The organism is Paraburkholderia sediminicola (genome assembly GCF_046027355.1).
Classification (GTDB): domain Bacteria; phylum Pseudomonadota; class Gammaproteobacteria; order Burkholderiales; family Burkholderiaceae; genus Paraburkholderia; species Paraburkholderia sediminicola_B.
In genome coordinates this window covers 1-57,671 of sequence record NZ_JAQQEK010000015.1, presented here as the reverse complement: position 1 = coordinate 57,671, position 57,671 = coordinate 1, and the positions used below count along the sequence as shown (strand labels likewise).

Here is a 57,671-nt window from a genome sequence, read left to right as displayed (position 1 = left end):
ACTGGTTGACAAGTTGTCGTCAAAACTCTTGATGAAAATGCATCATCAAATTCAGCGGCGCGCCGGCCGGGCCGACTCCGTCCAGTCAGCGCGCCTGAACCGCTTTAGCGCACGCCCGCGCTTTGCAACGCTTGGGGCGTGTAGTACGCCTGATTCGGCAGTTCGTCGTACGGGATCATGTGCGTGACCGGATCGCCCTGATCCGCGATCACCGCGTAGTTGCCCTTGGTCAGGTCGTAGACCACCTGGATCGGCTGGCCGACGCGCGGCTTGTCGTAAGGAATGATGTCCAGCGTATAGGAGGTGCGGTAGAGCGCATTGCTCTGGTCGTACGCGTCATACGCCACGATCAGCCACGTGTCTTCGTCGATGTAGTACGTGCGATGGCTGTAGACATCACGCTGACCCGTCTTGAGGGTCGCCTCGACCACCCACACCCGGTGCTTTTCCCAGCGCACGACATCCGGATTGGCGAACTTGTCGCCCACCAGATTCGGCGACTGATACGCGCGATAGTTGTTGTACGGCACGATGATTTCCTTCTCGCCCGCCAACTTGAAATCGAAGCGGTCCATGCGCCCCTGGAAGCCGCCGATTTCGTCGAACAGCAGCGTGCCGCCGATACCGGCCATCGGCGTGTCGTATTTCAGTTCGGGCGCCACGCGGACACGCCGTTGGCCCGGCATGTAGATCCAGGTGGTGTCGTCCTGGTCACCGTTATTGGAGCTGTATTTCGCCAGATACAACTGACCGACCTGCGAAGCCGGTCCGAAGAAGTTCGTGTAGGTCAGGCGGAAGTACAGGTCGTTCAATTTGCTCGCGTTGCGGTCGTAGAACGGATAGATGAACTTGGATTCCTGATCGCCCATCAGCGTCTTGTGGCCCGCTTCGTCGACAAAAATGGTGCGGAAGCGGAAGTCGGTGCGCACGCCCTGGTAGCGCATGTTCTGATTCCACATTACCTCGTAGCCGTCTTTCGGAATCGGGAACGGAATGCAGCCGAACGCGCCTTCCACGCCGTCACCCTTGATCTTGCCGACAAGCTTGGCAGTGGTCGCGCAGCCCACCGTGTTCTTCAGCACCCAGTCCGGATAAGTCATGGTGCGGCGCGTCTTGTACACGTCGACGCGAAAGCCCGGGAAGCGGTCGAGCAACGCCTTGGTGCCGGGCGTCAGTTCGTCGGCGTACTTGGCCTGATTCGCCTTAGTGATCGATTCGACCAGCTTGTCTTCCTTGAACGGATCGGGATAGCGGCCGCTGCCAGGTTTGAAATCGGCGGGGACCGTGAGGTCCTTCACGCCGCCCGCGTAGGCGGGGATCGAACCGTCCGCGTTGCCGGCTTTTTTCGCGCCGAATTCGGTGAGCTTGCCGCCGCCTAACTCCTTGGCTTCGTCGGCGCTGACCGCCGCGAGCACGGGCCCACTGGCGGCAACCGCCGTCGCCATCGTTGCCAGTACCATTGCGAGTTTCATGCTTGTCTCCAGAATGTGTGTCAGAAAAACCAGCTGGTGCGAAACGGCTTTTTATCCGGCGCCCGTGAGGGCGTCCGTGACAGAAAGCGGGCGCGACCGTCGCCCGTCAGAATGAAGAAGAAAACGTGAGCGAAACCCAATTCTTGTCGTTGTAGAAAGTCGGACCGTTGCCCGTTGCGTAATACGAAGGACCGCCGCTCGGCAAACCGTTGGCGAGACCGAAGTTGGTCTGGCCGCCTGCGTGCGAGTGATAGCCGTTGTATTGCAGCGTGACGTTGTATTTGTTCTGAATCAGCGCGTGCAGGCCAAAGGTGTAGATCATCGAGCCTTGATTGGTGCCGCCCAGACTCGGCGTGTTGCCCCACAGGCCGTACTGGAGGAACATCGGGGCGTCGATGTCGACGCCCGGAAATACCTGCAGCCATTGCGGATCGAATTGCACCGCGAGCGCCACCGAATTGTTGGTGGAGCAACCGGCCCACTTGCTGCCGCTCGGACATTCGGCCGAGTTGCCCACGCCGCTATAGAGCGCGCCGTTGCTGGTGGTCTTGACCTTCTGCGTGAAGGCGATTTCGGCCAGCGCGCTGCCGGTGTTCCAGAACGGCGTGCGCGACAAGCCCGCCAGTACGTTGCCAATCACGTTGACGACGTCGCCGCGCGCACCTTGCTGGCCGCTCAGGTCGCTCGCCAGCGGGCCGGTGCCGCTGTTCAGCGCGGTGTTATGCCGGTAGGACACTTCGAAGCCCGTGCTGAAGTCGCCGATCTGGCGGTCGAGGCTCATGCCGTACAACTTCACGTTCGAGCCATAGGCGAGGTGATAGTTGGCCGCGCCGGTTGTCGGATTCACGCCGAGCAGCACCCACGGCTGCGTTTCCGTGAGATTGCGGTAGTAGAAGCCGAACGTGCCGCCGAGCCATTGCGGAGCCCACGTGACTTTGGCGCCGTAGTCGTTGTGAAAACCGTTGTTCGGCATCACGTCGTTCCCGCGCGGCACCGAGCCCTCCAGCAGATTCGGCCCCTGGAAGCCGAAACCGACCGTGCCGAGATACGTGCCGCCTTCCGGTAGACGGGTCGGCATGTATTCGGCGAAATACTGCGCGGCGAGTCCGACCGTCGGCGTGAGTTGAGTTTCGAACAGGATCTGGGCGCGCGGAATCGCGAGCTCCTTCGCCTGCGTGCCGGGCGACGCGGCGCCCTTGATGTTGTCCGAGGCGTTCTGACCGTAGTTGATACCTTCATTGCCGAAGATCAGCGCATTGCCCCAGTACTGAGTCAAGCGCCCGACCTTGATTGCGCTGGGCTGGCCGTTGATCTCGAACTTGTAGAACACGAACGCATCCAGCAGGTCAGCGCCTTGCTGGTAATAGCGCTCGGTATAGCTGCTGTAGTGATTGCCGCTGTACGAATTCAGGCTCGAATAAGGCACGCCAGGATAAGCCATGCCTGGATTGTTGTTCACGCCGCCGCCGTACGCGAAGTCCTTCCAGAGCGAAGCGCTCACGCGGAAACCGAACTTGTCCTGATAGATCGCATCGAGTTCGGTCAGGTCGGACACGCGGTTCGTGACGATGTCGCCGGCGTGCTTGAACTTGTAGTCCGATTCGCTGTAGAGCGGGTTATTGCCGATCGAGTCATTGATGCCCTGCGCACGCATGCCCAGGTTGTAGCTGATCGTGTTGTCCCAGTTGATGTTCAGATCGGGGTTCGAACTGAGTTGCACGGCGCCGGCCGTTGCAGCCCAGCATCCCAGAGCCATCGCAATACCGAGGCTCATCCGGTTTTTCTCGAATCTGGCGCAGCTGCTCATTCCCTTCATCTCCTTGTCTCCGTGGCTCCCTGGCGGGGCTGGGTTTTTGTTTGACGCTGGCGACGGCACGGTGCTGCTGGCCTCGTGGGTTCCACGCTGCCGCCCAGGGAATTAGACACAGTGTTCAACTCTGTGCAGTCTGCTCGTCGGGACTAGTTGGATTCGCCTGGATTCGGAATTGAATTCTATAGATAGAATTTCAGCTCCGACTCTCTCGTTTTCCCTTATTCGAAACAAAAACAATGAACGTGTTCATATACGAGCAGCTGACGTGGGCGAGGATCCGATATGGTGCAGGATCAGGCTGCGGCGGGCTGAGCACGGCCCAGCGCATCGCGCCGGGTGGTTCGACGCGTGGAATAGCCGGCTGGGACTGAAATGAAGGGTGGGATTGCATGCTCGACCGTCGGGAGGTGACACCGGCCAGTCGGACCGTCCGCTGGCTCTTTCTTAAATTGATCACCAGAATCGAACCTGTTCAACTTATCCGCTATCAGGAGTTACCCGGCCTTTTGGGCGCCCTGTACAGGCACTATCCAGAGATACCCTGGAGATGTGACCTAATAAGAGACACATTTGAATTATGTGTTCATAATCATCCGGAAATTGGCGGCGGCGTTCGATAGCGCGCCGCCGCCGGCGACGGACAAAACCCGTGAACTCGTCACAGGAAGGATCGATGGCTTTTCGTGAGCATTACGACTATGTGATTGTCGGAGCAGGCTCGGCGGGCTGTGTGCTGGCCAATCGTTTGTCGGCGGATTCAGGCGTGTCCGTGCTGCTGCTCGAAAGCGGTCCGCCGGATCGCAGTGCGCTGATTCACATGCCGCGCGGCATCGGCAAGATACTGAGCCCGGGCGGGCCGCTCGTTTGGAGCTATCGGGCCACTCAGCGCAGCGGCCGCGGCTCGGAAGACTGGCTGAAAGGGCGCACGCTCGGCGGTTCGAGTTCGGTCAACGGCATGGTGTATCTGCGCGGCCATCCGCAGGATTACGACGACTGGGCAGCGGCGGGCTGTACCGGTTGGGGCTGGGCTGACATGGGTCGATGCTTCAAGGACATGGAAGATCACGAACTCGGCGAGGCGCAGTGGCGCGGTGCGGGCGGTCCGCTGAAAGTGTCGATGCATCCGTCGGGCGATCCGCTTTGCGAGGCGGTGATCGAGGCGGCAGAGCAGAGCGGCGTGCCGCGTGTCGGGGATATCAATGGCGCGGCGGACGCGGCAATCGGCTACCAGCCGCGAACCATCTGGCGCGGTCGCCGTTGGAGCGCGGCCAAGGCGTTTCTTGATCCGGTGCGTGGCCGGGCGAATCTCGACATCCGCACGGGTGTCGAAGTCGAGCGGATCAATTTCATCGGCAAGCGCGCCACCGGCGTGTCGCTGCGCACAGCCGAGGGCGCCATGGTAACGGTCAACGCCCGGCGCGAAGTACTGGTGAGCGCGGGCGCGTTGAACTCGCCAAAGCTGCTTCAGCTCTCCGGTATCGGCGACGGTAAGCGCTTGCGCGAACTCGGCATCGACGTGGTGGCCGACGTGCCCGCGGTAGGCCGCAACCTGCGCGAACACCGCCCGGTGATGCTGAGCGCGCGCGTGACTGGCGGCAGTCTGAACCGGCAGTTTCGCGGCTGGCCGCTCGTCGCCAACATGTTCCGCTACCAACTGCGTGGCGCGGGTCCGATGACACATGCGGCGCACGAGGTCTGCGCGTTCGTCAAAACCAACCCGGAGCTGACGCGTCCGAACGCGGAGATTGGCGTCGGTCTGTATTCGCTGACCGTGAAGGACGGCAAGATCGCGATCGACACGCAACCCGGCATGACCTGGGTGGCCTATCTGACGCATCCTCAGAGCCTGGGCAGCGCAAGCATCACGTCGGCGGACCCCGCCGCGCCGCTCGCTATCGACGCCAATTATCTCGACACCGAACAGGACCGCCGCCACAGCGTGGAGCTGATCCGGCTGATCCGGCGCATGCTGCGCCAGCCGGCGCTCGGTGGTCATTTCACCGAGGAGACCGCGCCGGGTCCCGCCTTCATGTCCGATGAGGAACTGGTCGACGCGTACTTCAAATTCGGTTCAACCGCCTTTCACGTGTCGGGCACTTGCCAGATGGGCAACAGCGACGCCGCTGCTGTCGATACGAAACTGCGGGTGCGTGGCGTGGAACGCTTGCGGGTGGTCGATACGTCGATCATGCCGACGCTGATCGCGGGCAATACCAATGCGCCGGCCATGGCGATCGGCATGCGCGCGGCTGAACTGATACTCGGTGAGGAATGATGGTGGCCTTGTTGCCATCGCTATCGCCATCTGACAGAGACAGGGACGGAGACATCGAATGAACGATTTTGCGGCGCTGCCGAAGCAATTTACCGAACAGACGCGGCTCTTTATCGGCGGCGCGTGGGTCACGCCGCAAAGCGGCGAGCGTGAAGCCGTATTGAATCCGGCCACGGAGGAGGTGATCGGCGAAGCGCCGGTTGGCGGGCTGGTCGAAGCCGAAGCAGCGCTTGCGGCGGCGCGTGAAGCATTCGATCGCGGGCCGTGGCGGGGCATGTCGCCGGCCGAGCGCGCCGGCTTCATGCGGCGCATGCATGCCGCGTTGCTCGCCCGGGCCGATCGCATCAAAGCGTTGCAGATCGTCGAAGCTGGAGCAACACGCGCGCTTGCCGAAACGATGATGTTCGCCTCGCCGATGAAGATCGTCGAAATCGCGATCGAGCGCTCCCTCAATCAAACGCCTCGCCATATGCCGATTACGACCGCGCTCAATCCTTTCGATCCAGCCGGCGCGCAACTGATTGGCAGTGGCGTCGTGGTGCGCGAAGCGATCGGCGTGGTGTCGGCGATCACGCCGTTCAACGCGCCGTTTCTCACCAACCTGGCCAAGCTGTTTCCGGCATTGCTGGCCGGCAATACGGTCGTGCTGAAGCCGTCGCCGCATACGCCGTTTTCGGCGCTGCTGTTCGGCGAGGCGGCTCAAGAGGCGGGTTTGCCGGACGGCGTGCTGAACATCATCACCGGTAATGCCGAAGTCGCACAGATGATGACTGCGGATGCGCGCGTCGACATGGTGACCTTCACCGGTTCGGAGCAGGTGGGCGCAGCGATTCTTGCGCAAGGCGCGCCGACCATCAAGAAGACGCTGCTCGAACTCGGCGGGAAGTCGGCGTTGATCGTTCGGGAAGATGCCGATGTGCAGAAAGCGGCGATGGAGGGCGTGTTCCAGGTATCGACGCATTGCGGCCAGGGCTGTGCGCTGGCGACGCGTCATATTGTGCACAACGCGATTCGTCCCGCGTATGTCGAAACCATGCGTGCGATCGCGCAGCAGTTGAGCGTCGGCGATCCGGCGGCGGCCGGCACCGTGGTCGGGCCGTTGATCCGCGAAGCGGCTCGTAGCCGCGTCGAGCGCTTCGTGCAGCAGGGGCAGGACGAGGGCGCCCGGCTCGTGGCCGGGGGGCGGCGGCCGGCGCATCTGGATAAAGGGTTCTTCTACGACGTGACGATTTTCGATGGCGTGACAAACGATATGTCGATTGCACAGGAGGAGATCTTCGGTCCCGTGGCGAGCGTGATCGGTTTCGACAGCGACGAAGAAGCGGTGCGGATTGCCAATGACAGCCGATATGGCCTGTATGGCGGCATTCATTCGTGCGATCCGGCGAAGGCTTATGACATGGCGCTGCGATTGCGCACCGGCGGGGTGGTGATCAACGGCGGTCTGTATTCGTTGATGGACGCGCCGTTTGGCGGATATAAGCGTTCCGGGCTCGGGCGTGAATTCGGAGAGAAGTGGCTGGATGAATATACGCAGGAGAAGTCGGTGCTGTTTCGGATTGGGGTTTGAGCGCGTTGGCGAGTTGGCCGAGCCTTCAGACAGGCGTTTGGCGCAAGCGCCGCCAGATGTCGGGCAGACCGCCAAAATCGTAACCGACTACGGAGCAGCGGTCTTCGTCGTGCTGACCGCTTTCCGACAAATGACACTGTCATGCTGCGGCGAGAACCAGCATTAAATGCTGGTCTCGGTGTGCCGCCACAGAGTATGGGTAGGCTGTGTTCAGGCAGAGCGGGAATCAACCCTGGCGAGGCTCTGCGGGCCGCTGTTGGAGTCGTTGCCTTCCGCCCTAGGTTTTATAAGTGTTTGCGGGTGATACGCGGACTTCCTCTAATCGTATAAGACCGGTGACCCATTATGCGTGGATCAAAAGGGGCGATACAGGAGGGCGGCCGGCGGCATACGCCGCGATATTTGCCAGCATGAGTTGCGACATTGCCTCGCGCGTCTCGGTCGTTCCACTTCCGATGTGAGGAGTAAGCACGACGTTGTCGAGCGAGAGCAATTCGGGCGGCACGTGCGGCTCATGCTCGAAAACATCGAGGGCGGCGCCGCCAAGTCTTCGCTGTGTCAGCGCATCGACAAGCGCGCTTTCGTCGACGATGGCCACTCACCCGCTCGTACGGACCGATCCGCATTGACGATACGTCGTGCCAGACCGAGGAGAAGGCCAAGCGCGGCGTCTGCAACGCACGCGTTGAGTACCCCGGGTGTGTTGGTCACCGTGACCCCGCGACCGCTCGCTTCTTCGAGGTCGATCGGATCTGTCCCGACGCCAAAGCTGGCAATGAGCCGAAGGTTCGGGAGCTGTTTCATGAGCGCGGCGTCCGCGCCAAACACTCCGCTAGTTGCAAGCACATCGAAACGTGAGCCGTGCTGCGCCAGGAAGGCGCTACGATCGTTCTCCTGCCAAAGCTTGTAGGTTTCGTATCCGGCGTCGAGGCGGGCGAGGAGGTCAGGCGGCAGAGGGCCGGCAATCAGCACGTTGGGCCGGTTTGCAGGCGTTCGCAGATTGGAGGAAGACATGTGAATTCGCGCGTAGATTAAACGATCAATGACGACCGGCATGGACCGGTTGAGTTTCAGGTGCTCGCCGCTTCAGAAGATGACTCACGCTCATCGCAACGAGGGGCATGGCGAGGGCAAAATATGAGCTGCCGACGCCGAAGGGGTTGCCACCGATAAACCACGAAATCGTTGCGATCACGGACAGGACGATGCCCACCAATGCGCCACGTGGCGTGCCAAAGCGCGGCGCGTAGAAACACAGCAGGATCAGGACGGCGAGCGTCGCGCGCAACGATTTGCCGAGAAAGGCAATGAGCAGGATTTTGCTGGCGAAGAGGGCAAGGACCAATGGGATAAGACCGATCACGACGGTTGCAATCCGAATGAATCGAAGCGACGAAATCGCCGCGGGAAACATGCTCGGCGTCGTGATGAATCCTGGCGCGTTGACGCACACGTCGGTGGCGTTGCACGATGCGATCAAGGGCGCCAACGTGCCGCTGATCGAGTTGCACATCTCCAATGTTCACGCGCGCGAATCGTTCCGTCACCACTCGCATATATCGCCCGCGGCGCGTGGCATTGTTGTCGGGTTGGGCGTGAAGGGCTACGGAATCGCGATTGACGCGCTAGTGCAGGTGTCAGAGCCCAAATAGGCGCTTCGATAACTGAAACCATTCCAGAGAGGGGCGGCGGGTGGAGCGCCTGCGATTTTTCGGCCGTCATAGTAGGCGTTTGCGCCCAGTTCGGCGGTACCGAGCGAGGTGTATTGATGCCCTGGCGAGAGTTGGCCGTACGCCGGGTCGGTGATGCCGACGAACGAACCGCGATTGAAGAACGAACTGGAATCCTGCACGGCGCCATTGTTGGCGTAAAAGCCCGATTCGAGCCGGAAGAATGCAGTCCATTGCGCCAAGGTCCTCCTGTCCATAGAGGCCGATCTTGGACGTCCACACGTTGCCGCTCTGCTCGCAAACGATCGATTTTCGGAGCGGCAAATTACATTTCCTTGGGAATATGTTTTTTCGCTATATCGGCCGCGAATGCGGACTTAGGCGTGCGGCGTTTTCTCTGATGGCGTGGCGCCACCAGTTCCGAAAACGCATCGGCTACGGGACAACGACGAGGCGGCATAGGTAGATTGCGTTGTGCACTAACGCAATCGTGTGCCGTGATGGAAATGGACCGGGCGCCGCGGGCCACGCGGCCGGCGGCGCAAAACCGGGCGATTCCCCGACGGGTTGCCGCCTTTAGCGCTGCATTGATGACTACAACGATCGCTCTTCGGTCGTACGTTCGCCGACCTCGTCCGCTGCCTCTACATATATCGCGCACTCGGGGCAATTCTCAGCCGCGAGTTCCGCCAACTCTTCCAACTCCTTCGGCAGTGTCGACTGGATTCGTACGATAGCGTAACCCCCACTGTCGAGTCCAAACAGCTCCGGGGCAAGCCGGCTGCAATTGTTGTGGCCGTGACAGAGGCCCGGGGTAATGCTTATCTTCATGGTTTTCACCTGCAGTGTGCGATATGAGATCGTGAAGACCCGCGGCTGTTTCCAGCGATAGACTGCCGCCGCTTCCGTACCATCACGAGCGGCCGCGAGGGCAATAGCGGACCTGAAGCGAACAGAATGCGTCGAGTCCCCACTGGCCATTCTCTATGCCGATGCCGCTCCATTTCCAGCCACCAAACGGTAAATGCGGCTGCACGACCAGGTGCGTATTGACGTATGCGCTTCCACAATCGAGCCGGGCGGCCACGCGTGCCGCACGCTCCTCGTCCGAGCTCCACACCGATCCGGACAATCCGTACGGCGTTGCATTGGCCCGTGCAATCGCTTCGTCGAGATCGCTGTAGCGCAGAACGGGTAACGCCGGACCGAACTGCTCCTCGTCGACGATGCGCATGCCCTCACGCGCCCCGTGCAGAATCGTCGGCTCGAAGAAGTAGCCCGGCCTGTCCATCGCGTGTCCGCCGGCGGCCGCCAGTGCGCCGTCAGCCAACGCATCGGCGACAAGGCTCGAGACCCGCTCGAACTGCGGCTTGTTGTTGATCGGACCGATCTGCACGCCATCGTCCATGCCGTTGCCGACCCGTGCGCGACGGGCGCGCTCTGCGAGAGCTTCGACCACCGCATCGTGCAGCCGGTCCGGCACGTAGACGCGTTTGATCCCCGCGCAAATCTGCCCGTTGTTCGTGAACGCCCCCCAGAAAATGCCGGCCGCGATGCGTGAGGGATCGGCATCATCCAGCACGATCGCGGCGTCGTTGCCGCCCAGTTCCAGGGTGATGCGCTTCAGATCCGGGGATGCGGCAGCGGCGACTGCTTTACCCGTTGCAACGGATCCTGTAAAGCTGATCTTGCGAACCGTCGGATGACCAGTCATCCACGCACCCAGCGCATCGCCGCCGCTGACCACGTTCAGTACGCCAGGTGGCAGATGCCCGGCGATGATTCGCCCGGCGGCGAGTGTCGACAATGGCGTAAACGGCGAAGGCTTCAACACAATCGTATTGCCGGCGAGCAGTGCGGGTGCGAGCTTCATCCCGAGAAGAAGCAACGGGAAATTCCACGGCGTGATCGCGGCGACGACGCCCAGCGGACGGCGCACGAGCACTGCCTGACCCCGTGCATCGTCCTGGAGCGTCTCTGGCTGCAGCGGCAGCTCCGCGAAATAGCTGAACCAGCGAGCGGTCTCGGTCACTTCGAAGGCGGCCGCCATGAGCGGCTTGCCTTGTTCCTTTGTCACCAGCCCAGCAAGCTCCAGCTGTGCCGCGATCAATGCATTGGCGATGCCTTGCAGCGCCGCGCGGCGCACGCTGTCGTCGCTCGCGCCCCACGACACGAAAGCGCGCGCCGCACTGGCCATCGCGTCGTCGAGCTGATCCTGGGTGCATTGTGGGGCTTGCGCAAAGACCTCGCCGTTGGCGGGATTGACGACGTCGAACCACGAGGCAGCGGTCGTCTCGCCGCCGTCGATCGTCATGTTGTAGAGGCTCATGAAAACTCCGGATTGGAAAAGGGTGGCGTTGCGGTCAGCTAGAACCGCAAGACGGCGCGTGCGCCGCGTCCAGATGCGCAGTAGTCGAGTGCGTCGTTGACGGCGGGAAACTCGAACGTGCGGGTCACCAGTTCGTCGAGCTTCAACAGTTTCTGTTCGTAGAGACCAATCAGGCGTTGCACTTCGCGATGAACGTGCGCGGAACCGTAAAGCGAGCCGCGAATGGTTTTCTCGGTCATGACGATGCCGGTAAACGACGGCACGTTGACCACCACGTCGTCGGGGCCTGCGCCGACCAGCACAGCACGGCCGCCACGCCGCGTCATGCGGATCGCGTCGCGCACTGTGTCCTGATGGCCGACCACCTCGATGGCGGCGTCCACGCCACGTCCCTCTGTCGCCTTGCGAATCTGGCGGATCAGTTCGGCACCCGGCTGTAGCGTCAGCGTGGCGCCGAATTCACGGGCGAACGCGAGCCGTTCCTCACTCGGGTCGATCGCGATGATCTGGCTCGCGCCGCTGATCCGCGCGCCTTGTATCGCGTTCAGACCGACTCCGCCGCAACCGATCACTGCAATCGATTCGCCCACCGCGACGCGGGCCGTGTTGACGGCCGCGCCGAACCCGGTCAGCACGCCGCAACCGATCAATGAAGCCGGGGCGAGATCCATCTCGGGCGGCAGTTTGACAGCGGCGCGGGCGGGCACGACGCAATGCCTCGAGAAGGTTCCGAGCCCGGCCATGTGGTAGACCGGCTCGCCGTTCCATCGGTAGCGAGTCGTGCCGTCAGGCATCGTGCCGCGCGCCATCGCCGCCGTGCCCGAGTCGCACAGCGACGGCTGCTCGTGCTGGCAGTAGAAGCATCGGCCGCATTGGGTGAGCCAGCTCAACACGACGCGATCGCCCGCGGCGAGTTCGGTCACGTCTTCGCCGACTTCGACAACTGTGCCGGCGCCTTCGTGACCGAGAACGACGGGCAATGGATTCGGCAGGCGCCCGGTGAAGACGGACAGATCGGAATGGCAGACACCCGATGCGCCGATTGCGACGAGCACTTCGCCGGCGCGCGGCGGTTCGAGATCCAGATCGATCATCCGGATCGGTTCGCCCGGACGGGTGAGGACGGCGGCTTGCGTTTTCATGGATAAGGATGTTTCCGCGGAGAGTAGAGGGACGACGGGCAGGTATGCCGGCAAATCATCGATCGACAGCGATCAGAACCTGTTCCGGTCCGCGCGTTTGACCGGCGGTCCATTCGACCGCGTCCGGCGCGGTGAGATGAAAATTCGGCATGACCCGCAACCATTCTTCGAGCGCGACGCGCAATTCGAGGCGCGCCACGTTCGAGCCGAGGCAACGATGCTCGCCGGAGGAAAACGTCAGATGCCGGTTGCGTTTGCGATCGAGCTTGACGGTGTCGGGCTCGTCGAACACGGCCGGATCGCGGTTGGCGGCGGCCAGCGGCAAAATCACGCGTTCCTGCGCGGCGATGCAGCGGCCATGCAGTTCGACCGGCTCCGAGGTCAGGCGCGCAATCGAAACCGGCGCATAGGCGCGCAACAGTTCTTCGACCGCTGTCGTGCGCATCATGTCCGGCTGCGCCAACAGTTGCGCGCGATCGTCGGGGTGCGAAGCGAGGTGCCACAGGCTTGCGCCCATCGCGCTCCAGGTCGTGTCCGCGCCGGCCAATACGAGCAGGAACAGGCTGCCCAGCTTGTGCTTGCGGCTGAGCGGTTCGCCGTTCATCGTGGCATGGGCGAGATAGCTGATCAGATCGTCACCCGGCGCGCTCGCGCGTTCTTCGAGAAGCTTCTCCAGATACGCCAGCTTCTCCTGCACGACGGCGCTGCGCACCTTCTGGTCGAGCGGGCCAAGCCGCACCAGTCTGACGACCCAATCGACAAAACGGTTCTGCGCGTCGAGCGGGACTTTGAGAATGTGCGAAATCACCGAGAGCGCAAGAGGGCGCGCGAAATCGCCGACCGCATCGCCTTCACCGCGTTCGGCAATGGCCGCGGCGAGCCGGTGTGCTTCGTCGCGCACGAACGGTTCCAGCTCGGCGATCTTCGCGGGAGTGAAGAAAGGCGCGAGCAGATCGCGATGCGCCTTGTGGTCTTCAGGACTCGACGTAAGCGGCGGCAAGAAGAGTTCATGTCCGACTTCGGGAATCGGCCCGGCCACTTCAACGGCGCGTGAAGAGAAGCGGGCGCCGTCGTGAGCGATGTCGCGCACGTCGTCATAACGCGTGACGACCCATGAGCCGCCCCATTTGTCACTGTGCGCCACGGGGCAGCCGCCTTGCCGCATTGCAGCCCACAGCGCGTCTGGATCGTTGGCGTAGTCGCCCGCGAAGATGTCGTAGCCGTCCTTTACGTTGCTTGCGTTCGTTGCGTCGCTCATGAGTGTCTCCGATGTCGTCGTCTGTCACGTGCAGTTAACACTACATAAAACAATCCAAAATGTCAAAATGTGTAGAACGTATGACGTAGCGTCGAAATTGGCGTAGTGCGAAACGCGAAGCGTCGATGCCGCGTTTACACCTATCGAGGTTGCCGCGAGCGATGAACTAGACTTTGAATACGTTCTACACTAAATTGAACATAGGAGCGTGTTTGGTAGATTAAATTCTGTGTGCGGCGCGGTGTTCCTGCAGCCCGTAACAAACATGGCGCGCCACAGCCCGCATTCACTACAATCGATGGAGCGAAGCGATGGGCGCGGAGGTTGGATTGGCCGGGTCATACTGGACGAAAGACACATCGGTGGAGGTGCTCGACTGCACGCTCGGTGACCTGTTGCGTAAAGCAGCGGCCGAGGTGCCCGAACGCATTGCGCTAGTGGAAGGAATCGAAGACTACGCAGCGCGGCGGCGCTGGAGTTATCGCGCGCTGCTCGAGGCGGTCGAGCAGGTGGCGCATGCGCTGCTTTCGCGTTTCGCGTCCGGCGAGCGGATTGCGGTGTGGGCGCCGAACTGTCCCGAGTGGATCCTGTTGCAACACGGTGCGGGGCTCGCGGGAATCGTTCTGGTGCCGGTCAACCCGGCTTTTCTCGCGGACGAACTTACGCACGTTCTGAAGACGTCGGAAGTGGCTGGCGTCTTTTACGCACCGGTCTACCGTAGTAACGATCTGTCAGCGGTTCTGGCGTCGGTGCGCGCGCGCCTGCCGCATCTGCGCGAAACGGTGTGTCTGAGCGACTGGGAGGACTTCGTCGATTCGGCCAGCGCGAGCACGCCGCTGCCGGCGATCGCCCCCGGCGACATGGTGCAGATCCAGTACACGTCCGGCACGACTGGATTTCCGAAAGGCGCCTGTCTGCATCAACGCGGCATCGTCAACGCATCGCGCTTCGCCGCGTTGCGCGCGGGCTTCGGCGACGGCGGCGTGTGGATCAACGCGATGCCGCTGTTTCATGTGGGTGGCTGCGGGGTGTCCGCGGTCGGTGCGCTGGCGCAACGCGGGACCTTCGTGCTGATGCCAGGCTTCGATGCCCCGAAGATGCTGGAAATGATCGAAAGCGAACGGGGTACGGCCACGCTGGTCGTGCCCACAATGCTGGTTGCGATGCTCGATCATCCGGATCGGCCGCGCCGCGATTTGTCGTCGCTCAAGCTGATTCTGTCTGGCGCGTCGGCTGTCCCCGCCGCGCTCGTCAGGCGGACGACCACGACGTTCGGCTGCAAGTTTTCGATCCTCTTCGGTCAGACGGAACTGAACGGCGTCATTACGCAAACCGGCGGCGACGACTCGCCGGAGGATCAGGCCGAAACTGTAGGCCGTCCGTTACCGCAGATGGAACTGAAAATTGCCGACCCAATCTCGGGCGAGGTGCTGCCGCTCGATACGTCGGGAGAAATCTGCGCGCGTGGCTACCAGACCATGAAAGGCTATTTCAACGCGGCCGATGCGACCGGCGCCACGCTGCGCGAAGACGGCTGGCTTCACACGGGCGACCTCGGTGCAATGGATGAGCGCGGCTATGTACGCGTCACGGGCCGGCTCAAGGACATGATCATTCGCGGCGGCGAGAATATCTATCCGCGTGAGATCGAAGAGGTGCTGTTCGATCATCCCGGCATTGCGCACGTGTGCGTGATAGGTCTGCCCGACGAGCGGTGGGGTGAAGTCGTGGCGGCGGTCATACGGCTCTCGGCTAACGACGGGGCGGCTCCTGATACAGCGCCTCCTTGCGCGGCATTTGTCGACGGCTTGCATGCGTGGTGTCGCAGCCGTCTCGCCGCCTACAAAACGCCTGCCGTCTGGTTCTTTATCGACGAATGGCCGCTCACCGCGAGCGGCAAAGTGCGCAGGCACGTGCTGCGCGAGCAGATCCTTGGTGGCGGCCATCTCGGGCTGGTTGCCACGAAGACACCCGTGCAACCGGTCGGTTGATCAGGTTAGCCTCATGACCGCACGCCTGGCCCTCGCGACAGACACCTCGACGCGTGCTGCTCCCGCGGATACCGCTGCGCGGCGCATGAGTTCCGGCAGCGCTCGTTCCTTGCTGCTCACCTTGCTCGGCGAATTCGTGCGACCCGGTGGACGCGCGGTCTGGACCGCCACGCTCGTTCACGCGATGGGCGGAATCGGGATCACGGAAAAGTCGGCGCGTCAGGCGATCGCGCGCGCGGGGGCGTCGGGATGGATCGAGGCGCACCGGATCGGCCGGGAGACCTGCTGGTCGCTGACCGGGCGCGGCCGCTGCATCATCGACGAAGGTGCGCAGCGCGTGCAGTCGATGAGCCGCAATGCGCCATGGGACGGCCGCTGGCTGGTCGTCGCGATTTCGCTGCCGGAATCGCACCGGCCCGAGCGCATCAAGCTCTATCGCGCGCTGTCGTGGGCGGGTTTCGGCAATCCGATGCCGGGTATCTGGGTAAATCCGCACACGGAACGTGAAGACGAGACGCATCGCGTGGTCGAGCAACTGGGTCTGTCCGCCTTCACGTGCGCATTCGCCGGGTCCGGGTTGCGCTTCGGTTTGACGGACCGGCAACTGGTCGAAAAGTCATGGGACCTAGAGTCGGTCGCGGCACATTATGACTCGCTGCTCGAGCAGTTCGGCAAGCTGCGACCGCGCTCCGGTGACGCGGTGCTATTTACGCACGTCAGGCTGGTGAACGCGTGGCAGCGCGTGCCGTTCATCGATCCGGGTTTGCCGGCCGCCTTGCTGCCGTCGCGCTGGCGGGGCCGCGAGGTGGCCGCGAAGCTCGAGTCGTTGCGCGAGCAATGGAGCGGCGCGGCGCATGCGCGTTGGGGCCAACTCGCGGGCGCCGCGCCGGTGCTCTGAGCGGCGTCGCGCCGATTCGTTGCGCTAGCGGTTGGTGATCCTGGCCGGCAGCAGGAACGTGAGCAGACAGCCCAGCATGGCGAGCCCGGCGAATACCACGAGCCCGGCGCTGACGCTATGCGTGGCATCCTTGATCCAGCCGATGAGGAAGGTCGCGAAGAACCCGCCGAGGTTGGCCACCGAGTTGATGAGCGCAATGCCTGCTGCCGCGGCGCGGCCTTTCAGCAGACTGCCGGGTATCGCCCAGAACACAGGAAACGACGCAAAAATGCACGCATTGGCGACGGTGAGAAGGGCGAGCGTGATGAACGTATTGTCGAGAAAGCGTGCCGCTATGGCGATGCAGACGCCTGCGGTGAACAGCGGAATGATCAGATGCCAGCGCCGCTCGCGGTGTTTATCCGAACGTGTCGCGAGCACCAGCATCAACAGGATCGCCGCGAGGCTCGGAATCGCGGTGAGGAGGCCGATCCGCAGACTGCCCTGGACGCCCGACTCACGAATGATGGTCGGTAACCAGAAGCCGATCACATAGATGATCAGCGCCAGCGTCATGTTGATCAGAGACAGCACCCACACATAGCCGTTACGTAATGCCGGGCCGGCGCCTTCGTGCTTCAGCATCGGCGGGTGGCGTGCCAGATCGCCGCGCAGCGCGTCTTTTTCGCTCGCAGTCAGCCAGGTCGCCGCCTGGGCGTCGCGCGGCAACAGAATCAGCACCAGCAGGCCGAGTGCGATCGATGGAATGCCTTCGAGAAAAAACAACCATTGCCAGCCCGTCCAACCATGCACGCCGGCGGAGGCGCCCATGATCCAGCCTGACAGCGGGTTGCCGATCAGACTCGCGAGCGGCAGTCCCATCAGAAACAGCCCAACTGCGCGGCCACGCAGGTCCGGCGGATACCACTGCGTCAGATAGAGCAATACGCCGGGCAGAAAGCCGGCCTCGGCCGCGCCGAGCAGGAAGCGCACGACATAGAACTGAGTCGGTGTCGTCACGAGCAACGTGCACATCGACAACGCGCCCCACGTGATCATGATGCGGCTGATCCATAGCCGCGCGCCGAAGCGGTGTAGCAAGAGATTGCTCGGCACTTCCAGCGCGACATAGCCGACGAAGAACAGGCCCGCGCCGAGCCCGTAAACCGTCTCGCTGAACTGCAGATCGACTGACATCTGTAACTTCGCCAGACCGATGTTGATGCGGTCGAGATACGCGGCGAGATAACAAAGGCACAGAAACGGAATTAGCCGCCAGGTGATCTTCCGGTATATCGACGCCGTCGTTGCAACGGGCAACGCGATGCCGGGCGCTTCATAAGTCGGTTGCATTTGGTTTTCCTTTTGAGCTTGCACGTGCGGTGGCGGGAGGGGAACAGGAGCGACGCCGCGTGACCTAGAATTTGTGCCGCAAACCGATGCGTACCGCGAGCTGATTGGTCGTGGAGGAAGCCGGCAGCGAGTACAGGTTGGCCACCTTGGCATCGCCACCCGCATGCTGGTAAGAGACCGACGTGTAGACGTCAGTGCGTTTGGAGAGGAAGTAATCCACGGTGCCGCTGACTTGCTGGTACTTCGGCTTCATGCCGGAATCCACCAGCTTGACGTTGCTCTGTGCGAGCGCGGTGGTCAGAAACAACGCGGGACTCGCCGCGTAACTGCCGAAGACTTCGAAGTTGTCGACATTCACGGGCGAGGTGGTGACGTCGAAACGCACATGGCTGTAGGTCGCACCGACGGTGAATTTGCCGATCTGGTAGTTACCGGACACGACCGCGATCTGTTGTTTGAGTACGGTACCGGTCTCGTAGAGCGCCGGGAGCGACGGATAATCCGAGCCGGAAGTCCCGGACACACCCACCGCGCCCGTCGTGTTACCGGCCGGCTGGCTCAGCGCCTCGTACGCCGCAGCGATTGAAAACGCGCCGTGTTTATAGCTTGCTCCGACGTTCCATGCCCGGTTGGTCGCGAACGAGCCCGCCTCATTGCCGAACGCGTAAACACCGCCGAACGAAAAACCGCCGTAGCTCGGGCTGATGTATTTCACCGCGTTGCTAAGGCGGAACGTGTGCTGGAGGTTGTCGTTATCCTGAACGTGTCCGGAATAGACGCCGAGATAGGGAACCGAACTGACCGGGATCACAAAATCTGCGACAAGGTCGTATTGCCGGCCGACCGACACCGTGCCGTACTGATTCGACAGGCCAAGATACGCTTGCCTGCCAAATTCGCGGCCGCCTTGCATGAAAGTGCCGTCGAACAGGTTGAAGCCGCTTTCCACCACTGCGACGCTTGTCAATCCACCGCCCAGGTCTTCTGTGACACGCAGTCCCCAGGCGTCGCCCTGCATCACGCTGCTGGCGGTCTGCCAGTTCGATGATCCTTTCTGATTGTTGGTATAGGTGAGGCCCGCGTCGATCAGGCCATAGAGCGTCACAGTCGCGTGCGCGGCGCCTGTGAACGCAAGACAGGTCATGCCGAAAGCAATCTTCTTCATCAACGTCTCCAAATGATCAAGTTTTTTTTTGTTATACGTAGGACTAAGGATATTGATCTGGCGTGGCGCTTTGCGTAGCCGCGATTCGTTCATCGCGGAACCTGGGTCTTTTGCGGAGCGCTTCTGATGTGCTACATTATGCGATAACAATTTACATCGCATGTAGCATTTATGCAGCGACGTGTTTACCCTTAAACGCCGATTTCCGGCGTCGGGGAATGCGTTCGCCAATCCACCATGGAGCAGGGACACATGAAGCTCAATCCGTTCATCGATCTGCTTGGTGCAAGGGTCGAAGTGTGGCGCGACGGCTATGCCGAGATCGTTTTACCGGTCACGCCGAGCCTGCTGAATTCCGGTGGCATTCTGCACGGCGGTGTGACCGCCGCGCTGCTGGACTCGGTGTGCGGCCTCGCGGGTCTGTTCAATCGTGAAGAGGGGAAGCAGCGCGTAGGCTCGACGCTTTCGCTGACGCTGTCGTATCTGGAGAAGGGCGTGGGCACGCATATCGTCGGCAAGGGCTACGTTCAGCGCGAGGGCCGTTCAGTGTTCTTTGCCAACGGCGAGGCGTGGACCGATAGCGGTGTGCTTATCGCAACCGCGCAAGGCGTGTTCAGCCACGCCACGTTTGCGGCGTGAAGCAGCGGGCAGCGGCTCATGTGGGCACGCTTCGCGGCTTGACGTGTCCGTGGCAAACTGCCTACCATCGGACGTTTTTAACAGCACCCTCCATTTTTACGTTCGTCAGATCAGGAACGCGGCATGGCAGATTCGTCTCACAACGCAATTGAATTCGGCGACGAAGCCGATACCGCAGAACGCGTCACACCGGGCAGCGCGCGCTCGCTTCTGTTGACGCTGCTCGGCGAGTTCGTCGTGCGCGAGGATCGTCCCGTGTGGACGGCTACCTTGCTGCACGCATTAGAAGGTGTTGGTGTGGCCGAGAAAGCGGCTCGCCAGGCGATTGCGCGTGCGGCAACGGCAGGATGGATTGAGAATGCACGTGACGGCCGGCGCGCCAGCTGGTCGCTGACCACGCGCGGCCGCGATCTGATCGCAGCGGGGTCGCTGCGTGTGAAGTCGCTGGCGGGCGAAGCATGGAATGGTCATTGGCTGGTCCTGCATCTGTCCTTGCCCGAGACGCATCGCACGATGCGCGTCAAAGCCTATCGCGCGCTGAGCTGGTTGGGCTTCGGCAATCCATCGCCAGCGCTGTGGGTCAACCCTCACGTGAACAGACAGGCTGAAACGAAGGCGGTACTCGCGGAGCTGGGCCTGTCGGGGGTGGCATTCGGGTTTGTAGGGAAATCGTTCGATCTCGGGGTGAGCGATGCTGAACTCGCCCAGCGAGCATGGAATCTCGACTCCGTGTCGGAGCACTATCGCGAACTCGCATCGACCTTCCAGAAGATGCGGCCGCGCTCCGACGACGCGATCCTGTTTGCGCACGTGCAACTGGTCAATCAGTTGCAACGCCTGCCCTATATCGATCCCGGTCTGCCGGACATCCTGTTGCCGGCCGGTTGGCAGGGACGCCAGGACGCCGCGAAGCTGGGCACGATTCGGGCGCGCTGGCAGGACGCCGCCCACGCGAGGTGGACGGAGCTAACCGGCACCGCGCCCGCGCGGTAACCGGCCTTAGCAGTCGGGGGTGACACGCGAAGGCTCCGTGAGCTGCGTGTCACGCGGGCCGGCCGTTGCGTCGGCTGCGGGCCATTGTTCGACGAGTTCGCGCTTGAGAATCTTGCCTGACGCATTGGTCGGCAACGCGTCGAAGCGCAGCCACCAGCGGGACGGAATTTCGAAGCGCCCGAGTGTCGTGCCCGCATGCGCCGCGAGATCCTCCGGGCGTATCGTCGCGCCCGGCCGCAGCACGACGGCGGCCGCCACTTCCTCGCCGAGATCGTCATGCGGCAATGCCACGACGGCGACTTCGAGCACATCCGGATGCGTAGACAGGCAGCGCTCTACATGAGCCGACGCGATATTCTCGCCGCCGCGAATGATGATGTCTTTCGAACGACCCACTACATAGAGTCGATTCTCTTCGTCGAGACGGCCGAGGTCGCCGGTACGAATCCAGCCGTCCTTGTCGGCGATCGACGCTTCTTCGCCCCAATAGCGGCTAGCCGCCGAAGGCGTGCGCGCGCAGATTTCGCCCACGCCGTGCAGATCCGCTTTATCGATCCTGATCTCGACTACCGGCAATGGCCGGCCGACGCAACCTGGCCGGCCTTGCAACTCCGCACCAGATGCCGCGGCCAACACGCCGCCGGCTTCCGTCAACCCATACAAGCTGTTGACACGCTTCTTGATGAGCGGAAACGCCGCCTGAATTTTCGCGCGCAGTTCGGGCGAGACTGCGGCGCCGCCCATCGGAATGGATTTGACGCTGGAGGTGTCGTAGTCGGCGAAGTGCTCGAACTCGACCACGCGTGACACCATCGTCGGAATGCCGCCCCACACGCGTACGCGTTCCTGCTGGATCAGGCTCAATACCTTTTCGGGTGCGAAGCGGCCTTCCAGAAAGATCAGGGCGCCGCCGGACAGCAGCGTCGAGAAGCTGATCTGAATGCCCGACAAATGAAACAGCGGAACGGTCAGCAAGCTGGTCGTGCCGGCGTGGTCCGGGCCCAGTTCATCCGGCAGGCGGCCGGTCAGCACCAGCAGATTCTGAATGTTCGCGATCACTGCGCGATGCGACATCACTACGGCCTTGGCGGCGCCTGTCGTGCCCGAACTGAACATGAGAATGGCCGGATCGTCTTCCGCGATATCCGCGTCGGGCAGATGAAACATCGCGTCCGCGCCATGTTCCGCTTGCAACTGATCGAAGGCGAGCCGTGTATAGCCGGCCGGAAAGGTGCGGTCGGCGGGACGGTCGGTGACGATGAGCGCGGGCTTCACCAGATCCACTGCGTGAGCCGTTTCCGTGTCGCTCCACCAAGCATTGCCTAGTGCGGCGACGGCGCCCAGACGCTGGGTGGCCCAGAACGCGAGCAGCCATTCGACGCTGTTGAAGCCGAGCAGCATCACGCGGTCGCCGGTCCGCACGCCGGCCGCGCGAAGCTGAGTTGCCACCACGCCGACGGCACGCGCATGCGTCTCGAAGCTGAGGCGCCGCTGTCCTTCGACGAGAAACGGCCGTTCGCCCCAGCGCAGGCTATCGGTCAGCAATTCGGCGAGCGAGCGTGGCCGGTTTCGATAGGCGCGGCAGGCATGCTGATCGACCGTGATCGATTCGACATCGCGGCCCCAACGTTGGGATTGACCGGCTTCGGTCATGACTTCCGCCATTTTTTACCTCTGTGATTGGATAGAAAGCGCTGCGTGCGCGAGATGCATTGCGTGGTTCAGGAACCGGCGCACTGGCGCGCGGCGAGACCCAGCGCGCCGAGGACTTCGTCGGTGTGTTCACCCACGGCGGGCGACGCGGCCACGCGCGAACGTCGCTTGCCGTCGAAACGGATCGGCGCTTCAACCGATTTCACCGATGCCGAACCGGCACCGGTGTCCACTTCGATCCATGCGCCCGTGGCGGCGGCCTGCGCGTCGTCGATCAGATCCGCCGGCGTTTGCACCGGCGCCCACCACACGCCGTGTTCGTCGAATACTTCGGCCCAATGCGCGAGCGGATGCGCGGCAAACGCGGCGTCGAGCATGGGAATGAATTCAGCGCGATGTTTCGCGATCGCCCGGGCGCTGTTGAAGCGCTCGTCGCCCAGCAAATCGCTGCGGCCGATCGCGGCGAGCACCGAGGGCAGATGGCGTTGCGCCTCCACGCCCACCAGAAAGAACCAGCGGCCGTCCTGAGTGCGATAGGAGTTGTACAGGGGCGTACGCGACTCGCCGCGCGGATACGGCGGCTTGGGGTTGCCACCCATGGCTTGCACGCCGAGTTCGCCGCACAGCGCCCACATGCCGGTGCGCAATAACGACGCCTCGACGAATTGGCCCCGGCCGGTGCGCTCGCGTTCCAGCAATGCCGCCAGCGTGCCGGTCGCCGCCGTCATCGCGGTGAAGCTGTCGCCGATGCCTTGCATCAGGGCGAGCGGTGCGCTGTCCTGCTGCGTGATCTCGTGCGAAATGCCGCTGCGCGCGAAAAAGGCCGCCACGTCATAACCTGGGCGGTTCTGGTCGGGACCACCCCAGCCGTATGCGCTAACCGAGCAGTAGACGAGCCGCGGATAGCGCTCGCGAATCGCCTCGGGTGTCAGTTCGAGACGCATGAGTGCGTCGGGGCGCAAGTTGGTGAGCAGCACGTCGGCGCTGGCCAGTAAGGCGTCGAACGCTTGCATGCCCGCCTCGGATTTGATTTCGAGTTCCACCGACCGTTTGCCGCGATTGGCCGCCAGAAACGCGCCATTGGGCGTGTCGCTGCGCGCACCGAGCGATGAGAAGATTGCCCGCATCGGTTCGCCGCCCGGCGGCTCGATCTTGATCACGTCCGCACCCCAATCGGCCAGCAGGCCGCCGGCGAGCGGCCCGGCCATCCAGTGCGCAAATTCGATCACCCGTATGCCAGCCAGCGGCTGTGCGCCTTGATCGTGCGGCGCTGCGTGGGCGCCGTGCGGTGTCTCGCTCATATCTGTTCTCCAGGGTTTTCCAGAAGCATCCCGATCGATGAAGCCTGAAATGGCAATGCGGCACTTGCGAGCGATCGGGTTGGCCTTGAAAAAATACTACATACGTTGATACTATTAGTCAAACGATGTAGCATTTATTCAGGCGCTGGCGGAGTGGGCCGGATTGAACGGTCGACGGCCCTGTCCTCGCGGTTGGCAACCTTTTGCATGGAGCTATGTATGGAACCAGCGATCCTGGTCGAGAAAGACGGTCCGGTTGCGCGGTTGATCCTCAATCGCCCCGAAAAGCACAACGCGCTGAAGTTCGACGACCTCGACACGCTGGTCGAAGCGCTTCACGAAGCGGAGGCCGACGACGACATCAAAGTCATCATCCTGAAGGGGCGAGGGCAGTCGTTCTGCTCTGGACATGATTACAACGACGCCGTGCGCTCATACGGGCTCGAAGTGACCGAACCCGGTGTGAAACCGCGCCGGCCGAGTCAGCGCTCGCGCTTGCTGCGCGATCGTAAGCTCGGCGAGAACTACATGGCGTTCCAGTACTCGCTGAAGCCGGTCATTGCGCAGGTGCAGGGGTGGTGCACGGGCGCCGGGCTCTATCTGGTGGAACTGGTGGATCTCGCGATCGCCGCGGACGACGCCCGCTTCAGCCATTCGGAACAACGCCTCGGACTGGCCGGCAATACGTGGCATCTGAATACGCAGATCATGACCTATGGTCCGAAGAAAGCGCGTGAATTACTACTGCTGGGTGACAACTTCGACGGCCGCGATGCGCAACGCCTTGGCCTCGTGAATCAAAGCGTGCCGCAGGAGCAACTCGAAACCACCGTCGAAGACTGGGCCCGCCGCGTCGCGCAGCATCCACGCGACGCGCTCGTCACCGGCAAAGCAATGTTCCAGATGGCGCTCGACAGTCTCGGTGGTTCTCAGCAGTTCTATCGTGGCTATGTAGGCCACACGCTCGGCACCAATCTTCGACTGGAAGAAGATGAATACAACTTTTTGCGCGAGCGGCGCGACAAAGGCACCACTGCTGCGTTTAAAGAACGCAACAAGGTGTTCGACTGATTCGCCGGCGTTGTGCAGACATCAACGGCGCCGTGATTGAGCGCCTGTCGCACGCACATGAGAGGAGACGAGTATGGATCTGCATGTCACGGAAACGAGCAAGGAAGATGGCGTGGCGGTCGTGCGCCTGAGCCGCCCCGGTCGCGGCAATTCCTGGACTAAACGCATGAACGAGGAGTATCGCTGGCTGATGGCGAGTCACGACGCGGATCCAGAGGTGCGGGTCATCGTCGTGACGGGCGCGGGGCGGCAGTTTTGCGTCGGCGCCGATTTCAAGGCGCTCGATCACTATGTCGACGCAAAACAGGACTATGTGGAAAGCACCAATGCACAGGTGTTGCCGCAACCAGGACATGGCGTCCGAGAGGAATTCGATCACGAGATGGTCTGGCACTGGGGCCTGCAGAAACCTGTGATCGCGGCGATCAACGGCGCCTGCGCGGGCATTGCCGTTGCACTCGCGTCGTTCTGTGACCTGCGCTACGCAGTGAGCGGCGCCAAGCTCACCACCTCGACGCCGCGCCTGGGCCTGCCGGCCGAATACGGGCTCGCGTGGATTCTGCCGCGCATCGTCGGCCTGACGCATGCTATGGATATTCTGATCTCCGGCCGTGTGCTGGTTGCCGAGGAAGCGGACCGTATGGGCTGGTTGAACGGCGTGTTCGAAGCGGAAACGTTCGAATCGCGGATCATGCAGATCGCCAAAGACCTTGCGAAGACCACCTCGCCGATCGCGGTCAAAACCGCCAAGCGACAGGTCTATGCCGAGTTGCTGAGCGCCAACGTGGGCGCTGCTGTCGAAGATTCGAAGCGGCTGATCGGCGAACTGATGAAGGCGCCCGACTATCTGGAAGGCGTCAAGTCGATGCAGGAAAAGCGCGCGCCGGCGTTCGCGGCGCTGGCGGCGCCGTGAACCGCGCAATCGGCTGTACGCTGGAAGGGGACACACGTGGTGCGGGCCGCCAGTCTGCATCGACGTCGGGCAAGAGGGAGAAACGGGATGCAAGCTGAGTTGAAACTTGAAGAATCGTATTGGCCAGCGGACCGTGCGCCGGATTTGTGGGAAACCACACTGGGCGACGTGTTGCGTGACGCCGCACGCAAGGTGCCCGATCGAATCGCGTTCGTGGAAGGCAATGCCGCCACGAAGGCCACGCGCCGCTGGAGCTATCGCGAGCTGTTGAGCGCCGCCGAGCGCGTGGCGTTTGCCTTGTTGAAGCGCTTCGCTCCCGGCGATAGGGTCGCGGTGTGGTCGCCCAATTCCGCCGAATGGATTCTGTTGCAGCATGGCGCGAGTCTCGCGGGTCTGGTGCTCGTGACGGTCAATCCCGCCTATCTCGCCGACGAAGTCCGCCACGTTTTGCGCAGTGCCAGAGCAGCGGGAATATTTTTCACGGCGGCGTATCGCAATACCGATCAACGGGCGATTGTCGGCGCGATTGCCCCGAGCTTGCCGCATCTGCGCGAGATGATCTGCTTCGACGACTGGGCGCAATTCTGCGAGGCCGGCGACACGCCGGTTGAATTGCCGCGCGTGCAGCCCACCGACATGGTGCAGATTCAGTTCACGTCCGGCACCACCGGTTTTCCGAAGGGGGCGTGTCTACACCATCGCGGCCTGGTCAACGCATCACGCTTTGCATCGTTGCGCGCGAACTTTCCGGAAGGCGGTGTGTGGGTCAGCGCGATGCCGCTCTTTCACGTCGGTGGATGCGCGGGGAGTCAATTGGGCGCGTTCACGCGGCTCGGCACCTTCGTGATGCTCACGCAGTTCGACGCTGCATTCATGCTCGAATTGATCGCCGGGGAGCAGGGCAATCACATTCATGCGGTGCCCACCATGGTGATCGCGTTGATGGAGCATCCGAGCCGGCCGCGACTGGATCTAGCGAGTCTGAAGGTGATCATGAGCGGCGGCACGCCCGTGCCGGCGCCGCTGGTGGTCAAGGTCATGCAGACCTTCGATTGCCGCTTCACCATCACCTTCGGGCAAACGGAACTGAACGGCGTCATCTGCCAGACCTTTCCGGACGACACACCGGAGCGCCAGGCTGAAACTATCGGGCGTCCCGCGCCGCAGATGGAAGTGAAGATTGCCGACCCGCAAACCGGCGCGACTCTGCCGCTCGGCCAGACAGGCGAGATCTGGGCGCGCGGCTATCAGTCCATGCTTGGCTATTTCGACATGCATGAAGCGTCGAAAAGCACGCTGCGCGAGGACGGCTGGCTGCGTACCGGCGACCAGGCACGAATGGACGAGCACGGCTATCTGCGCATCACCGGGCGTCTGAAGGACTCGATCATCCGCGGCGGCGAGAACATCTATCCGAAAGAGATCGAGGACGTGCTGTGGACCCATGAGGCCGTTGCGCAGGTCGCGGTGGTGGGCGCGCCGGATTCGAAGTGGGGCGAAATCGTGGCTGCCGTGATGCGCTTCAAACCCGACGTACCGAAGCCGGCCGCCGACGATCTGCACGCGTTCTGCCGCGCACGGCTCGCGGCGTACAAGACCCCGGCGTTGTGGTTCTTCGTCGACGAATTTCCCGCGACGTCGTCGGGGAAGATCCAGAAATACAGGTTGCGCGAACAGATCGCGGCAGGTGAGCTGGTCAGCGAGCCACGCGTCGCCTCGCAAATCGCAGTCCCGTCCGTAGCGAAGGTGTCGATCGCATAGAGAATTAAGGCCGCTTGCGAAAGCTCGCGATATGAAACTGAGCGGTCAGGCCACCGCTCACAGGAGACAGGCATGATGTCATTTAACGACGCCTTGCGCGAAAAGCAGACCTTCCTCCGCGAAGGCGAGAAACGACTACTGATCGACGGTCAGCATGTGAGCGCGGCCTCGGGGCAGACGTTCACGTCGATCAACCCGGCCACGGGGCGCGTGATCGCGACCGTGTCCGATGGCGACGCGGTCGATATCGATCGCGCTGTCGCTTCGGCGCGCAAGGCTTTCGAAGGGTCGTGGAGCCGTTTCAAGCCGGCTGAGCGCCAGGCGCTGCTACTGCGTCTCGCGGATGTCCTCGATGAACATTACGAGGAACTGGCGTCGCTGGATACGCTCGATATGGGCGCGCCTTTGCTGCGCACTCGCGCTTCGCGCGAGCGCGCCGTCGGTCTGATCCGCTATTACGCGGGTCTTGCGATGAGCATTCATGGCGAGACGATTCCGAATTCGGTTCCTGGCAATATCTTTTCGTACACGGTGAGGGAGCCGGTTGGTGTGGTCGGTGCAATTACGCCCTGGAATGGACCACTGACCCTGGCGTTGTGGAAGATCGGTCCGGCGTTGGCCACCGGCTGCACGGTGGTGCTGAAACCCGCTGAACAGTCGCCGCTATCGTCGTTGCGGCTAGGTGAACTCTGCCTCGAAGCGGGCTTGCCGCCGGGCGTGCTGAACGTGGTCACCGGACGCGGCGGCGCGGGCGCGGCACTGGCCGCGCACCATGACGTCGACAAGATCGCCTTCACCGGCTCCACCCACGTCGGGCAGAAGATCATCGAGGCGTCGGCCGGCAACATCAAGCGCCTGTCGCTCGAGTTGGGTGGCAAATCGCCTCACATCATTTTCGCGGACGCCGATCTCGACGCCGCGGTGCCGGCTGCCGCGATGGCGGTATTCGCCAACTCCGGGCAGATCTGCAGCGCCGGCACGCGGCTGTTCGTGCAGGAGGCGGTCTACGACGAGTTCGTCGAAAAGGTCGCGGCGTTCGGCAACGCATTGCGCGTCGGCGATCCCGCCGACCCCGACATGCAGCTCGGGCCGCTCGTCTCCGAGCAACAACTGACGCGTGTCGCCGGCTATCTGCGCGCCGGCCAGGATGAGGGCGCGACGCTGCTCGGCGGAGGCCTGCCGGCTGGTCAATCCGAATTGAACAACGGATTCTTCGTGCGACCCACGGTGTTCTCCAATGTGCGTGACGAGATGCGCATCGCGAAAGAGGAAATCTTCGGGCCGGTGATTTCCGCGCTGCGGTTCAGCGACGCGGCCAATGTGATCGCGCGTGCCAACACCTCGGACTTCGGCCTCGGCGGCGGCGTGTGGACCCGCAGCCTCGCCACGGCGCAGCAGGTGACGCGCGGCTTGCGCACCGGCTCCGTGTGGGTCAATTGCTATCAGGCGATGGATCCAGCGGTGCCGTTCGGCGGCTACAAGATGAGCGGTTACGGCCGCGAGTCTGGACGCGAACACGTCGAGGAGTTCCTCAATACGAAGGCGGTGTGGATCAATGCATAGCCATGGATGCCATTTGCTCGTGCACCTGTCCCGACCAGCCAACCGTTCGAACCCGAAGTGCGCGATATCCGCAGCGTTATCGCGCGCGCATGTGAAAGGAGTGCCACATGCCTGCAACGTCTCCTTCTGAGCATTTCGATTACATCATCGTCGGCGGCGGTTCGGCCGGCTGTGTGCTGGCGAGCCGCCTGTCAGCGAAGGCTGCCAACCGCGTGCTTCTCTGCGAGGCGGGCGCCGACATTTCGCTCGACAACGTGCCACCCGCGATCCTCGACAGCTATCCGGGCACCGCTTATCTGAATCCCGACTATATCTGGCCGGAGTTGCAGGCGACGACTGTGCGGATCAACGGTGTAGCGGGCCGCGCACGCAAGTATGAACAGGCGCGCATCCTCGGTGGCGGTTCGTCGATCAACGGCCAGTTCTTCAACCGTGGTGCGCCGTCCGATTACGACGCCTGGGAGGCACACGGCGCGCGGGGCTGGAATTGGCAATCCGTGCTTCCATTCTTCAAGCGAATGGAAACGGATGTTGACTTTCATGATGCGCTGCACGGCACCAATGGACCGATACGTGTGCGGCGCATTTTTCCGGAGCAATGGTCCGGCCATGCGCGAGCTGTCGCCGCGGCGCTCGAGGCGCAAGGTTATGACTATCTACCGGATCAGAACGGCGACTTCCGCGACGGCTATTTCCCGATTGCGATTTCCAATTTCAACGAGCAGCGCGTGTCGGTCGCGACGGCTTACCTCGACGCGGCAACGCGCAGTCGGCCGAATCTCACGATCAGAACCGGCACCGAAGTCGCGAGCCTGATCTTCGATGGCACGCGTTGCACGGGCGTCGTGATTCAGGAAGGCGACAAGGGCAAACGCGTGAGCGGCGGCGAGATCATCGTCTCGTCGGGCGCGATTGGCTCGCCGGCGTTGCTGCTGCGCTCCGGGATCGGGCCGGTCGCGCATCTGCGCGATCTCGGCATCGACATTGTCGCGGGACTGCCGGGTGTCGGGCAGAACCTGATGGAACATCCGTCGATCGCACTGGCGTCGTTCATCGACGACGGCGCGCGCATCAACGACGTGACGCGCCACCATATCCGCGTCGGGGCCCGCTATTCGTCGAAGATCGGCGGCGCGCCGCAAGGCGATATGCTGATCCTCGGCGTAACAAAAACGTCGTGGCATGCGGTGGGCCGCCGCATCGGCACTTTGCTTAACTACGTCAACAACCCGTTCTCGAAGCTAGGCGAGGTTACGCTGCAGTCGCGCGACTGGCGTGTTCGACCCAACGTCGCATTGAATCTGCTGGACGACGAACGCGATCTGGACCGGCTCGTCGACGGTTTCCGACGCATGGCCTTGTTGCAGGCGAGTGCGAGCATGCAGGCCGTGACGAAAGATCCTTTTCCCGCCAGTTACAGTGAGAAGGTGCGGCAGGTAGCGATGCTGAGCGCGAAGAACAAATTCATTACGGACGTACTGGCAAAACTGCTCGACGGCCCGGCACCCTTGCGCAGCTTCCTGATGCGGCGTGTCGTGGCCGGCGGTCCGACGCTGGACGAATTGCTCGGAGACGATAAGGCATTGCGCGCCTTCATTCGCGGTGCATGTGTCGGCGTGTGGCATGCCTCGTGTACCTGCCGCATGGGCGCCGCCGACGATCCCCTGGCCGTGACGGATGAGTTTGCGCGGGTGCGTGGTGTGCAGGGATTGCGAGTCGTGGACGCGTCCATTTTTCCGGTCGTTCCGGGTGCGAACACGAACGCGCCGACACTCATGGTGGCGGAGAAGATTGCCGATGGATTGTTATCGACGCAGCCGGGCGGCGGAGCGATCGCGGATAGAGCGATGTCGCCGGCGTGATGCCTGTGCCTTCGCCTGGGCTTGTCCGGCCGATGCTCAGTTGCCTGTTACGCAACCTGGGGCGCCGACGACTCTCAGCGTATATACCGTCGACACGCCCGACTGCTGCGACGCGATCGGCTCGGCCAACCACCAAGGCAATTGATTCAGGTCCAATTCGCTTGGACCGGGTTCGACCTTGGCATCTGCCACTGCGATGATCAATGTCGGCAGCGCGGCATGGAGCGGGCATATTAACGCCGACGGGCGAAGGGCGGCTCCGGCCGACTTCCAGACGCCTCGACTTGAGCGTTCTTGAGCGGCGCCGTGAACCGGAATGCCCACGAACGCGCGCCACTGTCCGCGATCTGCATGTAGAGGCCACCGCCGTCGGCGTAATGGCCCGGGGCCACCTCCTTTGCCGTGCTGCAGCCGTTTGCCGCATAGGCTGATACTCCGGATTGCTGCCGAGGCTGCCTATGACCGCGGGCAACGCTTCGGGTATCAATGATGGCGCAGCGTTTTTCGTTCTGGCCGACGCCACAGTAGCAGCGGCCGCCGGCCATAAGCCGATGGCGCGACTGGTGTCTTACGCGGTGGCTGGCGTGCCCAACGACATCATGGGCGAAGGCCCGATCCCCGCCACGAAAATGGCGCTCAGCAAAGCCGGCGTAACGCTCGATCAAATCGACGTAATCGAGAGCAACGAAGCGTTCGCGGCGCAGGCTATCGCGGTGGCGCGTACGCTCGAACTCGCCATGGAAAAGACCAACCCGAACAGCGGCGCGATTGCGCTGGGTCATCCGACCGGCTGCTCAGGCGCTTTTCTCGCCACTAAGGCGATCTACGAACTGCAACGCATCGGTGGCCGCTACGCGCTCGTAACGATGTGCGTCGGCGGGGGCCAAGGTATTGCGGCCGTGTTCGAGCGACTGTGAGGCCTAAGACAGGATAGGCGCCGCAAAACGCGCGCCTTTCTCGTCTATCGTGGCTATTGATTTCGCTGTGTGGGTAGGATGATGGGTATGGTGTGGTTCAGCAGCGCGGGAGTCAAACCTGGCGGCGCTTTGCGGGGAACTGTTGGAATCGGCTGCCTTCCGCCAGTTAATGCTTCCCGGACCTTCCGATATCTTCTTACACTGCCGGGGCAAACCAAGCGAGGCAGTCTCGAGGCGCCGGAAGGGGTGGCAACACGGGGACGACTCGCGATCGGCGGCTCCCATTATGGCCGGCCATACGCGTTTGGCAGAGCTGTGGCCGCTTTGGAGCGAGGTTGCGACGTTCGGAGAAACGACCTGAAAGGCGGAAACGCGTCGCCTGCTGACCGTCGTGCCAAGCAATATCTGAGCGCTGCTATTCGGTCGAACCTAATTTGCGCATAGCGCTGACGGGCTAATATGGCGTGGATAACGTCAACTACGAATTCCGCCCGTGTTGCCTCACGAAGGAATGTTACCCGACGGATTGTTGTCGTTTTGTTTTCTTTCCTCCTTTCTTTCGTGGTTTTACCGGGAGCGCGGCGGCCATCGCGCAAACGGCGGCGGCGAGGGACTCCGAATTGGCGCGGCATCGGTGCAGCGCGCGATGCCGCGCTGCTGGCTAACATCATCAGTGGCGTCCAGACTCGATGCATGTCTGGGCTGGGTCATCCGATCGACATGGAGCAGGGCCGTGATTTGCCGCAAGCTGAGGGTTCACGCACTCCTATTCTGCGTCGCGGCCGCATTGTTGAGCAGCGTCACGGCATCGGCAGATGAAGTCAAGGTGATGATTTCGGGCGGGTTTGCGTCAGCCTATCGCGCACTGGGTCCACAATTCGAGGAGGCGGCTGGCGATACGCTGGTCACCGTCTGGGGGCCAGCGGTGGGCACGGCCGCGAATGCCATCCCCGTGCGACTTGCGCGCGGCGAGTGGGCAGACGTGCTGATCGTGGTCGGCTATGCGCTCGACGATCAGATCAACGCTGGCAAGGTCGTGTCTGGGAGCAAGGTGGACTTCGCACGCTCGGCAATCGGCATCGCGGCTCGCGAGGGGGCGCCGAAGCCGGATATCGGCTCGGTCGACGCATTGCGGCGCACGCTGCTCGCCGCGAAGTCGATCGTCTATCCGGACGACGCGAATGGAGTCTATATCGGCAGCGAACTATTCCGGCGTCTCGGTATTGAGGGGCGGGTGGAGAGCAAGAGCCGCATGATCCCGGCCGAGCGGGTCGCCAGTGTCATCGCGAACGGCGAAGCGGAGCTCGGATTTCAGCAGATCGTCGAACTGTTGCCGGTGGACGGGGTGACGGTGGTCGGCAGTTTGCCCGCGGAGGTACAAAGGTACACGGTGTTTTCCGGGGGCATTGCCACCAATGCCAAAAATCCAGCGGGCGCAGCGGTCCTGATCCGTTTTCTGTCATCGCCGGACGCGGCCCCCGCGATTGAGGGGACCGGGCTCGAACCGCTAACGCCGAAGACTGCGAACTGAGCGAAGCTGTGAACCCAGCGCGCCGCCGAGCCAGGTGACGGCCGGATCTTCCGAGTTCGGCCAATTGTTGCCGCTCGTCCATCCCACAAAACCGTCATTCGAACGGCTGAATCGCTCTGAAACCCGCCGGATGTTCCTGTAGAAGCATCTCGGCCTTAACCGACATTCAGCTAACGATATCGGTGAGGGGGCTACAGATCGCTTTTCTGAACTCCACCTGTTGCCAGCCGCGAATGTCAGGTCTCGCTGCCAGCAACCGCGTAATACTCTCCAGACCTTCAACGCACCTCCAGACAGTTTCCCCACGTGCATGACGCATGGTTTGCATACCTGCAAAAATGCGCCTTGCCCACAAGCCATCCCCTTACTACGGTATGAACTAACTGACGCCGTTCCATTTCTTGCCCGTTGCCAGATGCCTCGGGCTGGCAAGCAAGTTGCGGTCGTCACTGGAGTCTGGCCATGGATACGCTCGCATTGTGGCTGCGCCCCATCGGGCTTGACCATTACGCGCCATTGTTCGAATCCCATGGGATCGACCTGCATTCGCTGCCGCTCCTCTCGGAGAAGGATCTCGTCGAACTTGGCGTGCTGCTCGGGCACCGCAGGCTCCTGCTAAAAGCGATCTCCACGCTTGACAAGGACGGGCGCGTATCGCCCCCGACATCGCAACCGGCCAAGGATGCCGGTCGCCGTCAACTCACGATCCTGTTTTGCGATCTCGTCGGTTCGACACAGCTTTCGCAGCAACTCGACGCGGAGATGCTCAGGGATCTCGTGCACGCTTACCAACGCACATGCAGCGATATCGTCTCCCGCTACGCCGGTCATGTGGCGCAATACGTCGGCGACGGCATCGTCGTGTACTTCGGCTTTCCGCAGGCGCATGAGGATGACGCGGAGCGCGCCGTGCGTGCTGCGCTCGATATCGTCGCCGCCGTCGGCAAGGTTTCAGGCCAAATCCCGCTGCGAGTGCATATCGGCATCGCAACCGGTTCGGTCGTCGTCGGCGACAGTGGCGCGGGCGATGATTCCATATCGAATGCGGCGGTGGGCGAGACTCCCAACCTTGGCGCGCGTCTGACCGCTCTGGCCGGTCCTGACCAGATCGTGGTTTCGTCACGCACCCATCGCTTGCTCGGCAATACCTTCAGGACCGAAGATCTCGGTGAACACATGCTTAAAGGCATCAGCGGTCCGGTAAAAGCATATCTCGTCCGGGACCTAATGCGTAACGAGGGCCGCTTCGAAGCCACCCGAGAGAGCCGCTATACACCTTTTGTCGGTCGCGAATCCGAAGTTGCCATACTTCTCGCCCGGTGGGAAAGCGCACGCGACGGCGATGGTCAGGTCGTGCTACTGAGCGGGGAGCCTGGCATCGGGAAAAGTCGCATCGCGCGTGTACTGAGCAAACATCTCGCCGATACACCTCATCTGCGACAGTTCTATCAGTGTTCTCCCTATCACAACGGCTCGGCCTTCTACCCACTTGTCGAACCATTGGAGCGTGCTTGTGGATTTGAACGCGAAGACACTACGGAGCAGAAGCTCGACAGGCTCGAAGCGTCACTGGACCTCGGCGTTGACCAGTTGCCGTTCGTCGCACCGTTTTTTGCCGCATTGCTTTCGCTGCCGACCAATCGTTATCCGGTGCAGATGCTCTCTCCTCAAAAGCACAGGGAGCAAACCATAGTTGCGGTGGTCGAGCAGATACTGCATCTTGCGAAACGTCAGCCCGTATTGATGATCTGCGAAGACGCACAGTGGGCTGATCCGGCAACCCTCGAGACGTTGGCGCTGATGGTGAAGCAGATACATCAGGCAACCATACTCCTTCTTGTGACCTGTCGCCCCGAATTCGTGCCCCCCTGGACCGGGCACGGCAACGTCACGCTGCTGCACTTGAACCGCCTGTCAAGGCGCGAGGGGGAAGCGATTGCTGATCAACTCGTCGGCAGCAAGCCATTGCCCGAGGAATTGCTAACCCAGATTCTCGAACGTACCGACGGGGTACCGTTGTTCGTAGAGGAGCTCACACAGGCGGTGCTCGAGTCAGGTTTCCTGCGTGACGCGGGCGACCATTGGGAGCTGACGAGACCCTTGCCGCCATTAGCGATTCCGTCAACGATCCAGGACTCCCTGATGGCACGCCTCGACCATCTCGGGAAGACAAAGGAGGTAGCACAGATCGGGGCATGTATCGGCCGAGAGTTTGACCACGAGTTGCTAGCGGCAATCGTGCCGACTGACGATGCAGGCTTGCAGGAAGCGCTCGATCACCTCGTCGAAAGCGGGCTGGTCTTCAGGCATGGAAGCGGTAGCGAAACCGTGTACAGATTCAAGCATGCGCTCGTGCGCGAGGTCGCCTACGACGGGCTTTTGGTTAGCCGGAGAAAGCAGATTCACGCGGCAATTGCACACGCGTTTGCCAATGAACTAAAGGATAGAGCAAGGACCCAGCCCGAATTGCTTGCATTGCATTTGACACGCGCGGATCTGGTTGACCTTGCACTACCACAGTGGCGTACTGCTGCGCGGTCGGCAATGGCGAAGAACCGTCATCGCGAGGCTCTGGATTATGTCGATGCAGGGCTGGCGCTGATCGATCAGACGGCCACCGAACACCGTGCGGAGTACGAGGTGCGACTCCTTGTTCAGGGCGCCGCCTGCCATTGGGTGCTCACAGGCTATGCGTGCAAACAGGCAGCGGCGTTGTGGGCGCGCGTCGAAGAGTTGATCGACCAGGTTACGGATCCACGTCTTTTGATCATGGGGCTATCGGGTATCCTGGCGTGTGCGTATGTGGGGGCGGATACGCGAAATGCGCTTGCCATCGCGGAACGACTCGTCGCGCTGGGCGAAAGCGCAGAGGATATCGATAGCAAGATCGTCGCGTACGCCTGCGTTGGTCCGATTCTCCACCAGCAGGGTCGATTCGCGCAATGTACAAAATTGCTCGAGTTTGTCCTCGACTTATACAAACCAGACCGGCGAGGCGGCTTTGGCCCAACCTATGACCCGAGGGTGGCCGCGTGCAACTGGCTAGGCTACTGCCATCTGGCAACTGGCCGCTTCGATCAGGCAAGGCAACATGCGCAAATGGCTGTCGATCATGCGACGGCAATTGCGCAGCCGTTTGTACTGTCGATGGCGCTCAGCATCGCTGCGCGGACGTTCTCAGAAACGGGTGACCAAGAGACGGCATTCGATCTGTGCGATCGCTGCATTGAACTCTGCGACACGCAGAATCTTCCGTTCTGGAAAGGCTGGGCGATGGCCTCAGAGGGTGTCGCGCTCGAGCGGTGCGGAAAGCACCAACAGGCTGAGGCGCGCCTGGCGCACGCGATCGAAGATCTTGCTGCCCGAGGGGGGCGCGTGGACTCGGGATATATGTACGCCTGGCGGGCGCAAGCGCTTGCGCACCTGGGCCGTTTCGATGAAGCGCGGCGCGACATCGAAACGGGTCGCCTTGAATGCGCAAGCACCGGACAATTGTTGTCGTTGATTGAGTTAACCTACTCCCGCGGTGTGACCGAACTGCTCGATTCTGGATCTGACGACGCCATAGCAGAACACTGGTTCAACGTCGCGCTGACCGATTCGCGGTCGGTTGGATCGAGACTTATCGAACTCCGTGCAGCCACATCCCTGGCCAGCTTGTGGAAAGCCAACGGAAAACGCCGGGAGGCGCAGGACGTGCTCAGGCCAGTTGTCAGCACTTTCACCGGAGGGCTGGACTGTCAGGACGTTACGGCAGCGATCGCACTGTTCGACAGCCTCGATGTGACTGACCGGAAAACGTGAAGCCGTTGAAGGGTCGGGCGTTGATGCACAGGCCGACGAAGAAACTCAGGGGTTCTACTGCCGATCGGTCCAAAAAACGTTGCTTTCGTACGGTGCAGCGAATGGGTCTAGCAAATGATCGGGTCGAGTCCCGCCGTGCCTGCCCATCGATAGTCTTGTCGATACCTCTTTCAATCATTCTGGCGCAGGCGTTGATCCAGAGCCCGCCGCTCCCCGCTTGCTGTGTGGACAGTTCGGGACTTCGCGTTGCAACGGCAATACGTGGTCGCGGAACAGCTCGCGCAGCTTTAGCTTGTTTAGCTTGCCAGTTGCGGTGTGCGGCAATTCGTTGACGAAGACAATGTCATCCGGGATCCACCATTTGGCGACCTTTCCCTCGTAGAGCGCGAGCAGTTCATCGCGCGTGACCTCCACGTCCTTGTGTTTGACGATGACGAGCAGCGGCCGCTGGGACCACTTCGGATGCGCGCAGGCGATGCAGGCCGCCTCTGCGACGGCCGGATGCGCCATCGCCAGGTTCTCGACCTCGATCGAACTGATCCACTCGCCCCCCGACTTGATGACATCCTTGCAGCGGTCGGTTATGCGCATGAAACCGTCCCGGTCGATCGTGGCCACGTCGCCGGTTGGGAACCAGCCGTTGACGAGCGGCGAGTCATCCTTCTGGAAATACCGCTCGATCACCCACGGACCGCGCACGTGCAGCTCGCCGAACGCGACGCCGTCCCACGGCAAATCGCGCCCGTCGTCGCCAACGATCTTCATGTCGACCCCGTAGATTACATGCCCCTGATTTTCGCGCAGCCGGCGCTGCTCTTCCGGCGGCCGCTGCGACTGGTCCCAGTTGAGCGTCGCAAGGGTCCCGATCGGCGACATCTCGGTCATGCCCCAGCCGTGAATGGCCTCGACTCCGTATTCATCCTCGAACGTGCGCAGCATCGCCGGCGGGCAAGTGGACCCGCCGATCCCGGTGCGTTGCAATGACGAAAACCGCACGCCCGCTTCCTTCATGTAGTTGAGCAGGCCAAGCCAGACGGTCGGCACGCCGTTGGAACAGGTAACGCGCTCCGTTTCCATCAGTTCGAACAGGGATTCTCCGTCAAGATGGTTGCCTGGAAAGACGAGCTTCGCGCCCGTGAGCGGCGCGGCATGCGGGATGCCCCAGGCGTTTACATGAAACATCGGAACGACGGGCAGTACCGAGTCGCGCGAGGACAGGCCCATCGCATCGGGCAACGACGCCCCTAACGCGTGCAGCACCGTCGAGCGATGCGAGTACAGCGCACCCTTTGGATTGCCTGTCGTGCCGGAGGTATAGCAAAGGTACGATGCCTGGCGCTCGTCAAGGAGCGGCCAGTCGAATGTGCCGTCGTGCGGTTCGAGCAACGTCTCGTAGCTGACCAGTGGCGTGGGTGATCGCATTGCCGGCAGATGCTCGTCGTCAGTGAGAACAATCCAGCCGCGCACCCTCGGACAGCGCTGCGCGAGGCGATCGATCAGCTGCGCGAACGTCGTATCAAACAGGATGTACCTGTCATCGGCATCGTTGATGATCCACGCGATCTGGTCGGGAAAGAGCCGGGGGTTGATGGTATGGCACACGGCGCCGAAGCCCGTCGTGCCGTAGTACGTTTCCAGATGCCGGTAGCCGTTCCAGGCGAGCGTGCCGATCCGGTCGCCTGCCTCGACACCCAGCGCGATCAGCGCCTGCGCGAGCTGCTTCGCGCGCTTTTCGCAGTCGCGGTATGTGTAGCGATGTACGTCGCCCTCGATACGCTTCGACACGATCTCCGTCGTGCCGAAGTGGCGTGACGCATGTGCGAGCAGCGAAGAGACCGTCAGTGGCACGTCCATCATCTGTCCGTGAAGAGGTGTCGTCATATCCGACTCCTGCTATTGTTGGAAAACTGAAATCGCAGAGAAGACAGGCTGGAACCGTATGGCGGACCTTCACTTTCAAGTACGGTTGTCGAGCAATCTTCTTTTCAACGCTTCCCGTGGACGCTCGCGTGGACTGGCTGCCTGTGCTCGGGTTCGGCCAGATGAAAGCCAGGCTATTGGCCTTGGAGATACGCCGCGTACTAAAGACCGTTCAGTGATTCAAGATAGGCTAGTCATAGACGTGTTGCAATTCACGGGTATTTCCGAACACCACGCGCCGACTTCGAGGAGCGCTCAACTGAATTTTTCAAGGGGAGGAATCCGCCAGCAGGATAGTTAACGAGACGGTCTGGGAGGACGTCGGATCGCCTTGGTGGCGATGGCCGTTGCAACTTGAAAGCCGCCATTGAAGCCAAAGTGCGTTGAAAGGCAGCTCAGGGTCGACCTGAGCCCTTCATCGTCGGGCTCAGTGCGGCCAGCCAGAGACGTTCAACCAGACCTTCACTCGGACGTTCGAACGTCCGCTCCGCCCGAAACAACGGACTTACGCTCGCGATCAATTCGATCTCCCCCGTCTTCTTTGGCGGCCGTGATCATGTTGGTGGCGTCGGTGTCCACCTGCATCTCACGCTCAAGCTTGAGCTGGCGAACCTAGTGGTGCAGGCGCGTGAGTTCTTCGCGCTCGCTCGTGGTCAGGCTGTCGTGCCGCAGCCAGTGTCGCGATCGGCCTGTGCAGCGCATATGCCTCGACACCTCGTCTCGTGGGACCTCCTCGAGAACAAATAGAAGCCCTCGGTTTGCATAGGCGCTCGAATGCGCCGGTCTGAATGCTGCCTGAAGCATGACCGCGAGTGAAAAGGCGCGCGCATGCGACGATAACTCGCGAAAGCCCATCGAATGCGGCTTGATGCTCAAATGGATTAAGCGGCGAAGGAGATGTGTGGCCGACGTCCCGAGAATCAGCAGCATCGCGCCTGCCAACGCTGTTGTTAGTGCGCAGCAATACGTCGGCGACGTAAAGTGTCAACGAGGTCAACACCATGTGGGAGGCAATGCCTATCGGCCGCGGGTTCATCATGTCACTGGCTATTCGTTGCGGAGGGTCCGAAGATTCGGACGCCGCCGGTGAGGATGCCCCCAGACGATTCAGGCACGTTACCCGGATCGTCGGGGCGGTGTCGGGCGAGCCATCGGCGGTCAATTACCGAAGAAAAGGTTGCAGTAACTTGCGGGGCCGACGCACGACGATGGCGAGGGCTTCGACACATGCTGGACACTGCCGGAAGCTGTGGTGCCGTTGGTCGTCGTGCCGCCAACGTCACTGTTGCCCGCCTGCTGGCTGTCCTGTGCAGCGATCTTCGCTTCAGCAGCCTGAATTTGCGCAGGATACGTCGTATCGTCGCCGTCGCCGACGTGATAGCCGGCCTGCTCGAGACGGATCAGTTCCGCACGCACCTGCGCACGGGTGACGGGGGCGGTGCTCTGAGCGAAGCTGACGACTGGGCTGGCAAGCGCACAGCTGGCGAGGACAAGGCATGCAAGGGTTTTCATAATGGAGCTCCTTGATTTATGGCTAGCTTAACAATCAGGATGCCTAATAGCACACTGCAGACAGTTCTGCAGAGAAACTGGAAGTTGTGGTTGATATGGGGCGTGGAGTCGTCCGCGACCCAGCTGGCTTAACTCGGGGGCGTATTGCGGATCATGTCAATCTCCCTGAAAGTGAGGTGGAAAATGTCGTGCATGTACGCACTGCGTTTTCCGCATCGGCCGGTTATAGAGCCGTACTCGTAACAGGCATTAGACAAGAGAAAAACGCGAGCCATTGTGCGGTGATTGACGCCCTCCTTGTGTCGAATTATGCTGCATTATTACGCCGTGTAACCGTGTCAGTTGTAGTTGCGTCGATAATTTGATGTTCGGCATTAAATGTTCCTTTGCGGGCGAATAAATGTTCGGTGTCGCTTTACGATTATTCGTTAGAGTGACTTCTTGAGAGTACGGCGCACGCCGGGTTACGGATGCAGTTCGACGCGGCACACACGGAGCGAGCACCCAATATCGCAATTGGCGAACCGTGCTTGATCAGGACAACTGCGAGTTACTGGTACTGCGCAGCGCGAGAGATCAGCCTCATACTTACCCTCGTTCAGCAGCTTCGACGGTCTTCCACCCAATGCCGGCACAGCGGGCACAAATCTCAGGTAGGGACCACCTGCGTGGACCACGAACTTTTGTTCGGCAAAAAACAGAACACTTGTCCATCGACTTGCTGGCGGACCGCTAGCACAATGGGGTGTAGCTGCACCTGATTCCCGGAGGCCTGTTATGGCGTCCTCTACTCAAACACGACGTGATTCTGACGCGGGCGAAAAGCCCGGGGCCAGAACATCACTGTGCGCGGGTGAAACGGCTCACACAATCGAGCGCCGCAGATTCGCTGAATTGATGAATCTTTTTGTGGGACCGGTTGCAGCACTCAGTACTGAGCAGAATCTCCTCGTCAAACGCGAGTTATTGCAATCGCTGTCCCGCCGATCGGTATATTGGATCGCGCTACTGTTGGTCGGAAGCCCGTTCTGGTTCGTATTTGGATCGTGGATCAAAACGTCGGATATTTATCCCTTGTTCCATGTCGTCTGGATCCTAGGACTGTGGGGGATGGCCGCTCCCTTGGCAGCATACTTACTGAAAAAGACAATGACGCTCCCGAAGCACGCCGGCGTCAGCGCGGTCGAGCAGATGCACTGGGCATGGGCTGCATTGGTCATGCTGACATCGTTCTGGTGGGCGGCGGCCAGCTTTGGGCTAATCCCACCCAGCTTCGTGCTCCTCCATGGTTATTACTTTAGATTTGCCCGGTATGGCTTCGTGGAACTGACGATGATCAGCCAGGCATTTACTTTGCTGCTGCTCGCACCCAGTTTTCGCGCGGCTTTAGGTTCACTCGTGATCGGCACTATCCCATTCGGATTTAACTTGGCACCACTGCTATTTATTAACCGGCCAGGAATGTTTGACTGGTATACGGCTCAAATAATTGGCTATTGTGTCATCGCATGGTTCATTTGCAACGATCAGCAACGGACATGTGTAAAAGAGGTTGTTCTCGAGGAGGCGCGATCTCAGGCTGTAGCGGCAACGGCGGAGAAGAACCAATTTATCGCTGCAATAAGCCATGACTTGCGTCAACCGCTCACAACGCTCGGCCTGAAGTTAAATTTTATCGAGCGGAGCATTAAATCGACCGATCTGGTCGAAGACGTCTCGCTTGCGCAAAGGCAAGTGGATGCGATGGAATGGATGATTAACGGGGCACTGGATATCTGCCGCCTCGAGTCCGGCACCTGGAATGTAGAAATTCAGGAGGTGGCGCTGCCTTCCCTTTTACGCGGCATAGTCGTGGATATGCAGCCGCTGGCTGACGCGAAGGGGCTGAAGTTAAGACTCCATAGTCGCCCCTATCTGGTCCGTACGGATCGACATGCGTTGGACAGGATCGTCCGAAATATGGTGATCAATGCAGTCCGTTACACGCCTTCCGAGCAGGGAGGAAAGAAGGGACATGTTCTGGTGAGTTGCCAGAGGCGAGGCAGCTGCATAAAGATAAGCGTCTGGGACAACGGGATCGGTATCCCTGAAGGTAGACAGGCGGATATCTTCAAAAGCTATGTACAGGTCAATAATCCCGAGAGGAATCGTGAAAAAGGGTTCGGCCTGGGTCTGTCCATTGTCCAGGGGCTCGCGAACCTTCTTGGTCACAAACTGGACGTGGACTCGACACCAGGGCGGGGATCGCGTTTTTCGGTTACGGTCCCGTTCATGGGACTCATACCGCCGGAGTTGCTCGAGGTTCAAACGGTTGAAGACGGCGACCCGGACCTGACCAATATGGTCGTGGCGATCATCGAGGACAATAGCGACTTAAGAATCGAAATATCGATGCGCCTGATCGAGCATGGCTGCTACGTCGTGGCGGGGGAATCATCATCCGACGTCATCGAGCAGTTGCGCATTGAAGCTTTGGCAAGCGGTCCGCACTTCATCCTCTCCGACTACCGGCTGGAAAACGAGGACGGTATTGCTGCAATTACGGCGGTCCGCACTGCTACCGACGCTTCGATCCCTGCGATCCTGTGGTCGGGGGACACCTCGTCAGCTGTGCTCAAAAAAGTAGCCGTCAGTGGCATGAAGCTTTTGTCGGGACCGGATTCGGAACAGACCTTATTGACCATACTTGCAGAACATAAGCCAAAAACATTGACCGAAGGCGGGTGAAAGAGATGGTAGGGGAACACAAAGCTAGCACAACGGAGCGTAGCTGCACTTGATGCTCGGAGGCCTGCTATGGCATCCCGTATTCAAACACGACGTGATTCTGACGCGGGCGAAAAGCCCGGGGCCAGAACATCACTGTGCACGGGTGAAACGGCTCACACAATCGAGCGCCGCAGATTCGCTGAATTTGTGAATCCTTTTCTGGGACCGGTTGCAGCACTCAGTACCGAGCAGAATCTCTTTGTCAAACTTGAGTTATTGAAATCGCTGTCCCGTCGAGCGGTATGTTGGACCGTGCTGGTGTCGGTCGGAGCCTCGCTGTTGTGCGTATATGGATCGTGGACCAAAACGTCGGATAGCTATCTTTGGTTCCGTGTCGTCTGGATCCTGGGACTGTGGGGGATGGCCACTCCCATGGCAGCATACTTACTGAAAAAGACAATGGCGCTCCCGAAGCACGCCGGCGTCAACGCGGTCAAGCAGATGCACTGGGCATGGGCTGCAGCCGTCACACTGACATCGCTCTGGTGGGCGGCGGGTAGCTTTGGGCTAACCCCACCCGATTTCTCGGGCCATGCGCCCTACGTCAAATTGGCCAGTTTGGGCTTCCTTGAGTACACGCTAATCAGCCATACATTTACCTTGCTGCTGCTCGCACCCAGTCTTCGTGCGAATTTAGGTTCATTTGTGCTCGGCGCTATCCCGTTCGGATTTAGCTTGGGACCACCTCTATTTATTTACCGGCCAGCAATGCTGGGCTTTTATACGGCTCAACTGATTGGTTATTGTTTCCTCGCGTGGTTTATTTTTTACACTCAGAAACGCGCATATGTTAAAGAGATTATTATCGATGAGGCGCGAGAGCGGGCTGAAGCGGCAAAGGCGGAGAAGAACCTGCTTATCGCTGCAATAAGCCATGACTTGCGTCAACCGCTCACAACGCTCGGCCTGAAGTTAAATTTTATCGAGCGGAGCATTAAATCGACCGATCTGGTCGAAGACGTCTCGCTTGCGCAAAGGCAAGTGGATGCGATGGAATGGATGATTAACGGGGCACTGGATATCTGCCGCCTCGAGTCCGGCACCTGGAATGTAGAAATTCAGGAGGTGGCGCTGCCTTCCCTTTTACGCGGCATAGTCGTGGATATGCAGCCGCTGGCTGACGCGAAGGGGCTGAAGTTAAGACTCCATAGTCGCCCCTATCTGGTCCGTACGGATCGACATGCGTTGGACAGGATCGTCCGAAATATGGTGATCAATGCAGTCCGTTACACGCCTTCCGAGCAGGGAGGAAAGAAGGGACATGTTCTGGTGAGTTGCCAGAGGCGAGGCAGCTGCATAAAGATAAGCGTCTGGGACAACGGGATCGGTATCCCTGAAGGTAGACAGGCGGATATCTTCAAAAGCTATGTACAGGTCAATAATCCCGAGAGGAATCGTGAAAAAGGGTTCGGCCTGGGTCTGTCCATTGTCCAGGGGCTCGCGAACCTTCTTGGTCACAAACTGGACGTGGACTCGACACCAGGGCGGGGATCGCGTTTTTCGGTTACGGTCCCGTTCATGGGACTCATACCGCCGGAGTTGCTCGAGGTTCAAACGGTTGAAGACGGCGACCCGGACCTGACCAATATGGTCGTGGCGATCATCGAGGACAATAGCGACTTAAGAATCGAAATATCGATGCGCCTGATCGAGCATGGCTGCTACGTCGTGGCGGGGGAATCATCATCCGACGTCATCGAGCAGTTGCGCATTGAAGCTTTGGCAAGCGGTCCGCACTTCATCCTCTCCGACTACCGGCTGGAAAACGAGGACGGTATTGCTGCAATTACGGCGGTCCGCACTGCTACCGACGCTTCGATCCCTGCGATCCTGTGGTCGGGGGACACCTCGTCAGCTGTGCTCAAAAAAGTAGCCGTCAGTGGCATGAAGCTTTTGTCGGGACCGGATTCGGAACAGACCTTATTGACCATACTTGCAGAACATAAGCCAAAAACATTGACCGAAGGCGGGTGAAAGAGATGGTAGGGGAACACAAAGCTAGCACAACGGAGCGTAGCTGCACTTGATGCTCGGAGGCCTGCTATGGCATCCCGTATTCAAACACGACGTGATTCTGACGCGGGCGAAAAGCCCGGGGCCAGAACATCACTGTGCACGGGTGAAACGGCTCACACAATCGAGCGCCGCAGATTCGCTGAATTTGTGAATCCTTTTCTGGGACCGGTTGCAGCACTCAGTACCGAGCAGAATCTCTTTGTCAAACTTGAGTTATTGAAATCGCTGTCCCGTCGAGCGGTATGTTGGACCGTGCTGGTGTCGGTCGGAGCCTCGCTGTTGTGCGTATATGGATCGTGGACCAAAACGTCGGATAGCTATCTTTGGTTCCGTGTCGTCTGGATCCTGGGACTGTGGGGGATGGCCACTCCCATGGCAGCATACTTACTGAAAAAGACAATGGCGCTCCCGAAGCACGCCGGCGTCAACGCGGTCAAGCAGATGCACTGGGCATGGGCTGCAGCCGTCACACTGACATCGCTCTGGTGGGCGGCGGGTAGCTTTGGGCTAACCCCACCCGATTTCTCGGGCCATGCGCCCTACGTCAAATTGGCCAGTTTGGGCTTCCTTGAGTACACGCTAATCAGCCATACATTTACCTTGCTGCTGCTCGCACCCAGTCTTCGTGCGAATTTAGGTTCATTTGTGCTCGGCGCTATCCCGTTCGGATTTAGCTTGGGACCACCTCTATTTATTTACCGGCCAGCAATGCTGGGCTTTTATACGGCTCAACTGATTGGTTATTGTTTCCTCGCGTGGTTTATTTTTTACACTCAGAAACGCGCATATGTTAAAGAGATTATTATCGATGAGGCGCGAGAGCGGGCTGAAGCGGCAAAGGCGGAGAAGAACCTGCTTATCGCTGCAATAAGCCATGACTTGCGTCAACCGCTCACAACGCTCGGCCTGAAGTTAAATTTTATCGAGCGGAGCATTAAATCGACCGATCTGGTCGAAGACGTCTCGCTTGCGCAAAGGCAAGTGGATGCGATGGAATGGATGATTAACGGGGCACTGGATATCTGCCGCCTCGAGTCCGGCACCTGGAATGTAGAAATTCAGGAGGTGGCGCTGCCTTCCCTTTTACGCGGCATAGTCGTGGATATGCAGCCGCTGGCTGACGCGAAGGGGCTGAAGTTAAGACTCCATAGTCGCCCCTATCTGGTCCGTACGGATCGACATGCGTTGGACAGGATCGTCCGAAATATGGTGATCAATGCAGTCCGTTACACGCCTTCCGAGCAGGGAGGAAAGAAGGGACATGTTCTGGTGAGTTGCCAGAGGCGAGGCAGCTGCATAAAGATAAGCGTCTGGGACAACGGGATCGGTATCCCTGAAGGTAGACAGGCGGATATCTTCAAAAGCTATGTACAGGTCAATAATCCCGAGAGGAATCGTGAAAAAGGGTTCGGCCTGGGTCTGTCCATTGTCCAGGGGCTCGCGAACCTTCTTGGTCACAAACTGGACGTGGACTCGACACCAGGGCGGGGATCGCGTTTTTCGGTTACGGTCCCGTTCATGGGACTCATACCGCCGGAGTTGCTCGAGGTTCAAACGGTTGAAGACGGCGACCCGGACCTGACCAATATGGTCGTGGCGATCATCGAGGACAATAGCGACTTAAGAATCGAAATATCGATGCGCCTGATCGAGCATGGCTGCTACGTCGTGGCGGGGGAATCATCATCCGACGTCATCGAGCAGTTGCGCATTGAAGCTTTGGCAAGCGGTCCGCACTTCATCCTCTCCGACTACCGGCTGGAAAACGAGGACGGTATTGCTGCAATTACGGCGGTCCGCGCTGCTACCGACGCTTCGATCCCTGCAATCCTGTGGTCGGGGGACACCTCGTCAGCTGTGCTCAAAAAAGTAGCCGTCAGTGGCATGAAGCTTTTGTCGAAACCGGTTTCGGAACGAACCTTATTGACCACACTTGCAGAACATAAGCCAAAAACGTCGACCGAAGGCGGTTAAAAGTGATGGCAGGGGAACATGAAGAGCGGTGTGGCGGAGATCTTCACGACAGTCGCGTATCTGCTGCCCCCCTTCCAAGGGCCAGCTCGGCAGTGACTCGAAGTGCAGCTTCAACGCGGTTTCTGACTTGAAGTTTGTCGTAAATAACACAAGAAACCTGTCTGACATGTCCCTCGGAGACGCTAAGCTCTCTTGCGATCTGTTTCCCTGAGAGGCCACGTGCAATGCAACGCGCCAGGTCCCACTCTCGCGGAGAAAGCCCAAGATGATGCTGATTCTGGCTAACTGAGGGCGCTTGTGTCGAGCAGGCAAAGCGGAGCAAGACTTCTTCCGGAATCCAGAGTTCACCTCCTAAGATCCTGCTCAGTCCAATGAACATTTTTTTGTGCGCGCCTCCTTTCAACAGGATTCCTCGAGCGGCGTAGTCACGCATGCACATTCGCAAAATTTCAACTTCATGATCGTTTCCAGGAGCAAGTCCTGTGCAGATGACCACGGGAACATTGGATGGATTTCCGGCCTGGAAATGCTCAAGTGTCGCGGCGCCACGGTTCTTACCATCCAGATTAAGATCCAGGAATACCAGGTCCGGGGGAGGTGTCTTGTTGACTTCTTCAAGCGCGCTGGCAAGCGTAAAGACGGGCGTGATGTCGATTGGGGTTGCGCTCAGCTCCGACGCGTGTGTTTGGACATATTCGGAAAGAGCAACGCAAAGAATTTCGTGGTCATCGACCCATAGGATTTTCATGGTCGCTTCTCCTCTTCATACATCCGAGAAAAGCAATCGATTGCACGCTACATTTGCGCGCAGCACTGCTTAACAGCTTAGCATATCGGGCGATGCCACAGAACCTTGAAGAACGGATAGCGAGCTTTCCTTTTGCGGGGGGCTGAACTCCCCCACCGCCTGGTTATCGCCCAGCGGAGGTATGTTATTCGTCGAATCGAAGGAGATCCGTTTGAGTTCTGTGCGTTAAGCGGTGCAAAAACAGATGACCTTGGTGGCGGTTGATTCTTTTGCAGAGCGTTGCGGACCAACGGTCTCTACGGCACAGGGTGTACCATGTTCGCGCCGTGTGCCGCGCCCCAAGGCGGCACGCGGCGTTGCACGATCGAATCGGGCCTCCGCGGCAGCCGCGGGCATGACTGCGATCCGCGAAGTGGCGGTGGCGCGCCGACAGCCTCGCCGTTGGATGTCTGCGGCGTACCGACAGTTCGGTGCCCCGCACATGCGCGAAGTGCGTCGACGTATGCCCCTGGCACTTGGTCCGCGCGGCGGACCGGCGTGCCGCAGTTCTCGCAGAACGCCGCATCCTTCGGTAGGGCGTTACATCTGCCCGCTACCGGGCGGCGTTGAATGACCGATGTACCTTGGAAGCGGCCGTCGTCCTTGCACTAGCGCGTAAGGCCGCTTAGGGTCGAAAGTACGCGTTCGCCGATGTCACATCGACCGTTCGCGATTGCCGCCGTCGAACGACCGCTTTGCTGGAGTGAGCCGGCATGCAGGTGTCAACAGGCGAACGGCGGCTTTGGCCGAGTCTCGGGCACTCGGTACGGACTCGATTGATCGGAGCCGTTCACGGCGGCCTTGAAGCTGCTGACCGCTAGCTTGGTCGCGCCCTCTACGACGATGGAGGTTTTATGGTAAAAAACTGTCGACCTCGGAAGTTATTTGGGTAACAGGCTCAGCGAAATACCTTCGTTTTGACCGTTTAAATCACCCAAAGCGGAAGCTATTTGGTTAATTTTCCGGAAGCCAATCGAGTTCCTCCACATGAGCCTCCGATCCGAGTACAGCCACGCCGTCCGCGGCCCGCACCCCTTGGCCCGCAGGCAGCACGAAGATCGGATTGATTTCAGCCTCAACAATGCGCCCGCCAAGCCTCACCGCCATTCGCGAAAACGCAATGATTGCGGTAACGAGGGCATCAATATCAGCGCGAGGCCGTCCACGATACCCGTCGAGCAGCGGCCACGTTTTTAGTTCGCGGATCATTCCAAGTGCGTCGTCACGCGACAACGGCGCTTCGGTGGACAGGAGTCGCATCGTCGTGTCCTTGAACAGTTCCGCCGTGACGCCGCCCATTCCCAGCAGCAATGCTGTGCCCAATGAGTCGCGATGAAGGCCAAGAATCAGTTCCGTTCCACCGGCCACCATTTCCTGGACGAGAAACGCCTCCGCGGCTACCCCGGTCGCGGTTTCAACGTCGTCCCGCATGCGATTCAGGCGCGTCCCGATGCTGTCGGCAGTGACCCCAACCGCTACGCCGCCGACATCGCTTTTGTGAGTGATCGTGTTCGAAAGCAGTTTGAGAACGACTTTGTCTCCCAGCTCGCGAGCGGCGCTCTCGGCTTCATTCGAGTTAGTGACGACACGCTCGCGTACCGCTGTCACACCGAAGCGGGCAAAAAGCTCTTTCGCCTGCGCTTCGTTTAGTGATCCATCAGGTAGATCACTCACGTCGACTTCTGCTTCAGGGTGTTTTTCGACCAAACCCACGGCGCGTCGCATGTACTCACCGTGCTGCCACATCGCAGCCAGTGCGCTCGTCACGCTTTCGGGCGAAGGAAACGCCGGTACTGCCTGCTCGTTAAGCAACCGCGTGATCTCCGGCGCGTGCGGGCTCACAAATGCCATCACGGGCTTGTCACTGCCGGGCAGCGAATCGCGGATCGCGCCAGCCATCAGGTCAGGCATTGCGAGGCCCGACGAACCAACGATAACTACGACCGCGTCGTAAGTCGGACTGTCGAGTAGCGTGCCGATCGCACCACGCAGCAGAGCCGGTTGCAGACCCGCTAGCGTCACGTCGATCGGATTGCGGTCGAGCACCGCATGGTCGCCGGTCTGGAGCGCGCGCAGCGTTGCAGCAGTCGCTTCATCGGGGGGCGGAGTCTCAAAGCCCGCCATGCCGAGGCTGTCGGCGACGAGCGTGCCCGCTCCGCCAGTCGATGTCAGAATCGCCACCCGTCGCCCGGAGAGCTTGCGGCGCGTAGCGAGCGCATGAGGAATATCGAGCAAATCGGAAAACGTCTGCGCACGAATGACGCCAACCTGGCTGAAGAGCGCGTCATACATGCGGTCGGAGCCCGCCAGTGCGCCCGTATGCGAGACCGCCGAACGTGCACCTGATTCGGAACGCCCAATCTTGAACACCACGACCGGCTTGCCTGCCGCCGCCGCCCGTAACGCTGCGCGCCGGAATCGATCGGGCTGACGCAGCCCTTCCATGTAGAGCGCGATAACAGAAGTCGAATCGTCGTCAACCAGATAATCGACGAAGTCTGCCATGTCGAGATCCGCCTCATTGCTCGTCGACACCAGCTTGGACAAGCCAATGCCGTTTGCTGCTGCCCGCGACAGCAGCGAGCCGAGAATCCCCCCGCTTTGTGATACCACGCCGATTCCGCCGACTGTGAAAGCGTCGGTCTCCAGTGCGCCGCTTGCCGACAGCGTGATGCGGTCGGTCAGGTTGACGAGCCCGATCGTGTTCGGTCCGAGCAGGCGCATGGACCCTGCTGCCTCGATCAATTGCGCCTGACGCCTCGCGCCTTCCTCGCCGATCTCTGCATAGCCACTTGCCAATACGATTGCAGCACTCGTCCCGCGGCTCGCCAGATCTCTTACCGCAACGTGAGCGCGCTCGGCTCCGAGCAGTACGATGCCGACATCGGGCGCGTGCGGCAACGACGCTACATCGGGATAGCAGGGCAGGCCGTCGATCGATTCGTAACGGGGGTTGACCGGGTAGATGGCGCCATCGAAGCCGTGCTTCCTGAGGTATGCGACCGGGCGGCCCGAAGTCTTGGTTGCGTCCGCCGATGCGCCGATCACCGCTACGCTCGCCGGGCGCATCAATTTTGAAATTGCGTTCATGTCAATCTCCCTCGTGCTCACTTGGTCTTGTTCAGGAATGCGAGCACTGAGTCGCGATGTTCACTGCTTGTATAGCAGACGGCCTGTGCCTGGCTGCCTTGTGCAAACACCTGATGCGCGGACAACTCGTAGCTCTGGTTGAGGATGCTCTTGCCGAGCGCGAGTGCAGTGGCCGAACCCTGGCTCAATTCTGTGGCCCAGGCGTGGGCGTCGGCGATGAGTGAATCCGGCTCGCTCAGGCGATCCGCGATGCCGATTTCCAACGCTTCCTTCGCATCTACCTTGCGCCCGCTGAAAATCAGTTCCTTCGCCCGCGCGAGGCCGACCCGTCGCGGCAAAAAGTACATGCCGCCACCGTCGGGAATCAGGCCGCGCTTGATGTAGCTCCACGCGAAGCTCGCTTCCTGCGACGCGAGGATAAAGTCGCAGGAGAGCGCCATGTCGGCACCGAGGCCCGCCGCTGCGCCGTTGACGGCAGCGATGGTCGGTTTGGGCATCGAGTAGAGCAGATTGACCGTGTGATGCACGAGTTGCTGACGGGACCAGCCATTGAACGCCACCTCGCCGGCGGGCGCGTCCATACGTTGCGCCATACCGCTGACGTCACCGCCAGCGCAAAATCCCTTGCCGTTGCCGGTCAACACCACGGCGCGTACCTCCCGGTCGCGCGACACGGTCTCCAGCGCCGCGATCAGTTCAGCGCGCATTTCGTTGGTGATGGCGTTACGCTTTTCGGGACGATTCAGCGCGATCGTGGCAACCTGCGAGTCGATAGTGACTTGAATAGTGGATGTGCTCATGCGTGTCTCGATGGTTGAATTGGAGTCGACTGACAAGGTCAATCTGCCAATGCAGCTTAGCCCCACCGGCCGCTCAAGACACCCCGTCAATTCCACTCTGTGGAACGAAGGGTGTTTCATCCGAGGGACGGGGAAATTCCACTGGGTGGAATTGGGAGATTGTCATCGAGCGTTCGACGTCGATAATGGTTTCCAACGCAGGACACGGGCCATGACGATCCTGCGGCCCATACAAGCCCGGAGACATGATGCACGCAGCCCGTTCCAATCCAATCGACGTCAGCGCCGTCGCGCAACCGCAGACAGAAGCCGTCTACCGGAAAGTCACCTGGCGGCTGCTGCCGTTCCTCTTCATTTGTTACGTCTTCGCTTATCTGGATCGCGCCAATATCGGCTTTGCGCACCTGCAGTTCTCGCGTGACATCGGTCTTTCCGACGCCGCATTCGGTCTGGGTGTAGGACTCTTCTACGTGGGTTACATGCTCTTCGAGGTGCCGAGCAACCTGTGGCTCGCGCGAGTCGGTGTGAGAAAAACGCTCATGCGGATCATGGCGCTATGGGGCATCGTTTCGGCGGGCACCGCGTTCGTTCAGACGCCGACGCAGTTCTACATCGCGCGCGTGTTGCTGGGCGCAGCGGAAGCAGGATTCTTCCCGGGCGTGATTCTCTACTTCACCTACTGGTTTCCGGCCGCGCGCCGGGCACGCGTCACGTCGATCTTCATGACGGCGATCTGCGTATCCGGCATCATCAGTGGACCCGTGTCGGGATGGATTCTCAATAGCATGTCGGGCTTACTTGGCTACAACGGCTGGCAATGGCTGTTCCTTCTGGAAGGATTTCCGTCAGTGATCGCCGGTGTCTTTGCCTATGTCTATCTGACGGACCGCCCCGAGCAGGCGACCTGGCTCTCGGACGACGAAAAGGCTCTCCTGCTGGCGGAGCTCAACCGCGACGCGCAAACGAAGGCCGCACGCGCTCATGGTTCGATCTGGGTTGCGTTGAAGGAGCCAAAGTTCTATTTCCTGACCTTTGCATACTTCAGCGTACCTTGGGCGAGCATCGTCGTGCATATCTGGGCTCCGAGCGTGATCCAGAAAAGCGGTGTGTCTAACTACTGGCACATTGGACTTCTTTCCGCGATTCCGTATGTGGTCGGCGCAGTTGTGATGTATCTGCTTGGCCGGAGTTCGGATCGTATGCTGGAGAGGCGGTGGCATTTCATGGCAAGCGCATTGATGGCCGCGCTGGGCGTCGTGCTTCTGCCGGCGGCGGCGAATCACGCAGGTATTCTGGTGGTACTCCTTTGCATCGCGACGGCTGGTTATCTTGGCATGCTGTCTCTGTTCTGGACGATCCCACCCGCGTATCTGTCGAGCACCGCCGCAGCAAGCGGAATTGGCCTCATTAGCAGCCTCGGCCAGTTTGGCGGGATTTCGGCGCCCTCGGTGATCGGCTATGCATCGACGCACTTCGGTAGCAGCGCCGTGGGTCTCTATGCGGTTGCGGTCGTTTCCATTCTCGGCGGTCTTGCAGTGGTGCTGGGTATTCCAGCGCGCGCGATCAGTGAACGCCGGGAATGAACGAGAGGTTTGCAGTCTTCAGCCTTCCAGGCGCGCGCATGCGGCTGTAATGTCGTCGCGCAGACGCAGCAGGAGTGCCGCCAGTTCGCTTACAACGCTGTCTTTTGACGCCGCCGTGCGGACGCTAAAGTTGAGGACCAGCAAACGATGTCCGGGAATGGCGAGGGGTGTCGCGAGTGCAATCACTTCTGGCTGCCAGCTTGCGACGCAAAAGCCGTTTCGGTGCACATCATCCACGGCCTCGGTGATTTCTCGCGCCAGACGTTCCCAACCGCTCCGTCCGCGGTTCCTGAACGCGTCCATCAGCCGGGAGAATTCGGCCTCCGGCTGCATAGCGAGATACGCCCGGCCGAGCGACGTCAGTGCCATCGGCACGCGTTGTCCCGAGACGATCGTACGCAATGAGGCTCGCTGGTTATAACGAATGGACTCAAGGTAGACCATCTCTTCCCTGTCGGCGCCCGCGATTCCGACATTGATGCGCTTCGTTTGGGCCGTGTCGCGGATTAACGGTCCTGCAGCGTTGAGTACGGTGGATCCGCTGCGCAACGCCTGCGCCAGACTGAGCACGGGTAGCCCCAGTCGATACGCCCTGCGCGCCGAGTCGTGCTCGAGATAACCCGCTTCCACGAGCGTTCGCGTGAGGCGGCTTACTGTCGCCTTCGGCAGACCTGTGCGTTCCGCGAGATCTCCATTGCCGAGAAGCGTTGCACCGGGACCGAAGGCGCGCAGCAGTTCGAGCCCGCGTTCGAGCGATCGATTCGATGGGGTGGTGTTCGTTACCGGTGATTGATTCTTGTGTTTCGCCATAGACAGGGCGTTTGCCATGCTTAACGTGAAAAAATCAATTATGCCGGCAATCATCCCGGAACCTAAATTACGCGGATTTTTGGGCAGCGAATACATTCATTGTAAGCGGCGAGCGGTGTCAATGGCGCTTGCGTCGAAGTATGGAGACAGGGATGAAGGGCAAGCCGAAACTTAAGGAACTGATGGAGGCGACTCAACTCAGCCGCGCGACGATTGACCGTGCACTGAACGATCGGCCCGGCATGCATCCGCGCACCCGTATCGCGGTTGAGGCTGCGCTGAAGCAACTGAGCACAGCCACACTGGCGGCGTCGTCTGCCATAGATCGGGGCACGTACGATTTCAGACTGCTGGTGCAGGCCGGCGATGCGTTCACCGAGGAACTGACCCGTTGCGCGGCCCAACTTGAGACTGAATTTGCCGGGGCCGATGCTCGGTTGAGTGTGATCAACTGTGTTGGCATCTCTGACGATGAAGTTGCCCTCAGGGTTGACGCTACGGCTGGAGAAGCAGATGGCATTGGCATTATCTGTACGAATACGTCAGTGATCACCGCGGCGCTGCGTCGATTTGTGGCGACCGGCAAGCCGGTCGTCACCCTGATCACCGATGTCGATCCCGACTCGCGCAACACTTACATCGGCGTCAATAACCGTGCGGCGGGACAGGCGGCCGCATTTTTAATTGCGGCGGCATTTGCAGGCGCATGAGTCGCACGATGTCGCGGTTGTCGTCGCGACGTTCTCGTACACCTGTCATGAGGATCGCGAAATCGGATTCCGGTCGCTGTTGAGACAACGGTTTCCGAAAGTGAATTTGGTCGAGGTGATCAAGGGGGCGGATTCGGGCACGGCGACGTATGAAGCGACCAAGCGCTTCCTCGACGAACACGGCAAGCTCGATGGCATCTACAACGTGGCGGGGGGCAACGAAGGCCTGGCGCGAGCGCTGAACGAGCACAACCTCACGGGGCGAACGGTCTACGTGACACACGAAATCAACAGAATTACTGAACCCCTGCTGCTCTCCGACGCCATCGACTACCTGCTCACACAGGATCTTCGGCTATTACTGCGCACGGCAGTCGAGCATCTCACGGCAGCTTGCGAAGGGCGTAACGTGCCCTCACAGGCGATCCTGCCGATCCAGACTTTCTCCAGGTATTCGCTATAAGCGAATGCGTCGATCTTGAAGGTAAGTTCCATCGCGATGGAACGTTGTAATGTTCTCGAACGCGATGGTCACGTGGCACTTACCCGTGATCAGTCGTAGCGGTAGACACCGTGACGGGTCTTGCGGCCGAGACGTCCGGCAGCCACCAGTTCGCGAAGCAAAGGGCAGGCACGATATTTCGGATCGCCGAGATCCTTCGCGAGCACCTCTAACACAGCGAGGCACACATCAAGGCCCACCAGGTCCGCCAGCGCGAGGGGGCCGATGGGGTGACTGGCGCCAAGACGCATCCCCTCGTCAATCTCTTCTGCCGTTGCGATGCCCTCTGCCAGAACGAAGAACGCTTCGTTGATCATCGGCACCAGAATCCGGTTGACGACGAATCCCGGCGAGTTCTTGACTCCGATTGGCGATTTGCCGAGCCGGCGGGACAGTTCGTGAATGACGTCGACAGTCTCTGTGCTGGTCTGCACGCCGCGGATAATCTCGACAAGCGGCATCAGGGGAACCGGATTAAAAAAGTGCATGCCGACACAACGAGAAGGATCGGCGAGGCCTGCTGCCAAGGATGTGATGGAGATCGACGAGGTGTTCGTGGCGATAATCGCGTGTTGTTTTGCGACCGCTTCGATCTGCTTCAGAATCGTGCGTTTCAGTTCGACCTGTTCTGTTGCGGCCTCGATGACCAGGTCCACTTCGGCGAGATCCTGATACCCGGTTGAAGTTTCGATGCGCGCTAGCGTTGCGCTCGCCACATCAGCCGCAATCGTATTCTTCGCTACAAGCCGCTCCAGGCTCGACCTCAAAGCTGCCATGCCCCGCGTGAGGGCGGCCTCGGTAACGTCGATCAGAACGACTTTCAGTCCGGCGGTCGCGGCGATCTGTGCGATACCACTGCCCATCGTCCCGGCGCCGACGACGCCGATCGTTTCAATTGTCATGTTCGATCTCTAGCAATCAATTAGTTCATCTGGACTATCGAAGGTTTTCGAAAATAGCTGCGATACCCTGGCCGCCGCCAATGCACATGGTCACCAGCGCGAAGCGGCCATTAATGCGCTTCAGTTCATGGAGAGCCTTGACGGTGATCAATGCGCCGGTTGCGCCAATTGGATGACCCAGTGAAATACCGGACCCATTGGGATTCACCTTGTCGGCGTCGAGCTGGAGTTCTTGTGCGACGGCGCAGGCTTGTGCCGCGAATGCTTCGTTTGCCTCGATCACGTCGATATCACGAATATCCAGGCCCGCGCGTTTGAGCGCGATGCGCGTGGCCGGTACGGGACCGATGCCCATATAGAGCGGATCCACGCCGGCGTGAGCGTAAGACACGAGGCGGGCTAGCGGCTTGATCCCGTGTTGTTCCGCAGCACTGCGCTCCATCAACAGGACCGCGGCCGCGGCGTCGTTGATACCGGATGCGTTACCTGCCGTCACGGTGCCATCGTTCTTCTGGAAAGCGGGCCGCAAACTGGATAGGTCGTCAAGCGAGAGATCCGAACGCACATGTTCGTCCGTGTCGAACGACACCTCTTTCCCCTTGACTCGACGCATCACGGGAACAATCTGCTCCTTGAAGCGCCCTTCGGCGATCGCGTGCGCTGCACGGCGGTGCGATTCCACAGCCAAGGCGTCCTGCTGTTCGCGCGTGATGCCATATTTCCGCGCAACATTCTCTGCGGTGATCCCCATCGGAACAGTATGGAAGGGATCATTTAGCGCGCCGAGCATCATGTCGATCAGATGCGCATCGCCCATCCGCACGCCAAAGCGTGTGTCGGGAGTTATGTAGGGCGCACGGCTCATGTTTTCCGCGCCGCCACCTATGGCAATGTCGGCGTCGCCCAGCAGAATGGCTTGCGCGGCGGAGATAATGGCCTGCAATCCGGAGCCACACAGACGGTTGACGGTCAGTGCCGGCGCTGCCTCGGAGACACCGCCGTTAATGGCGGCCACACGTGCCATGTACATGTCTTTCGGCTCAGTCGCAATCACGTTGCCGAAAACCACATGTCCCACCTGATCGCCGGCTACCTTGGCGCGTGCGAGGACCTCTCGCACGACAAGGGCTGCCAGCTCCGTCGGCGGCACGTCTTTCAGGCTTCCACCGAATTTCCCAATCGCGGTGCGCACACCACTCACAATAACGACTTCTCTTTGCACGTTGCACTCCTTGATTTAGAGGACGCACGCAGGCATCGTTTTCGACCCCCGCGTATCGAATCACATGTTCGGATAGTTCGGCCCGCCGCCACCTTCTGGCGTGACCCACACGATGTTCTGCGTCGGGTCCTTGATATCGCAAGTCTTGCAG

General features: G+C 60.6%; 42 protein-coding genes and 2 pseudogenes. 21 read left to right on the top strand and 23 right to left on the bottom strand.

Annotated elements, in window-relative coordinates; all coding sequences use genetic code 11:
* Positions 1-104: 104 nt before the first annotated feature.
* The gene (locus PQR42_RS24680) at positions 105-1,472 is read right to left on the bottom strand and encodes a DUF1329 domain-containing protein (protein WP_408210399.1); all 1,368 of its coding nucleotides are present in this window, start codon (positions 1,470-1,472) and stop codon (positions 105-107) included.
* Positions 1,473-1,578: 106 nt separating this feature from the next.
* Complete coding sequence (locus PQR42_RS24675; protein WP_408387833.1) at positions 1,579-3,279, bottom strand: DUF1302 domain-containing protein; 1,701 nt, start codon at positions 3,277-3,279, stop codon at positions 1,579-1,581.
* Between the two features lie 679 nt (positions 3,280-3,958).
* Here PQR42_RS24675 and PQR42_RS24670 point away from each other — a divergent pair.
* Both PQR42_RS24670 and PQR42_RS24665 read left to right on the top strand, forming a co-directional pair.
* A complete protein-coding gene (locus PQR42_RS24670) occupies positions 3,959-5,560 on the top strand; it encodes a GMC family oxidoreductase (RefSeq protein WP_408387835.1) in 1,602 nt (533 codons plus the stop codon).
* Between the two features lie 58 nt (positions 5,561-5,618).
* Entirely contained in the window at positions 5,619-7,130 is a 1,512-nt protein-coding gene (locus PQR42_RS24665) for an aldehyde dehydrogenase family protein (protein ID WP_408387837.1), read from the top strand.
* A 343-nt stretch (positions 7,131-7,473) separates the two neighbouring features.
* Here PQR42_RS24665 and PQR42_RS24660 read toward each other — a convergent pair whose 3' ends face one another.
* From PQR42_RS24660 to PQR42_RS24650, 3 genes are read right to left on the bottom strand one after another with little or no spacing between them, the layout of a single operon-like run.
* Entirely contained in the window at positions 7,474-7,728 is a 255-nt protein-coding gene (locus tag PQR42_RS24660) for an NAD(P)-dependent oxidoreductase (RefSeq protein ID WP_408387839.1), read from the bottom strand.
* Positions 7,689-8,186 carry a Rossmann-fold NAD(P)-binding domain-containing protein gene (locus tag PQR42_RS24655; protein ID WP_408387841.1) on the bottom strand — a complete coding sequence of 166 codons (498 nt, stop codon included), beginning with the start codon at positions 8,184-8,186 and terminating at the stop codon, positions 7,689-7,691. Before PQR42_RS24655 ends, PQR42_RS24660 begins: the two co-directional genes overlap by 40 nt.
* The gene (locus tag PQR42_RS24650) at positions 8,170-8,493 is read right to left on the bottom strand and encodes a hypothetical protein (RefSeq protein ID WP_408387843.1); all 324 of its coding nucleotides are present in this window, start codon (positions 8,491-8,493) and stop codon (positions 8,170-8,172) included. The genes PQR42_RS24655 and PQR42_RS24650 overlap by 17 nt, the downstream gene beginning before the upstream one ends.
* A 31-nt stretch (positions 8,494-8,524) precedes the next feature.
* Between PQR42_RS24650 and PQR42_RS24645 the strand changes: the two are divergent.
* Positions 8,525-8,782, top strand: a pseudogene (locus PQR42_RS24645) (type II 3-dehydroquinate dehydratase); the annotation flags it as partial.
* A gap of 612 nt (positions 8,783-9,394) precedes the next feature.
* On the opposite strand, the gene PQR42_RS24640 reads toward PQR42_RS24645, so the two are convergent.
* From PQR42_RS24640 to PQR42_RS24625, 4 genes are all read right to left on the bottom strand, one after another.
* Positions 9,395-9,631, bottom strand: coding sequence for a ferredoxin (locus PQR42_RS24640; protein WP_408210379.1), 237 nt, complete (start codon positions 9,629-9,631; stop codon positions 9,395-9,397).
* An 82-nt stretch (positions 9,632-9,713) separates the two neighbouring features.
* A complete protein-coding gene (locus PQR42_RS24635) occupies positions 9,714-11,129 on the bottom strand; it encodes an aldehyde dehydrogenase family protein (protein WP_408387847.1) in 1,416 nt (471 codons plus the stop codon).
* A gap of 38 nt (positions 11,130-11,167) precedes the next feature.
* Positions 11,168-12,271 carry a Zn-dependent alcohol dehydrogenase gene (locus PQR42_RS24630; protein ID WP_200622526.1) on the bottom strand — a complete coding sequence of 368 codons (1,104 nt, stop codon included), beginning with the start codon at positions 12,269-12,271 and terminating at the stop codon, positions 11,168-11,170.
* Between the two features lie 55 nt (positions 12,272-12,326).
* On the bottom strand, positions 12,327-13,529 hold the full coding sequence (locus PQR42_RS24625; protein ID WP_408387849.1) for a cytochrome P450: 1,203 nt from the start codon (positions 13,527-13,529) through the stop codon (positions 12,327-12,329).
* 311 nt (positions 13,530-13,840) lie between these two features.
* On the opposite strand from PQR42_RS24625, the gene PQR42_RS24620 reads away from it, so the two are divergent.
* Together PQR42_RS24620 and PQR42_RS24615 are read left to right on the top strand one after the other, a co-directional pair.
* Positions 13,841-15,520: an AMP-binding protein gene (locus PQR42_RS24620; protein WP_408387851.1), complete on the top strand. Its 1,680-nt coding sequence runs from the start codon at positions 13,841-13,843 to the stop codon at positions 15,518-15,520.
* Between the two features lie 13 nt (positions 15,521-15,533).
* On the top strand, positions 15,534-16,418 hold the full coding sequence (locus tag PQR42_RS24615; RefSeq protein WP_408387853.1) for a PaaX family transcriptional regulator: 885 nt from the start codon (positions 15,534-15,536) through the stop codon (positions 16,416-16,418).
* Between the two features lie 24 nt (positions 16,419-16,442).
* Here PQR42_RS24615 and PQR42_RS24610 read toward each other — a convergent pair whose 3' ends face one another.
* Both PQR42_RS24610 and PQR42_RS24605 read right to left on the bottom strand, forming a co-directional pair.
* The gene (locus PQR42_RS24610) at positions 16,443-17,750 is read right to left on the bottom strand and encodes an MFS transporter (RefSeq protein ID WP_408181298.1); all 1,308 of its coding nucleotides are present in this window, start codon (positions 17,748-17,750) and stop codon (positions 16,443-16,445) included.
* Between the two features lie 64 nt (positions 17,751-17,814).
* A complete protein-coding gene (locus tag PQR42_RS24605; protein WP_408181299.1) occupies positions 17,815-18,915 on the bottom strand; it encodes a porin in 1,101 nt (366 codons plus the stop codon).
* Between the two features lie 252 nt (positions 18,916-19,167).
* Between PQR42_RS24605 and PQR42_RS24600 the strand changes: the two genes are divergently transcribed.
* Together PQR42_RS24600 and PQR42_RS24595 are read left to right on the top strand one after the other, a co-directional pair.
* The gene (locus tag PQR42_RS24600; protein WP_408210360.1) at positions 19,168-19,554 is read left to right on the top strand and encodes a PaaI family thioesterase; all 387 of its coding nucleotides are present in this window, start codon (positions 19,168-19,170) and stop codon (positions 19,552-19,554) included.
* A 123-nt stretch (positions 19,555-19,677) separates the two neighbouring features.
* Complete coding sequence (locus PQR42_RS24595) at positions 19,678-20,547, top strand: PaaX family transcriptional regulator (RefSeq protein WP_408181301.1); 870 nt, start codon at positions 19,678-19,680, stop codon at positions 20,545-20,547.
* A gap of 6 nt (positions 20,548-20,553) precedes the next feature.
* Here the strand turns inward: PQR42_RS24595 and PQR42_RS24590 are convergent, their stop codons facing one another.
* On the bottom strand, positions 20,554-22,200 hold the full coding sequence (locus PQR42_RS24590; protein WP_408210357.1) for a class I adenylate-forming enzyme family protein: 1,647 nt from the start codon (positions 22,198-22,200) through the stop codon (positions 20,554-20,556).
* 68 nt (positions 22,201-22,268) lie between these two features.
* Complete coding sequence (locus tag PQR42_RS24585; RefSeq protein ID WP_408387856.1) at positions 22,269-23,501, bottom strand: CaiB/BaiF CoA transferase family protein; 1,233 nt, start codon at positions 23,499-23,501, stop codon at positions 22,269-22,271.
* 219 nt (positions 23,502-23,720) lie between these two features.
* Here PQR42_RS24585 and PQR42_RS24580 point away from each other — a divergent pair, with 219 nt between their 5' ends.
* The 5 genes from PQR42_RS24580 (at position 23,721) to PQR42_RS24560 (ending at position 30,671) form a co-directional block, all read left to right on the top strand.
* Positions 23,721-24,572: an enoyl-CoA hydratase/isomerase family protein gene (locus tag PQR42_RS24580; RefSeq protein WP_408210351.1), complete on the top strand. Its 852-nt coding sequence runs from the start codon at positions 23,721-23,723 to the stop codon at positions 24,570-24,572.
* 73 nt (positions 24,573-24,645) lie between these two features.
* On the top strand, positions 24,646-25,485 hold the full coding sequence (locus tag PQR42_RS24575; protein ID WP_408210348.1) for an enoyl-CoA hydratase-related protein: 840 nt from the start codon (positions 24,646-24,648) through the stop codon (positions 25,483-25,485).
* 87 nt (positions 25,486-25,572) lie between these two features.
* Positions 25,573-27,246, top strand: a complete 1,674-nt coding sequence (locus PQR42_RS24570; RefSeq protein WP_408387858.1) for an AMP-binding protein — start codon at positions 25,573-25,575, stop codon at positions 27,244-27,246.
* Positions 27,247-27,318: 72 nt separating this feature from the next.
* Positions 27,319-28,809, top strand: a complete 1,491-nt coding sequence (locus PQR42_RS24565; protein WP_408387860.1) for an aldehyde dehydrogenase family protein — start codon at positions 27,319-27,321, stop codon at positions 28,807-28,809.
* 107 nt (positions 28,810-28,916) lie between these two features.
* Positions 28,917-30,671, top strand: a complete 1,755-nt coding sequence (locus PQR42_RS24560; RefSeq protein WP_408387862.1) for a GMC family oxidoreductase — start codon at positions 28,917-28,919, stop codon at positions 30,669-30,671.
* A gap of 36 nt (positions 30,672-30,707) precedes the next feature.
* Here the strand turns inward: PQR42_RS24560 and PQR42_RS24555 are convergent, their stop codons facing one another.
* Positions 30,708-30,995 carry a hypothetical protein gene (locus PQR42_RS24555; RefSeq protein WP_408210781.1) on the bottom strand — a complete coding sequence of 96 codons (288 nt, stop codon included), beginning with the start codon at positions 30,993-30,995 and terminating at the stop codon, positions 30,708-30,710.
* A gap of 134 nt (positions 30,996-31,129) precedes the next feature.
* Here PQR42_RS24555 and PQR42_RS24550 point away from each other — a divergent pair.
* From PQR42_RS24550 to PQR42_RS24540, 3 genes and pseudogenes are all read left to right on the top strand, one after another.
* Positions 31,130-31,588 (top strand): annotated as a pseudogene (locus PQR42_RS24550) (acetyl-CoA C-acyltransferase); the annotation flags it as partial.
* A 790-nt stretch (positions 31,589-32,378) separates the two neighbouring features.
* The gene (locus tag PQR42_RS24545) at positions 32,379-33,119 is read left to right on the top strand and encodes a substrate-binding domain-containing protein (RefSeq protein ID WP_408387864.1); all 741 of its coding nucleotides are present in this window, start codon (positions 32,379-32,381) and stop codon (positions 33,117-33,119) included.
* A 462-nt stretch (positions 33,120-33,581) separates the two neighbouring features.
* Positions 33,582-36,923: an adenylate/guanylate cyclase domain-containing protein gene (locus tag PQR42_RS24540; RefSeq protein ID WP_408390449.1), complete on the top strand. Its 3,342-nt coding sequence runs from the start codon at positions 33,582-33,584 to the stop codon at positions 36,921-36,923.
* 174 nt (positions 36,924-37,097) lie between these two features.
* On the opposite strand, the gene PQR42_RS24535 is transcribed toward PQR42_RS24540, so the two are convergent.
* Together PQR42_RS24535 and PQR42_RS24530 are read right to left on the bottom strand one after the other, a co-directional pair.
* Positions 37,098-38,804, bottom strand: coding sequence for a 3-(methylthio)propionyl-CoA ligase (locus tag PQR42_RS24535; RefSeq protein WP_408493870.1), 1,707 nt, complete (start codon positions 38,802-38,804; stop codon positions 37,098-37,100).
* 1,197 nt (positions 38,805-40,001) lie between these two features.
* A complete protein-coding gene (locus tag PQR42_RS24530) occupies positions 40,002-40,355 on the bottom strand; it encodes a DUF4148 domain-containing protein (RefSeq protein ID WP_408390453.1) in 354 nt (117 codons plus the stop codon).
* Positions 40,356-41,132: 777 nt separating this feature from the next.
* On the opposite strand from PQR42_RS24530, the gene PQR42_RS24525 reads away from it, so the two are divergent.
* The 3 genes from PQR42_RS24525 (at position 41,133) to PQR42_RS24515 (ending at position 47,114) form a co-directional block, all read left to right on the top strand.
* Positions 41,133-43,082, top strand: coding sequence for a hybrid sensor histidine kinase/response regulator (locus PQR42_RS24525; protein ID WP_408493868.1), 1,950 nt, complete (start codon positions 41,133-41,135; stop codon positions 43,080-43,082).
* A 69-nt stretch (positions 43,083-43,151) separates the two neighbouring features.
* Positions 43,152-45,098, top strand: coding sequence for an ATP-binding response regulator (locus tag PQR42_RS24520; protein WP_408493866.1), 1,947 nt, complete (start codon positions 43,152-43,154; stop codon positions 45,096-45,098).
* A gap of 69 nt (positions 45,099-45,167) precedes the next feature.
* Entirely contained in the window at positions 45,168-47,114 is a 1,947-nt protein-coding gene (locus PQR42_RS24515; RefSeq protein ID WP_408493864.1) for an ATP-binding response regulator, read from the top strand.
* Between the two features lie 43 nt (positions 47,115-47,157).
* Here PQR42_RS24515 and PQR42_RS24510 read toward each other — a convergent pair whose 3' ends face one another.
* The 3 genes from PQR42_RS24510 to PQR42_RS24500 form a co-directional block, all read right to left on the bottom strand.
* Complete coding sequence (locus tag PQR42_RS24510; RefSeq protein ID WP_408390462.1) at positions 47,158-47,862, bottom strand: LuxR C-terminal-related transcriptional regulator; 705 nt, start codon at positions 47,860-47,862, stop codon at positions 47,158-47,160.
* Positions 47,863-48,855: 993 nt separating this feature from the next.
* A complete protein-coding gene (locus tag PQR42_RS24505) occupies positions 48,856-50,991 on the bottom strand; it encodes an acetate--CoA ligase family protein (RefSeq protein ID WP_408387868.1) in 2,136 nt (711 codons plus the stop codon).
* 17 nt (positions 50,992-51,008) lie between these two features.
* Positions 51,009-51,791, bottom strand: coding sequence for an enoyl-CoA hydratase/isomerase family protein (locus PQR42_RS24500; protein WP_408387870.1), 783 nt, complete (start codon positions 51,789-51,791; stop codon positions 51,009-51,011).
* A 248-nt stretch (positions 51,792-52,039) separates the two neighbouring features.
* On the opposite strand from PQR42_RS24500, the gene PQR42_RS24495 reads away from it, so the two are divergent.
* Complete coding sequence (locus PQR42_RS24495) at positions 52,040-53,374, top strand: MFS transporter (RefSeq protein WP_408387882.1); 1,335 nt, start codon at positions 52,040-52,042, stop codon at positions 53,372-53,374.
* An 18-nt stretch (positions 53,375-53,392) separates the two neighbouring features.
* Here the strand turns inward: PQR42_RS24495 and PQR42_RS24490 are convergent, their stop codons facing one another.
* Entirely contained in the window at positions 53,393-54,184 is a 792-nt protein-coding gene (locus PQR42_RS24490) for an IclR family transcriptional regulator (protein ID WP_408387884.1), read from the bottom strand.
* Between the two features lie 152 nt (positions 54,185-54,336).
* On the opposite strand from PQR42_RS24490, the gene PQR42_RS24485 reads away from it, so the two are divergent.
* Complete coding sequence (locus tag PQR42_RS24485) at positions 54,337-54,894, top strand: helix-turn-helix transcriptional regulator (protein WP_408387872.1); 558 nt, start codon at positions 54,337-54,339, stop codon at positions 54,892-54,894.
* A complete protein-coding gene (locus PQR42_RS24480; RefSeq protein ID WP_408493862.1) occupies positions 54,869-55,357 on the top strand; it encodes a substrate-binding domain-containing protein in 489 nt (162 codons plus the stop codon). Before PQR42_RS24485 ends, PQR42_RS24480 begins: the two co-directional genes overlap by 26 nt.
* 89 nt (positions 55,358-55,446) lie before the next feature.
* On the opposite strand, the gene PQR42_RS24475 is transcribed toward PQR42_RS24480, so the two are convergent.
* The 3 genes from PQR42_RS24475 to PQR42_RS24465 form a co-directional block, all read right to left on the bottom strand.
* Positions 55,447-56,298 (bottom strand): 3-hydroxybutyryl-CoA dehydrogenase, encoded by an 852-nt coding sequence (locus PQR42_RS24475; RefSeq protein ID WP_408387874.1) that lies wholly within the window; start codon positions 56,296-56,298, stop codon positions 55,447-55,449.
* 34 nt (positions 56,299-56,332) lie between these two features.
* Positions 56,333-57,520, bottom strand: coding sequence for a beta-ketothiolase BktB (gene bktB / locus PQR42_RS24470; protein ID WP_408387876.1), 1,188 nt, complete (start codon positions 57,518-57,520; stop codon positions 56,333-56,335).
* Positions 57,521-57,580: 60 nt separating this feature from the next.
* A partial coding sequence (locus tag PQR42_RS24465) for a 4Fe-4S dicluster domain-containing protein (protein WP_143031905.1) occupies positions 57,581-57,671 on the bottom strand: 91 nt, incomplete at its 5' end.

Coding starts and splice junctions, on each gene's coding strand:
- PQR42_RS24520 (WP_408493866.1), top strand. CDS start 43,152: ATGGCATCCCGTATTCAAACACGACGTGATTCTGACGCGGGCGAAAAG.
- PQR42_RS24580 (WP_408210351.1), top strand. CDS start 23,721: ATGGAACCAGCGATCCTGGTCGAGAAAGACGGTCCGGTTGCGCGGTTG.
- PQR42_RS24665 (WP_408387837.1), top strand. CDS start 5,619: ATGAACGATTTTGCGGCGCTGCCGAAGCAATTTACCGAACAGACGCGG.
- PQR42_RS24610 (WP_408181298.1), bottom strand. CDS start 17,750: ATGCAACCGACTTATGAAGCGCCCGGCATCGCGTTGCCCGTTGCAACG.
- PQR42_RS24585 (WP_408387856.1), bottom strand. CDS start 23,501: ATGAGCGAGACACCGCACGGCGCCCACGCAGCGCCGCACGATCAAGGC.
- PQR42_RS24490 (WP_408387884.1), bottom strand. CDS start 54,184: ATGGCGAAACACAAGAATCAATCACCGGTAACGAACACCACCCCATCG.
- PQR42_RS24475 (WP_408387874.1), bottom strand. CDS start 56,298: ATGACAATTGAAACGATCGGCGTCGTCGGCGCCGGGACGATGGGCAGT.
- PQR42_RS24620 (WP_408387851.1), top strand. CDS start 13,841: ATGGGCGCGGAGGTTGGATTGGCCGGGTCATACTGGACGAAAGACACA.
- PQR42_RS24655 (WP_408387841.1), bottom strand. CDS start 8,186: ATGCCGGTCGTCATTGATCGTTTAATCTACGCGCGAATTCACATGTCT.
- PQR42_RS24570 (WP_408387858.1), top strand. CDS start 25,573: ATGCAAGCTGAGTTGAAACTTGAAGAATCGTATTGGCCAGCGGACCGT.
- PQR42_RS24670 (WP_408387835.1), top strand. CDS start 3,959: ATGGCTTTTCGTGAGCATTACGACTATGTGATTGTCGGAGCAGGCTCG.
- PQR42_RS24540 (WP_408390449.1), top strand. CDS start 33,582: ATGGATACGCTCGCATTGTGGCTGCGCCCCATCGGGCTTGACCATTAC.
- PQR42_RS24630 (WP_200622526.1), bottom strand. CDS start 12,271: ATGAAAACGCAAGCCGCCGTCCTCACCCGTCCGGGCGAACCGATCCGG.
- PQR42_RS24590 (WP_408210357.1), bottom strand. CDS start 22,200: ATGACCGAAGCCGGTCAATCCCAACGTTGGGGCCGCGATGTCGAATCG.
- PQR42_RS24675 (WP_408387833.1), bottom strand. CDS start 3,279: ATGAGCAGCTGCGCCAGATTCGAGAAAAACCGGATGAGCCTCGGTATT.
- PQR42_RS24625 (WP_408387849.1), bottom strand. CDS start 13,529: ATGAGCGACGCAACGAACGCAAGCAACGTAAAGGACGGCTACGACATC.
- PQR42_RS24560 (WP_408387862.1), top strand. CDS start 28,917: ATGCCTGCAACGTCTCCTTCTGAGCATTTCGATTACATCATCGTCGGC.
- PQR42_RS24640 (WP_408210379.1), bottom strand. CDS start 9,631: ATGAAGATAAGCATTACCCCGGGCCTCTGTCACGGCCACAACAATTGC.
- PQR42_RS24485 (WP_408387872.1), top strand. CDS start 54,337: ATGAAGGGCAAGCCGAAACTTAAGGAACTGATGGAGGCGACTCAACTC.
- PQR42_RS24500 (WP_408387870.1), bottom strand. CDS start 51,791: ATGAGCACATCCACTATTCAAGTCACTATCGACTCGCAGGTTGCCACG.
- PQR42_RS24505 (WP_408387868.1), bottom strand. CDS start 50,991: ATGAACGCAATTTCAAAATTGATGCGCCCGGCGAGCGTAGCGGTGATC.
- PQR42_RS24575 (WP_408210348.1), top strand. CDS start 24,646: ATGGATCTGCATGTCACGGAAACGAGCAAGGAAGATGGCGTGGCGGTC.
- PQR42_RS24515 (WP_408493864.1), top strand. CDS start 45,168: ATGGCATCCCGTATTCAAACACGACGTGATTCTGACGCGGGCGAAAAG.
- PQR42_RS24605 (WP_408181299.1), bottom strand. CDS start 18,915: ATGAAGAAGATTGCTTTCGGCATGACCTGTCTTGCGTTCACAGGCGCC.
- PQR42_RS24615 (WP_408387853.1), top strand. CDS start 15,534: ATGACCGCACGCCTGGCCCTCGCGACAGACACCTCGACGCGTGCTGCT.
- PQR42_RS24495 (WP_408387882.1), top strand. CDS start 52,040: ATGCACGCAGCCCGTTCCAATCCAATCGACGTCAGCGCCGTCGCGCAA.
- PQR42_RS24680 (WP_408210399.1), bottom strand. CDS start 1,472: ATGAAACTCGCAATGGTACTGGCAACGATGGCGACGGCGGTTGCCGCC.
- PQR42_RS24525 (WP_408493868.1), top strand. CDS start 41,133: ATGGCGTCCTCTACTCAAACACGACGTGATTCTGACGCGGGCGAAAAG.
- PQR42_RS24595 (WP_408181301.1), top strand. CDS start 19,678: ATGGCAGATTCGTCTCACAACGCAATTGAATTCGGCGACGAAGCCGAT.
- PQR42_RS24510 (WP_408390462.1), bottom strand. CDS start 47,862: ATGAAAATCCTATGGGTCGATGACCACGAAATTCTTTGCGTTGCTCTT.
- PQR42_RS24600 (WP_408210360.1), top strand. CDS start 19,168: ATGAAGCTCAATCCGTTCATCGATCTGCTTGGTGCAAGGGTCGAAGTG.
- PQR42_RS24635 (WP_408387847.1), bottom strand. CDS start 11,129: ATGAGCCTCTACAACATGACGATCGACGGCGGCGAGACGACCGCTGCC.
- PQR42_RS24530 (WP_408390453.1), bottom strand. CDS start 40,355: ATGAAAACCCTTGCATGCCTTGTCCTCGCCAGCTGTGCGCTTGCCAGC.
- PQR42_RS24535 (WP_408493870.1), bottom strand. CDS start 38,804: ATGACGACACCTCTTCACGGACAGATGATGGACGTGCCACTGACGGTC.
- PQR42_RS24565 (WP_408387860.1), top strand. CDS start 27,319: ATGATGTCATTTAACGACGCCTTGCGCGAAAAGCAGACCTTCCTCCGC.